37 protein-coding genes and 9 rRNA genes (2 of these 46 running past the window's edge) are annotated in these 57,671 nt (G+C 62.3%); 13 read left to right on the forward strand and 33 right to left on the reverse strand.

Translation table 11 applies throughout. The features are described from left to right. A protein-coding gene (locus tag QFZ36_RS11435; RefSeq protein WP_306639184.1) for a hypothetical protein crosses the window boundary here: on the forward strand, positions 1-197 show its end. It extends 796 nt beyond the left edge of the window; only the last 197 of its 993 coding nucleotides appear in the window; its start codon lies off the left edge, out of view; it ends in the stop codon at positions 195-197. A 158-nt stretch (positions 198-355) separates the two neighbouring features. Here QFZ36_RS11435 and QFZ36_RS11440 read toward each other — a convergent pair whose 3' ends face one another. From QFZ36_RS11440 to QFZ36_RS11470, 7 genes are all read right to left on the reverse strand, one after another. Then, the gene (locus tag QFZ36_RS11440; RefSeq protein ID WP_306636549.1) at positions 356-739 is read right to left on the reverse strand and encodes an endonuclease domain-containing protein; all 384 of its coding nucleotides are present in this window, start codon (positions 737-739) and stop codon (positions 356-358) included. 687 nt (positions 740-1,426) lie between these two features. Then, positions 1,427-3,475 (reverse strand): NHL domain-containing thioredoxin family protein, encoded by a 2,049-nt coding sequence (locus QFZ36_RS11445; RefSeq protein WP_306636551.1) that lies wholly within the window; start codon positions 3,473-3,475, stop codon positions 1,427-1,429. After that, complete coding sequence (locus QFZ36_RS11450; protein WP_306636553.1) at positions 3,475-5,631, reverse strand: cytochrome c oxidase assembly protein; 2,157 nt, start codon at positions 5,629-5,631, stop codon at positions 3,475-3,477. The genes QFZ36_RS11445 and QFZ36_RS11450 overlap by 1 nt, the downstream gene beginning before the upstream one ends. 118 nt (positions 5,632-5,749) lie before the next feature. Continuing rightward, on the reverse strand, positions 5,750-6,037 hold the full coding sequence (locus QFZ36_RS11455; RefSeq protein WP_306636555.1) for an HU family DNA-binding protein: 288 nt from the start codon (positions 6,035-6,037) through the stop codon (positions 5,750-5,752). A 432-nt stretch (positions 6,038-6,469) separates the two neighbouring features. Next, positions 6,470-6,586, reverse strand: a 5S ribosomal RNA gene (gene rrf, locus QFZ36_RS11460). 235 nt (positions 6,587-6,821) lie between these two features. Further along, positions 6,822-9,947, reverse strand: a 23S ribosomal RNA gene (locus tag QFZ36_RS11465). 538 nt (positions 9,948-10,485) lie between these two features. Next, positions 10,486-12,011: ribosomal RNA gene (locus QFZ36_RS11470) — 16S ribosomal RNA — on the reverse strand. Together the 16S, 23S and 5S rRNA genes form the textbook arrangement of a ribosomal RNA operon. 750 nt (positions 12,012-12,761) lie before the next feature. On the opposite strand from QFZ36_RS11470, the gene QFZ36_RS11475 reads away from it, so the two are divergent. Beyond that, on the forward strand, positions 12,762-13,430 hold the full coding sequence (locus tag QFZ36_RS11475; RefSeq protein ID WP_373427038.1) for a nucleotidyltransferase domain-containing protein: 669 nt from the start codon (positions 12,762-12,764) through the stop codon (positions 13,428-13,430). A 299-nt stretch (positions 13,431-13,729) separates the two neighbouring features. Here the strand turns inward: QFZ36_RS11475 and QFZ36_RS11480 are convergent, their stop codons facing one another. From QFZ36_RS11480 to QFZ36_RS11510, 7 genes are all read right to left on the reverse strand, one after another. Further along, a complete protein-coding gene (locus QFZ36_RS11480; protein WP_306636557.1) occupies positions 13,730-14,164 on the reverse strand; it encodes a DUF5956 family protein in 435 nt (144 codons plus the stop codon). 275 nt (positions 14,165-14,439) lie between these two features. After that, a 5S ribosomal RNA gene (gene rrf / locus QFZ36_RS11485) occupies positions 14,440-14,556 on the reverse strand. Between the two features lie 235 nt (positions 14,557-14,791). Then, positions 14,792-17,917 (reverse strand): 23S ribosomal RNA (locus tag QFZ36_RS11490). A 538-nt stretch (positions 17,918-18,455) separates the two neighbouring features. Further along, positions 18,456-19,981 (reverse strand): 16S ribosomal RNA (locus QFZ36_RS11495). A 553-nt stretch (positions 19,982-20,534) separates the two neighbouring features. After that, positions 20,535-21,980 carry a beta-galactosidase domain 4-containing protein gene (locus QFZ36_RS11500; protein WP_306636559.1) on the reverse strand — a complete coding sequence of 482 codons (1,446 nt, stop codon included), beginning with the start codon at positions 21,978-21,980 and terminating at the stop codon, positions 20,535-20,537. Then, complete coding sequence (locus tag QFZ36_RS11505; RefSeq protein ID WP_306636561.1) at positions 21,977-23,557, reverse strand: glycoside hydrolase family 2 TIM barrel-domain containing protein; 1,581 nt, start codon at positions 23,555-23,557, stop codon at positions 21,977-21,979. The genes QFZ36_RS11500 and QFZ36_RS11505 overlap by 4 nt, the downstream gene beginning before the upstream one ends. A gap of 119 nt (positions 23,558-23,676) precedes the next feature. Further along, positions 23,677-24,684 carry a LacI family DNA-binding transcriptional regulator gene (locus QFZ36_RS11510; RefSeq protein ID WP_306636563.1) on the reverse strand — a complete coding sequence of 336 codons (1,008 nt, stop codon included), beginning with the start codon at positions 24,682-24,684 and terminating at the stop codon, positions 23,677-23,679. A 196-nt stretch (positions 24,685-24,880) separates the two neighbouring features. On the opposite strand from QFZ36_RS11510, the gene QFZ36_RS11515 reads away from it, so the two are divergent. Then, a protein-coding gene (locus tag QFZ36_RS11515; RefSeq protein WP_306633371.1) for an IS3 family transposase occupies positions 24,881-26,076 on the forward strand; the annotation gives its coding sequence in 2 pieces (ribosomal slippage) (positions 24,881-25,148 and positions 25,148-26,076; 1,197 coding nt in all). A 181-nt stretch (positions 26,077-26,257) separates the two neighbouring features. Here the strand turns inward: QFZ36_RS11515 and rrf (QFZ36_RS11520) are convergent. The 6 genes from rrf (QFZ36_RS11520) to rpmB form a co-directional block, all read right to left on the reverse strand. Beyond that, positions 26,258-26,374 (reverse strand): 5S ribosomal RNA (gene rrf / locus QFZ36_RS11520). A 234-nt stretch (positions 26,375-26,608) separates the two neighbouring features. After that, positions 26,609-29,734: ribosomal RNA gene (locus tag QFZ36_RS11525) — 23S ribosomal RNA — on the reverse strand. 556 nt (positions 29,735-30,290) lie between these two features. Further along, a 16S ribosomal RNA gene (locus QFZ36_RS11530) occupies positions 30,291-31,816 on the reverse strand. 706 nt (positions 31,817-32,522) lie between these two features. Beyond that, positions 32,523-32,828, reverse strand: coding sequence for a 30S ribosomal protein S14 (gene rpsN / locus QFZ36_RS11535; RefSeq protein ID WP_102976597.1), 306 nt, complete (start codon positions 32,826-32,828; stop codon positions 32,523-32,525). Between the two features lie 2 nt (positions 32,829-32,830). After that, positions 32,831-32,998: a 50S ribosomal protein L33 gene (gene rpmG / locus QFZ36_RS11540; RefSeq protein WP_013602737.1), complete on the reverse strand. Its 168-nt coding sequence runs from the start codon at positions 32,996-32,998 to the stop codon at positions 32,831-32,833. Beyond that, positions 32,998-33,234, reverse strand: coding sequence for a 50S ribosomal protein L28 (gene rpmB, locus QFZ36_RS11545; RefSeq protein ID WP_104043693.1), 237 nt, complete (start codon positions 33,232-33,234; stop codon positions 32,998-33,000). The genes rpmG and rpmB overlap by 1 nt, the downstream gene beginning before the upstream one ends. A 328-nt stretch (positions 33,235-33,562) precedes the next feature. Between rpmB and QFZ36_RS11550 the strand changes: the two genes are divergently transcribed. From QFZ36_RS11550 to QFZ36_RS11560, 3 genes are read left to right on the forward strand one after another with little or no spacing between them, the layout of a single operon-like run. Beyond that, positions 33,563-35,035 carry a ferredoxin reductase family protein gene (locus QFZ36_RS11550; RefSeq protein WP_306636565.1) on the forward strand — a complete coding sequence of 491 codons (1,473 nt, stop codon included), beginning with the start codon at positions 33,563-33,565 and terminating at the stop codon, positions 35,033-35,035. Further along, the gene (locus QFZ36_RS11555) at positions 35,032-35,544 is read left to right on the forward strand and encodes an FMN-binding protein (protein WP_306636567.1); all 513 of its coding nucleotides are present in this window, start codon (positions 35,032-35,034) and stop codon (positions 35,542-35,544) included. The genes QFZ36_RS11550 and QFZ36_RS11555 overlap by 4 nt, the downstream gene beginning before the upstream one ends. Beyond that, the gene (locus QFZ36_RS11560) at positions 35,528-36,349 is read left to right on the forward strand and encodes an FAD:protein FMN transferase (RefSeq protein ID WP_373427039.1); all 822 of its coding nucleotides are present in this window, start codon (positions 35,528-35,530) and stop codon (positions 36,347-36,349) included. Before QFZ36_RS11555 ends, QFZ36_RS11560 begins: the two co-directional genes overlap by 17 nt. A gap of 18 nt (positions 36,350-36,367) precedes the next feature. Here the strand turns inward: QFZ36_RS11560 and QFZ36_RS11565 are convergent, their stop codons facing one another. Then, positions 36,368-37,129, reverse strand: a complete 762-nt coding sequence (locus QFZ36_RS11565; protein WP_306636569.1) for an SGNH/GDSL hydrolase family protein — start codon at positions 37,127-37,129, stop codon at positions 36,368-36,370. A 72-nt stretch (positions 37,130-37,201) separates the two neighbouring features. Continuing rightward, positions 37,202-37,690: a MarR family winged helix-turn-helix transcriptional regulator gene (locus tag QFZ36_RS11570; protein WP_306636571.1), complete on the reverse strand. Its 489-nt coding sequence runs from the start codon at positions 37,688-37,690 to the stop codon at positions 37,202-37,204. A gap of 63 nt (positions 37,691-37,753) precedes the next feature. Between QFZ36_RS11570 and QFZ36_RS11575 the strand changes: the two genes are divergently transcribed. Then, the gene (locus tag QFZ36_RS11575; RefSeq protein WP_306636573.1) at positions 37,754-38,059 is read left to right on the forward strand and encodes a YciI family protein; all 306 of its coding nucleotides are present in this window, start codon (positions 37,754-37,756) and stop codon (positions 38,057-38,059) included. Here the strand turns inward: QFZ36_RS11575 and QFZ36_RS11580 are convergent. The 10 genes from QFZ36_RS11580 to QFZ36_RS11625 all read right to left on the reverse strand — a co-directional run bounded on the left by QFZ36_RS11580 (position 38,056) and on the right by QFZ36_RS11625 (position 51,352). After that, entirely contained in the window at positions 38,056-38,901 is an 846-nt protein-coding gene (locus QFZ36_RS11580) for an SGNH/GDSL hydrolase family protein (RefSeq protein ID WP_306636576.1), read from the reverse strand. The genes QFZ36_RS11575 and QFZ36_RS11580 overlap by 4 nt on opposite strands. Positions 38,902-39,280: 379 nt before the next feature. Then, the gene (locus QFZ36_RS11585) at positions 39,281-40,321 is read right to left on the reverse strand and encodes a siderophore-interacting protein (RefSeq protein WP_306636578.1); all 1,041 of its coding nucleotides are present in this window, start codon (positions 40,319-40,321) and stop codon (positions 39,281-39,283) included. Next, positions 40,318-41,133 (reverse strand): ABC transporter ATP-binding protein, encoded by an 816-nt coding sequence (locus QFZ36_RS11590; RefSeq protein WP_306636580.1) that lies wholly within the window; start codon positions 41,131-41,133, stop codon positions 40,318-40,320. The genes QFZ36_RS11585 and QFZ36_RS11590 overlap by 4 nt, the downstream gene beginning before the upstream one ends. A 1-nt stretch (position 41,134) precedes the next feature. After that, positions 41,135-42,178: a FecCD family ABC transporter permease gene (locus tag QFZ36_RS11595; RefSeq protein ID WP_373427079.1), complete on the reverse strand. Its 1,044-nt coding sequence runs from the start codon at positions 42,176-42,178 to the stop codon at positions 41,135-41,137. A gap of 86 nt (positions 42,179-42,264) precedes the next feature. Beyond that, positions 42,265-43,356 (reverse strand): FecCD family ABC transporter permease, encoded by a 1,092-nt coding sequence (locus QFZ36_RS11600; protein WP_306636583.1) that lies wholly within the window; start codon positions 43,354-43,356, stop codon positions 42,265-42,267. Between the two features lie 10 nt (positions 43,357-43,366). Next, positions 43,367-44,458, reverse strand: coding sequence for an iron-siderophore ABC transporter substrate-binding protein (locus QFZ36_RS11605; RefSeq protein WP_306636585.1), 1,092 nt, complete (start codon positions 44,456-44,458; stop codon positions 43,367-43,369). A 203-nt stretch (positions 44,459-44,661) separates the two neighbouring features. Beyond that, on the reverse strand, positions 44,662-45,345 hold the full coding sequence (locus tag QFZ36_RS11610; RefSeq protein WP_306636587.1) for a hypothetical protein: 684 nt from the start codon (positions 45,343-45,345) through the stop codon (positions 44,662-44,664). A 195-nt stretch (positions 45,346-45,540) separates the two neighbouring features. Next, the gene (locus QFZ36_RS11615; RefSeq protein ID WP_306636588.1) at positions 45,541-49,020 is read right to left on the reverse strand and encodes an ATP-binding protein; all 3,480 of its coding nucleotides are present in this window, start codon (positions 49,018-49,020) and stop codon (positions 45,541-45,543) included. Beyond that, complete coding sequence (locus QFZ36_RS11620; protein ID WP_306636589.1) at positions 49,017-49,901, reverse strand: DUF4194 domain-containing protein; 885 nt, start codon at positions 49,899-49,901, stop codon at positions 49,017-49,019. The genes QFZ36_RS11615 and QFZ36_RS11620 overlap by 4 nt, the downstream gene beginning before the upstream one ends. A gap of 2 nt (positions 49,902-49,903) precedes the next feature. After that, positions 49,904-51,352, reverse strand: a complete 1,449-nt coding sequence (locus QFZ36_RS11625) for a DUF3375 domain-containing protein (protein ID WP_306636590.1) — start codon at positions 51,350-51,352, stop codon at positions 49,904-49,906. A 231-nt stretch (positions 51,353-51,583) separates the two neighbouring features. Here QFZ36_RS11625 and QFZ36_RS11630 point away from each other — a divergent pair, with 231 nt between their 5' ends. From QFZ36_RS11630 to QFZ36_RS11640, 3 genes are all read left to right on the forward strand, one after another. Then, on the forward strand, positions 51,584-51,886 hold the full coding sequence (locus QFZ36_RS11630; RefSeq protein ID WP_306636591.1) for a hypothetical protein: 303 nt from the start codon (positions 51,584-51,586) through the stop codon (positions 51,884-51,886). A gap of 61 nt (positions 51,887-51,947) precedes the next feature. Further along, positions 51,948-53,969, forward strand: a complete 2,022-nt coding sequence (locus QFZ36_RS11635; RefSeq protein ID WP_306636592.1) for an acyl-CoA dehydrogenase family protein — start codon at positions 51,948-51,950, stop codon at positions 53,967-53,969. Between the two features lie 63 nt (positions 53,970-54,032). After that, complete coding sequence (locus QFZ36_RS11640; RefSeq protein ID WP_306636593.1) at positions 54,033-54,875, forward strand: YrzE family protein; 843 nt, start codon at positions 54,033-54,035, stop codon at positions 54,873-54,875. Here QFZ36_RS11640 and QFZ36_RS11645 read toward each other — a convergent pair whose 3' ends face one another. Next, on the reverse strand, positions 54,876-55,274 hold the full coding sequence (locus tag QFZ36_RS11645; protein WP_306636594.1) for a YchJ family protein: 399 nt from the start codon (positions 55,272-55,274) through the stop codon (positions 54,876-54,878). It lies immediately after the preceding gene. 228 nt (positions 55,275-55,502) lie between these two features. Here QFZ36_RS11645 and QFZ36_RS11650 point away from each other — a divergent pair, with 228 nt between their 5' ends. The 3 genes in view from QFZ36_RS11650 to QFZ36_RS11660 are tightly spaced (at most 27 nt apart) and all read left to right on the forward strand, a layout consistent with a single transcriptional unit that may run on beyond the window. After that, positions 55,503-56,192, forward strand: coding sequence for a hypothetical protein (locus QFZ36_RS11650; RefSeq protein WP_306636596.1), 690 nt, complete (start codon positions 55,503-55,505; stop codon positions 56,190-56,192). Between the two features lie 27 nt (positions 56,193-56,219). Then, the gene (locus QFZ36_RS11655) at positions 56,220-57,224 is read left to right on the forward strand and encodes an aldo/keto reductase family protein (RefSeq protein ID WP_306636598.1); all 1,005 of its coding nucleotides are present in this window, start codon (positions 56,220-56,222) and stop codon (positions 57,222-57,224) included. Positions 57,225-57,245: 21 nt separating this feature from the next. Next, positions 57,246-57,671 carry the 5' portion of an SDR family oxidoreductase gene (locus QFZ36_RS11660; RefSeq protein ID WP_306639187.1) on the forward strand. The gene runs 423 nt beyond the window's last position, so 426 of the gene's 849 nt are visible here — the first part of the coding sequence; the start codon lies at positions 57,246-57,248; its stop codon lies off the right edge, out of view.

The raw sequence follows: 57,671 nt of genomic DNA on the forward strand, positions 1-57,671 counted from the left end.
CCAACGTCTCCATTGAACCGTTCGACGGGCGCTGGGTGGTGGCGCCGCTGGACGGCAAGGCCAAGGTGGAGGCCCTCCAGCAGAACCTGTTCACCGGAGCTTGGTATCCCTTGGACGAAGAGGTGGACTTCAGCTTCACCACCCGGCTGGACGTCTCCGGGGATGCCATCAAGGTCACGCCGCTCCTGAGCTTCTAGGCCTTCCTTCCCGAGGCTGGTTCCGATTCACCCGTTCTCTGGGCATGGGGCGTCACGCAGGGCCCGCTTTTAGCCTTCTACCTGGAAACCGCCCCCGGAAATCAGGGGTTTCCTTTCACTGGGTGCTTCAAAAGCGTGCTCCCGGTGACGCGCAGCTGCTAACGCCGCCGGCCGAGCACCGCCAAAACTTCATCAACCATGGCTTTGGGCCGATGCACCACATCCGAGTAGTAGTACCGGAGTGCCGTGTATCCCTGGACCACGGATTCATTGTTCCGCCGGTGGTCCTTCTTAACCTGCTTCCAGTCGGCGTGGTGCCTGCCATCCAGCTCAACCACCAGCCAGCCGTTCAGCAGTAGGTCAACGTACCCCACCCGCTCCAGGTAAACCTGAGGTTGAACAGTGATTCCCGCCTGACGGAAGTACGTCCGTGCCAGCGTTTCGAGGAGGGAGTCCGCGCCTCGGTCAATCCAATGCAGGACCGCCCGCGCCTTACCGTTGCGCCGGCCCGGAAGCCGCTGGCGAAGGAACTCAACAGTCATGTCCCCCCGGGCAACAGCGCACTCCACCATGACCAAGGACTCGGCGAATGGGAGGCACCGCAGGGCGTGTATGAGAACATCGGCAAGGGCTGCAACAGGACGGTATGCGCAAGGCGGAAGCAGCAGTCCGGCGTGGTGGATAGCTTCGCCCCTGACAGCCGCTTCCCTCCGGTGATAAACGTGCCGGGGTCCCACAGACGAAAGGCACCAGAGGCTGTAGTGTGCTGCAGCGCTGGAGCATGTCAGCAGTTCCCGGTTCCGCAGCACCGCAACCAGCCCGGCAGGCGCCGTCGGAAGCGCATAAAGTCCGCGCTCTGGCTGCAAAAGTCCACCGCGGACAGCCCGGCGAAGGGCTGCATCATCCACACCAAGCCGGGCGAGCGCGGGCCGGCGAGCAGCCCCGCCGCAACACTCCAAAGCCTGTGAGATTTCCATGTGGCCATGGTGGCTGCATCCGCAAGTGTTCGGCAGCGGCGAACTGCTGTATGTGGATATTGAGGACTCCGGCCCAAGCCGCCAGACGTGTCACTGTAGGCATCCTTTTGGGCCTTCTCAGGGCCTGAGGCCCCGCTAAATCAGGGCTTACAAGCGGCACTACGCCAAAAGGCTGCCGCCCGTGACGCTTTAGTCGCGGGCGGCAGCCTGTTCAGTTCAACTGCGACAGCAGATCAACCGCAAGCCGGCAGGCTAGTCCATGCCGCGCAGGTCCAGCACCAGTTCGGTATCGCCGTCTGCCTGCAGCAGCACAGGGATACCCCAGTCCTGCTGGTAGAGGTGGCAGGCCGCGTGGTCCGGGATCTCGCCGTCCTCGGTTTCCGGGCCGTCGCATGCTGCAGCGCGGGCGGTGATGTGGAGGACGCCCTCCGGCACATCGGAGGACAGCTCAAGGGTGCGCAGGAGGCCCACCGAGGTTCCGCCGCCGGACACCAGCAGCTCGGGCGGCGTGGAGGAGATCTTCAGCTGGGTGGGATCGCCCCAGCGGTCATCCAGTTTCTGGCCGGTGGGGGCGGTGAAACGGACCGTCAGCTCCAGCGGCCCCGGGGCTACCGGGCTCTTGGGCCGGTGGGTCTGTGACGCGCCTTCATCCACCTGCTGGGCTTCCTTGGGGATGGGCACGTACACGAGCTGGTGCTGGTTGGCTTCCACCACCACCAGCAGCGGCTCGGAGCCCGCCGACTGCGTATGGTCCACGATCACGTCGGAGGGCTCGAGCAGCCCCCGCGCCAGGGTGGATACAGTGCCGTTGGAGGGGTCGTAGCGGCGGACGGCACCGTTGTAGGTGTCCGCGATCGCCACCGAGCCATCAGGCAGGACGGTCACGCCCAGGGGGTGCTGCAGCCGGGCTTCGGCCGCGGGGCCGTCCCGGAAGCCGAAGTCGAACAGGCCCTTGCCCACGGCGGACTCCACGGTGACGGTCCCGTCGTCGCCAATCACCAGCTTGCGCAGTGCTGAGGTTTCGGAGTCAGCCACCCAGATGTTGCCGTCGGCGTCCTCTGCCAGCCCGGAGGGCTGCGCGAACCAGGCCTCATGCGCGGGCCCGTTCAGCAGGCCCTCCAGTCCGTTGCCGGCAACGATGGACACGGCACCGGTCAGCGGGTCAAAGCTGAAGATCTGGTGCGTACCGGCCATCGCGACCACCACGGCATTGAGCTTCCTGGACCATACGAGATCCCACGGCGAGCTCAGCGAGACCTCGAGCGGGTGTTCACTCAACCGGCCGGTGAATCCGGCAGCGTCCTCATCCACCCGCGCCGGTCCGGTTTCAAGCAGGCGCTGCACGCCGTTACCAGCCACCGTGGAGGCCTTGCCGTCCGTGAGCGAAAGACCGCGGAGCCGGTGGTTGACCGAGTCTGCAATCACGACGTCGTAGCCCGCCTTCGCAGCCACGTCTTCCGGCAGGAGGACCAGGCCCTGGGGCTCGTTGAACCGGGCGGCGGCGTCGTCACCGGCGGCGGGTCCGTCCACGTGGCCTTTGGTGCCGGAGCCGTAGGTTCCCAGGACGGTCTGGAAGTCCGTGCCCAGTTCCACCAGGCGGTGGTGGCCGGTATCGGTGACCAGCCAGGAACCATGTGCCGCTGCACCGTTGGTGGCTGAACCGGACGCCGAACCGGACCCCGCGGCACCTGCCGCACTGCCGCCGTCGGACGTTCCCTGTGGTGCTGAACCGCGACCGGCGGGAAGGAACAAGGCCTTGCCGGGGAAGCGCAGCGTGCCGGAGGTGGGCTCGGGCGCGACATAGGGGCCGGAGCCGCGGTGGAGCGTACCCTTGGCTTCGTGCTCCGCGATGAGCTCGGGGATCAGGACCGCGAGTCCATCCGCGTGGCCCTCGCCGGAGAGGTGCGCCACGATGTAGCCCTCGGGGTCGATGACCACCAGGGTTGGCCAGGCGCGGGCCGTGTAGGCCTTCCAGGTCTCCAGCTCCGGGTCATCCAGGACAGGATGGTGGATCTCGTAGCGCTCCACGGCTGCTGCCAGCGCCACCGGGTCTGCCTCATGCTCGAACTTGGGCGAGTGAACGCCCACGGTGACCAGGACGTCGGAGTACTGTTCCTCGAGCGGCCGCAGCTCGTCCAGGACGTGCAGGCAGTTGATGCAGCAGAAAGTCCAGAAGTCCAGCAGCACAATCTTGCCGCGGAGGGCTTCGAGGTCCAGTGATTTGCCGCCGGTGTTCAACCAGTTACGGCCCACCAGTTCGGAGGCTCGGACCCGGAGGTGGGTGCGTACGGTTTCGCTCATCAGCGTCCTTCCAGCTTGTTTCGTTCTGCCAGCCTGGCGTCGCGTTCAGCCAATTTGGCAAACATATCGTTATAAGCGGTGAGATCGGCGTCGTTATTCCTGTCCGCCGCCCGGTCCACGCGTTTGGTTTCCCGCTGATCGGACCGGGACCACATGATGGCCACGCCGATGGCCACCAGGAGTGTGGGCACCTCGCCGATGCCCCAGGCAACGGCCCCGCCGGTCTGCTGGTCCAGCAGGGCGGACTGTCCCCAGGCACGGCCCAGGTTGCCGAAATAGTCGGCGGCCAGGAGGTTGGTGCCGCCCATGATGGCCACCCCGAAGAAGGCGTGGAAGCCCATGGTGGCCAGGAGCAGCAGCAACCGCATCGGATACGGCGCACGGCGCGGCAGCGGGTCCGTGCCGATCATGCTCAGGATGAAGATGTAGCCTGTCAGCAGGAAGTGCAGGATCATCAGTTCGTGCCCCACGTGCTCCCGCATGGCGAACCCGAACAGGTCCGAGTAATAGAACAGCACGATCGAGCCGGCGAAATTGGCGGCGGCAAAAAGCGGATGCGTGACCACCTGGGAGAACCTGGAGTGCACAAATACCAGCAGCCACTCGCGGGGGCCGCGCGAACCGTCTCCGCGGGGAGGCAGTGCACGCAGGGCAAGCGTCACCGGTGCGCCGAGGACCAGGAAGATGGGCGCCACCATGGTCAGCGCCATGTGGTCCACCATGTGCGCGGAGAACAGTACGCGGCCATAGACCGACGGCGGCCCGGACGTGATGTAGGTGAGCACCAGCAGGCCAATCACCCAGTTCACTGACCGGAACCACTGCCATTTGTCCCCGCGGCGGTAGACCCTGGCGATACCGAGGAAGTAGGATACCAGCCCGAACAGTGCCACAGCGATCCACAGCCAGTCCAGACGCCACTCGGTCAGCCAGCGCCCCGGAGTCAGCTCCGGGGGAAGCTCGTAGCCGCTGAGGATGAAGGCTGGTGAAGCATCGGGGGCGAACGTGGTGGGCTGGGGCGGCGCCGACCGGCCCAGTGCCACGGCCACACCTGACGTTGCGCCCATCACCAGGAATTCAGCCAGGACCAGCTGCCACAGGACCCGCCGCGAGGACATAGTGGAACCCTTCGCACCCAGTTGCGGGATGACCCACTGCCGGTGCATCAGGCCGATTCCGCCCAACACCACGGTGGCGGCCGCCTTGGCCAGAATCAGCTGGCCATAGGAGGAACCAACAAGGTCGCCCCAGTTGGTGATCCGGATGCTCGCGTTGATGATGCCCGACGCGAAAACCAGCACGAAGGCGAAGCCCGCCAGTGCCGAGAACCTGCGGAGTGTTGCCTCGGTGATGTCAGTTGAAGCGCCTGCTTTGGTGCCGGTGAGGATCCCGGACAGGAGCGCCAGGATGATGATGCCTCCCACCCAGGTGCTGACGCCGACCAGGTGCAGGCCGAGGGAGTTGATGGCGCCCTCGTGGTCGGAGGAGCTTGATGAGTGTCCGATAAGGGCCGTCGGCACCAGGCCGATGAGGGCCAGGATCAATGTCAACGCCAGCCCGCCCAGGGACCTGACCCCGAACAGTGCAGTTGTCACCACGGCGGCAATGATGGTGACAGCGAGCCAGGCCCGGCCCGTCTCGATGTCCGTCATGAAGTAGACCAGAGCCTGTGTGAACTGCGCGTCGCCGGAGATTGCCTGGCCTGCCACGTCTGCGTATGTGAGCACCAGGACGGAGATGGCGGACAGGGTCCACGCGGCACCCGCCGCAGCTGCAATGGCCACTACGCGGGTGAAGGCCGGATGTTCTGCGTCCTCGGCGCCGGCACCCATCTGGCGCCTGCTGTGGCGGGCCAGGCTCTTCGGGAGGATGCCTACGGCGAAAATGAGGCCGCCGATGACGGTGGCCGCTGAGATGTTGTGGATGGCCTTGGCGACGGGGAGGCCCCAGCGGACCAGTGCGCCGGGGTCCGAGACCTCACGGGCGGCAGCTGCGCCGGAGAAGAGGAGTGCCGCCGCAAGGGCCAGGAAGAGTGCACCCAGGCCTGCCAGCTGCCATGCGCTTGAGACACCCACGGCGCCGTTGCCCTGCCCCGGCGTTCCCTTGCCGGGAGCTGGCGGGGTTGTTGTGGATTGGGGTTTTGCGGCGGAAGGCACCTATCCATTGTCCGTCACCGCTGCCCGGGCCGCGAATCGGCTTAAAAGCTAAAGGGGCGGCAACCATGTGGTTGCCGCCCCTTGTCCATCCCGGTTCTGAATCCGGGAGGAAGAAGCTTTACTTCTTGTTGGAGACAGCAGCCTTCAGCTTGGAGCCGGCGGTCAGCTTGACGCTGTGGCCAGCCGCGATCTGGATGGTCTCACCCGTCTGCGGGTTACGGCCGGTGCGAGCTGCACGGTCGGTGCGCTCGACGGCGAGCCAGCCCGGGATGGTGATCTTCTCGCCCGAGGCGACAGAAGTCTCGAAAACCTCGAACAGTGCGTCGAGGACGGAGTTGACGGCTGCCTGGCTGGTGCCGGCCTTGCCCGCTACCTCTGCAACAAGTTCACTACGGTTCTTAGCCATTTATGTCCTCCTGGACGGTCATGATTCTGGAGCCTGCACGCGGCATGCGCACAAGCCACTGTTCGAAAACTTACCAGCTTGGGCCGCCCTGGTCCGCAAATTCCCCGTGTTTCCGCGACTTTTTGAGGTTAATCACCAGATTCTTAGGGATTTCCGGCCCGCTTTGGCGGCAAAGGCCGGCCTTGCCGCAGTTCCCGGACACCCTTCCCCGGCGACGCTCTCTCACTTCCTGCGGCCCCTCGGGCAACGCCCCATCACATCCTGCGGCCCCTCAGGCAACGCTCCCGCAGTGAAGGCGGTGCGACGGCGGTGCTGCCGCAGGCGGTGCGGGAGGGGCCGCCGGCGCGCCCCTGGTGCCCTGCGTGTGGGGGTGTTTGTTGTTAAATGCGGGAGGCCCCAACCAGTGCTGGTTGGGGCCTCGACCTAATAGTTGTCCGGCGGTGACCTACTCTCCCACACCCTCCCGGGTGCAGTACCATCGGCGCTGTGGGTCTTAGCTTCCGGGTTCGGAATGGGACCGGGCGTTTCCCCCACGCTATGACCGCCGTAACCCTTCTACCCGTCACACACCCTTTGCGGGGTGGTGTGGGAAATCTGTGGTTACAACATGTTCTGCAGTGATGCAGCAGTGGTGTTGTTATTCAATTGTGTGTTCCCGTGGCAACGAAACCATTGGTTTGGTTTGTTGTTTGGGAACCACATAGTGGACGCAAGCAGTCTTGTTTCTTTTTACCATCACCTGGTGTGAACGTCTTTCGAAGAGTCCGTTCACGGTGCATGGTGTGTGGTGTAAGTTATCGGCCTATTAGTACCGGTCAGCTTCACGAGTCGTTAGTCCTCGCTTCCACATCCGGCCTATCAACCCAGTGGTCTGGCTGGGGGCCTCTCACACACAAGGTGTATGGAAATCTCATCTTGAAGCGAGCTTCCCGCTTAGATGCTTTCAGCGGTTATCCCATCCGAACGTAGCTAATCAGCGGTGCACTTGGCAGTACAACTGACACACCAGAGGTTCGTCCGTCCCGGTCCTCTCGTACTAAGGACAGCCCTTCTCAAATTTCCTGCGCGCGCAGCGGATAGGGACCGAACTGTCTCACGACGTTCTAAACCCAGCTCGCGTACCGCTTTAATGGGCGAACAGCCCAACCCTTGGGACCTACTCCAGCCCCAGGATGCGACGAGCCGACATCGAGGTGCCAAACCATGCCGTCGATATGGACTCTTGGGCAAGATCAGCCTGTTATCCCCGAGGTACCTTTTATCCGTTGAGCGACGGCCATTCCACAATGTACCGCCGGATCACTAGTCCCGACTTTCGTCCCTGCTCGAGATGTCTCTCTCACAGTCAAGCTCCCTTGTGCACTTACACTCGACACCTGATTGCCAACCAGGCTGAGGGAACCTTTGGGCGCCTCCGTTACTTTTTAGGAGGCAACCGCCCCAGTTAAACTACCCATCAGGCACTGTCCCTGACCCGGATTACGGGCCGAAGTTAGATGTCCAAAGTGACCAGAGTGGTATTTCAACGATGACTCCACCCGAACTGGCGTCCGGGCTTCAACGTCTCCCACCTATCCTACACAAGCCACTCCGAACACCAATACCAAACTATAGTAAAGGTCTCGGGGTCTTTCCGTCCTGCTGCGCGTAACGAGCATCTTTACTCGTACTGCAATTTCGCCGAGTTTATGGTTGAGACAGCGGGGAAGTCGTTACTCCATTCGTGCAGGTCGGAACTTACCCGACAAGGAATTTCGCTACCTTAGGATGGTTATAGTTACCACCGCCGTTTACTGGGGCTTAAATTCTCAGCTTCGCCGTGAGGCTAACCGGTCCTCTTAACCTTCCAGCACCGGGCAGGAGTCAGTCCGTATACATCGTCTTGCGACTTCGCACGGACCTGTGTTTTTAGTAAACAGTCGCTTCCCCCTGGTCTCTGCGGCCCCGATCCCCTCCGGACAGCTTGTGTCCATCAAGGTTGGGGCCCCCCTTCTCCCGAAGTTACGGGGGCATTTTGCCGAGTTCCTTAACCATAATTCTCTCGATCGCCTTAGTATTCTCTACCTGATCACCTGTGTCGGTTTGGGGTACGGGCGGCTAAAACCTCGCGTCGATGCTTTTCTCGGCAGCATAGGATCACCAAATCCCCCCAAACGGGGGTCCCATCAGATCTCAGGCATCATGAACAGCGGATTTGCCTACCGTTCGCCCTACATCCTTAGACCGGGACAACCATCGCCCGGCTCGGCTACCTTCCTGCGTCACACCTGTTAATACGCTTGCCTCCCAGGATCAGGTCCTGCGCTCCACCAAAACCCTCACACCACAAGGGTGATCGGGCAGGTCTCGGGCAGTTAGTATCCCCTGTTCAGCATGGGCGGTTTTTCGCCGGTACGGGAATATCAACCCGTTGTCCATCGACTACGCCTGTCGGCCTCGCCTTAGGTCCCGACTTACCCAGGGCAGATTAGCTTGACCCTGGAACCCTTGATCATTCGGCGGACGGGTTTCTCACCCGTCTTTCGCTACTCATGCCTGCATTCTCACTCGTGTAGGCTCCACCGCTGGTTTACACCGCGACTTCACCGCCCACACGACGCTCCCCTACCCATCCAGACGCCTGAACCACAAGGGCTTAGCAAAAATCTGAATGCCACAACTTCGGCGGTGTACTTGAGCCCCGCTACATTGTCGGCGCGGAATCACTTGACCAGTGAGCTATTACGCACTCTTTTAAGGATGGCTGCTTCTAAGCCAACCTCCTGGTTGTCTGGGCAACTCCACATCCTTTCCCACTTAGCACACGCTTAGGGGCCTTAGTTGGTGGTCTGGGCTGTTTCCCTCTCGACTATGAAGCTTATCCCCCACAGTCTCACTGCTGCGCTCTCACTTACCGGCATTCGGAGTTTGGCTGACGTCAGTAACCTTGTAGGGCCCATTAGCCATCCAGTAGCTCTACCTCCAGCAAGAAACACGCAACGCTGCACCTAAATGCATTTCGGGGAGAACCAGCTATCACGAAGTTTGATTGGCCTTTCACCCCTACCCACAGCTCATCCCCTCCATTTTCAACTGAAGTGGGTTCGGTCCTCCACGACGTCTTACCGTCGCTTCAACCTGGCCATGGGTAGATCACTTCGCTTCGGGTCTAGATCACGCCACTGCAACGCCCTATTCAGACTCGCTTTCGCTACGGCTTCCCCACACGGGTTAACCTCGCGACGTAACACTAACTCGCAGGCTCATTCTTCAAAAGGCACGCCGTCACAACTACTAAGGTTGCTCCGACGGATTGTAAGCACACGGTTTCAGGTACTGTTTCACTCCCCTCCCGGGGTACTTTTCACCTTTCCCTCACGGTACTGGTCCGCTATCGGTCATTAGGGAGTATTTAGGCTTATCAGGTGGTCCTGACAGATTCACACGGGATTTCTCGGGCCCCGTGCTACTTGGGATACTCTCCAGGCGGTACACAACATTACGGTTACGGGGCTCACACCCTCTCTGGCCGGCCTTTCAAGACCGTTCACCTATGCCTGCACATCACACCCCACTGTCCCGGCAGAGACAGAACGGAAAGTCCCACAACCCCGACCATGCAACGCCCGCCGGCTATCACACATGGAACGGTTTAGCCTGATCCGCGTTCGCTCGCCACTACTAACGGAATCACTATTGTTTTCTCTTCCTGCGGGTACTGAGATGTTTCACTTCCCCGCGTTCCCTCCACGCACCCTATGTGTTCAGATGCGGGTCACCAGATCACTCGCGCGTCTGGCGGGGTTTCCCCATTCGGACACCCTGGGATCACAGTCCGGTTATCGACTCCCCCAGGCTTATCGCAGATTCCTACGTCCTTCTTCGGCTCCTAATGCCAAGGCATCCACCGTGTGCTCTTAAAAACTTGACCACAAAAGATCAAAAAACTAATTCACGAGAGAACCACGAAAACCAACCACACCCAACAACCACCAACCCCCAAAAAGAGGCCAGTCATCACCAAGCGCAGCCAGATCCAGGTTCATATTCTTGGAAATTGCTTCTTATAAAAGATGCTCGCGTCCACTATGTAGTTCTCAAACAACAACCCCAAACCACACACCCCACACAACAACCCCCGAAAGGGCCTCCGCGCATGATCGGTGCAGCCAGGAAACCAGAAACAAACAAACCCAGGGGAACCACAGCCAAAGCCACGAACAACCCCCGGCCCTGTTGCCTCAGGACCCAACAGTGTGCCAAACACTAAACCACCCGCACCCCAACCCCGCCGTTCCAGGACACCAAAGCATCCGTACTAGACAAGAAAGAAACACAAGCAGCCGCTATTCGTTGATATTCCACCCATGAGCACCCGCCGCAGAACTTGCGTCTGCGCAACGGGCTTTTACTCCTGACAAACCCCCACACCACATACATGGCATGAACAATCCGTAGGTGCTCCTTAGAAAGGAGGTGATCCAGCCGCACCTTCCGGTACGGCTACCTTGTTACGACTTAGTCCCAATCGCCAGTCCCACCTTCGACAGCTCCCTCCCACAAGGGGTTAGGCCACCGGCTTCGGGTGTTACCAACTTTCGTGACTTGACGGGCGGTGTGTACAAGGCCCGGGAACGTATTCACCGCAGCGTTGCTGATCTGCGATTACTAGCGACTCCGACTTCATGGGGTCGAGTTGCAGACCCCAATCCGAACTGAGACCGGCTTTTTGGGATTAGCTCCACCTCACAGTATCGCAACCCTTTGTACCGGCCATTGTAGCATGCGTGAAGCCCAAGACATAAGGGGCATGATGATTTGACGTCGTCCCCACCTTCCTCCGAGTTGACCCCGGCAGTCTCCTATGAGTCCCCACCATCACGTGCTGGCAACATAGAACGAGGGTTGCGCTCGTTGCGGGACTTAACCCAACATCTCACGACACGAGCTGACGACAACCATGCACCACCTGTAAACCGACCGCAAGCGGGGCACCTGTTTCCAGGCGTTTCCGGTTCATGTCAAGCCTTGGTAAGGTTCTTCGCGTTGCATCGAATTAATCCGCATGCTCCGCCGCTTGTGCGGGCCCCCGTCAATTCCTTTGAGTTTTAGCCTTGCGGCCGTACTCCCCAGGCGGGGCACTTAATGCGTTAGCTACGGCGCGGAAAACGTGGAATGTCCCCCACACCTAGTGCCCAACGTTTACGGCATGGACTACCAGGGTATCTAATCCTGTTCGCTCCCCATGCTTTCGCTCCTCAGCGTCAGTTAATGCCCAGAGACCTGCCTTCGCCATCGGTGTTCCTCCTGATATCTGCGCATTTCACCGCTACACCAGGAATTCCAGTCTCCCCTACATCACTCTAGTCTGCCCGTACCCACCGCAGATCCGGAGTTGAGCCCCGGACTTTCACGGCAGACGCGACAAACCGCCTACGAGCTCTTTACGCCCAATAATTCCGGATAACGCTTGCGCCCTACGTATTACCGCGGCTGCTGGCACGTAGTTAGCCGGCGCTTCTTCTGCAGGTACCGTCACTTTCGCTTCTTCCCTACTGAAAGAGGTTTACAACCCGAAGGCCGTCATCCCTCACGCGGCGTCGCTGCATCAGGCTTGCGCCCATTGTGCAATATTCCCCACTGCTGCCTCCCGTAGGAGTCTGGGCCGTGTCTCAGTCCCAGTGTGGCCGGTCACCCTCTCAGGCCGGCTACCCGTCGTCGCCTTGGTGAGCCATTACCTCACCAACAAGCTGATAGGCCGCGAGTCCATCCAAAACCACAAAAAAGCTTTCCACCAACCACCATGCGATGATCAGTCATATCCGGTATTAGACCCAGTTTCCCAGGCTTATCCCAGAGTTAAGGGCAGGTTACTCACGTGTTACTCACCCGTTCGCCACTAATCCCCCCAGCAAGCTGGAGATCATCGTTCGACTTGCATGTGTTAAGCACGCCGCCAGCGTTCATCCTGAGCCAGGATCAAACTCTCCGTTGAAGAAAAACAGACACAACCCCCAGCCCCGGGAAAACGGGACCAAAAGCTGCACAAAATTTGAAACCAGCTGTAAAAACCAGACCACCCACAGGGGCGGGCAGCCCGGCAAATCCAACCAATTTAATAAAAAATCGGTATCAACAAACTTGGCACACTATTGAGTTCTCAAACAACAGACACACCCGACACCACCCAAACCAAACATTCAGGATCGCTCCGGAGCAACTTTTCAAACTTACCCGACCCGCACCAGCTTTGCAAATCAACGTTTCCGCGATTACCAGCATCGAACGATCAGCCCCACCCGAACCGGCACGCCCAAAAGCGAACCATTTTCCAGGCCATTTGAAGAAGGGGGTTGGCCGCAAACTTTCCGCATCAGCGGCGGCGACTCAGAAAACAATACACGCCCACACACCAACCCGCAAATCCACCCCCACCCCACCCCCACACCCCCCAAAACCCCCAAAAAACAAGGAATTTCAGGGGCGCGCAGCGCACCGAAAGGCGCCAGTCCCCCGACAAGGCGCCTTATGTACTAGCTCACATTCGCTTGTCGACCCAAGTCAGCGCCAAAATCATCACCTCGGAGCTCGAGGGTCCAGCAAGTAGACGTTAAGACGCCTCGCGTGCCGGCTGCCATCCAGCGATTGGCCTGATGGGGCACACTGGGACGCATGACTACGCCCTTCAGCGAACGCCCTGCGGTCCCAGGGTCATCGAGCGTGTATTCATCTGGCGCGGGCCTACGTGGAAGAGCACCATCCCCGTGCCTCCGCGTCTGTTCTGGGAGGAAGCGCGGCCGCCGGCACTGCGTCATCGACGTCCGATCTCGACATCGCCCTTCTGTATCCGAGCGGACATGCGAACTATGCCGCGACGACCCGATACCGCGGGTGGCTAGTTGAGGAGTTCGTGCACACAGAGGAGAGTCTGGACTTTTGGTATCAAAAGGAAGCACTGGAAAGACGGCCAGTTATCGCCGATCTGTGCGCCCGTGGAATTCTTCTCACAGACAACGGCGTAGGCGCGGAGTGGCAGATGCGCGCGCGTGAACAAATGACTCGGGGTCCGCTGCCCCTGGGCCATGACGAACGTGACCTTCGCCGTTACAACTTGAGTGCCCTTATCGACGACCTGGTGGGCAGCGGAGACGACGCCGAGACATTCGCCTTGGCATCGGACGTCTTCCACGGAACGGCTGACCTGTTCCTTATGGAGAGCGGCAGTTGGCTTGGCGCCGGCAAATGGGTCGTCCGTCGCCTCCACCTCAATGGCAGCGACCTGGCGCTCCGCTTATGCATTTGGGCAGGAGACCCAGGCCGGAATGACGCTTCTCTCGTTGAACTCGCGCGAGAGGTACTGGAATTGTCGGGCGGTTACCTTCAAGAGGGATTTCTTCGGGGCAAACGCGCCTAACCCCGCTACGACGTTATGCGCGGTCAGCAAGACCTCCAATGCCGTGATGCAGCGCCTCGCGGGCTCTCGAAGTAAGTTGAACGAGCAGCTCGCCGGAGGAATCCTTGGGGCAGCCAAGGCTTCGGCCAGAAGCGCGGTTCCGTCCAGCACGGCATCTCTCCTCGGTCCCCGATATGCCTCGCGCCAGGTGTTGATGGGCATTGCTTAAGGTTGAATGTGCCGGCTCAGTGACAAAGTTCACCTACGATGATGCTCCTATAGGCGCCAAACCCCCGGGCTCGAGGGATCAGCCCCATTCGTTAGGAGTAGAAACTTTGAACAACTCCTTGAATCAGGGGGCGCCAGTTGACTGGGTGAGGTGATGCTTGTGCTGGGCTGGTGGCGTTGATGGCCTCGTGGAGATCACGGTGAAACGCGTCGGCAGACTCGTAAGCCTCGGGTACACGGATAAACCAGCGATAGCCTCGAGGCCTCGCTGGAATCCCTGCATCAGCCAGATAATCGTCTACGGAATCATCTACAACTTTGCGGTCGGCTGCTGTAAAGACTTCTTCCAACTGTTCGGTCACTCCGTCCCGAATACAAGTCATGGAAACGGCGCGACCAACGTCCGAGTTGGGGAAACGGCGCAAATTCTGGGGACCAGCTGCCCAACCAATCAACGCGTCCCACCCGGTCTCATCCAACTCAGTCCATCGGTCGGAGGGCTCGGCTACCGCGATGCTTTCCCACATGATCTCCTCCTCCACGTCGAACGTGCGGGTTACGCAGCCCGTTCCAACAGGATCCCATCATGGCGGCCAGCCGGGCGGAGCGGAAGCTGATGGAGCGTCTCTGTATTGATCGCGGAGGTGATGGAGCGTCCACCGTTGCCGGTGCGACGGCGGTGCTGCCGCAGGCGGTGCGGGAGGGGCCGCCGGCGCGCCCCTGGTGCCCTGCGTGTGGGGGTGTTTGTTGTTAAATGCGGGAGGCCCCAACCAGTGCTGGTTGGGGCCTCGACCTAATAGTTGTCCGGCGGTGACCTACTCTCCCACACCCTCCCGGGTGCAGTACCATCGGCGCTGTGGGTCTTAGCTTCCGGGTTCGGAATGGGACCGGGCGTTTCCCCCACGCTATGACCGCCGTAACCCTTCTACCCGTCACACACCCTTTGCGGGGTGGTGTGGGAAATCTGTGGTTACAACATGTTCTGCAGTGATGCAGCAGTGGTGTTGTTATTCAATTGTGTGTTCCCGTGGCAACGAAACCATTGGTTTGGTTTGTTGTTTGGGAACCACATAGTGGACGCAAGCAGTCTTGTTTCTTTTTACCATCACCTGGTGTGAACGTCTTTCGAAGAGTCCGTTCACGGTGCATGGTGTGTGGTGTAAGTTATCGGCCTATTAGTACCGGTCAGCTTCACGAGTCGTTAGTCCTCGCTTCCACATCCGGCCTATCAACCCAGTGGTCTGGCTGGGGGCCTCTCACACACAAGGTGTATGGAAATCTCATCTTGAAGCGAGCTTCCCGCTTAGATGCTTTCAGCGGTTATCCCATCCGAACGTAGCTAATCAGCGGTGCACTTGGCAGTACAACTGACACACCAGAGGTTCGTCCGTCCCGGTCCTCTCGTACTAAGGACAGCCCTTCTCAAATTTCCTGCGCGCGCAGCGGATAGGGACCGAACTGTCTCACGACGTTCTAAACCCAGCTCGCGTACCGCTTTAATGGGCGAACAGCCCAACCCTTGGGACCTACTCCAGCCCCAGGATGCGACGAGCCGACATCGAGGTGCCAAACCATGCCGTCGATATGGACTCTTGGGCAAGATCAGCCTGTTATCCCCGAGGTACCTTTTATCCGTTGAGCGACGGCCATTCCACAATGTACCGCCGGATCACTAGTCCCGACTTTCGTCCCTGCTCGAGATGTCTCTCTCACAGTCAAGCTCCCTTGTGCACTTACACTCGACACCTGATTGCCAACCAGGCTGAGGGAACCTTTGGGCGCCTCCGTTACTTTTTAGGAGGCAACCGCCCCAGTTAAACTACCCATCAGGCACTGTCCCTGACCCGGATTACGGGCCGAAGTTAGATGTCCAAAGTGACCAGAGTGGTATTTCAACGATGACTCCACCCGAACTGGCGTCCGGGCTTCAACGTCTCCCACCTATCCTACACAAGCCACTCCGAACACCAATACCAAACTATAGTAAAGGTCTCGGGGTCTTTCCGTCCTGCTGCGCGTAACGAGCATCTTTACTCGTACTGCAATTTCGCCGAGTTTATGGTTGAGACAGCGGGGAAGTCGTTACTCCATTCGTGCAGGTCGGAACTTACCCGACAAGGAATTTCGCTACCTTAGGATGGTTATAGTTACCACCGCCGTTTACTGGGGCTTAAATTCTCAGCTTCGCCGTGAGGCTAACCGGTCCTCTTAACCTTCCAGCACCGGGCAGGAGTCAGTCCGTATACATCGTCTTGCGACTTCGCACGGACCTGTGTTTTTAGTAAACAGTCGCTTCCCCCTGGTCTCTGCGGCCCCGATCCCCTCCGGACAGCTTGTGTCCATCAAGGTTGGGGCCCCCCTTCTCCCGAAGTTACGGGGGCATTTTGCCGAGTTCCTTAACCATAATTCTCTCGATCGCCTTAGTATTCTCTACCTGATCACCTGTGTCGGTTTGGGGTACGGGCGGCTAAAACCTCGCGTCGATGCTTTTCTCGGCAGCATAGGATCACCAAATCCCCCCAAACGGGGGTCCCATCAGATCTCAGGCATCATGAACAGCGGATTTGCCTACCGTTCGCCCTACATCCTTAGACCGGGACAACCATCGCCCGGCTCGGCTACCTTCCTGCGTCACACCTGTTAATACGCTTGCCTCCCAGGATCAGGTCCTGCGCTCCACCAAAACCCTCACACCACAAGGGTGATCGGGCAGGTCTCGGGCAGTTAGTATCCCCTGTTCAGCATGGGCGGTTTTTCGCCGGTACGGGAATATCAACCCGTTGTCCATCGACTACGCCTGTCGGCCTCGCCTTAGGTCCCGACTTACCCAGGGCAGATTAGCTTGACCCTGGAACCCTTGATCATTCGGCGGACGGGTTTCTCACCCGTCTTTCGCTACTCATGCCTGCATTCTCACTCGTGTAGGCTCCACCGCTGGTTTACACCGCGACTTCACCGCCCACACGACGCTCCCCTACCCATCCAGACGCCTGAACCACAAGGGCTTAGCAAAAATCTGAATGCCACAACTTCGGCGGTGTACTTGAGCCCCGCTACATTGTCGGCGCGGAATCACTTGACCAGTGAGCTATTACGCACTCTTTTAAGGATGGCTGCTTCTAAGCCAACCTCCTGGTTGTCTGGGCAACTCCACATCCTTTCCCACTTAGCACACGCTTAGGGGCCTTAGTTGGTGGTCTGGGCTGTTTCCCTCTCGACTATGAAGCTTATCCCCCACAGTCTCACTGCTGCGCTCTCACTTACCGGCATTCGGAGTTTGGCTGACGTCAGTAACCTTGTAGGGCCCATTAGCCATCCAGTAGCTCTACCTCCAGCAAGAAACACGCAACGCTGCACCTAAATGCATTTCGGGGAGAACCAGCTATCACGAAGTTTGATTGGCCTTTCACCCCTACCCACAGCTCATCCCCTCCATTTTCAACTGAAGTGGGTTCGGTCCTCCACGACGTCTTACCGTCGCTTCAACCTGGCCATGGGTAGATCACTTCGCTTCGGGTCTAGATCACGCCACTGCAACGCCCTATTCAGACTCGCTTTCGCTACGGCTTCCCCACACGGGTTAACCTCGCGACGTAACACTAACTCGCAGGCTCATTCTTCAAAAGGCACGCCGTCACAACTACTAAGGTTGCTCCGACGGATTGTAAGCACACGGTTTCAGGTACTGTTTCACTCCCCTCCCGGGGTACTTTTCACCTTTCCCTCACGGTACTGGTCCGCTATCGGTCATTAGGGAGTATTTAGGCTTATCAGGTGGTCCTGACAGATTCACACGGGATTTCTCGGGCCCCGTGCTACTTGGGATACTCTCCAGGCGGTACACAACATTACGGTTACGGGGCTCACACCCTCTCTGGCCGGCCTTTCAAGACCGTTCACCTATGCCTGCACATCACACCCCACTGTCCCGGCAGAGACAGAACGGAAAGTCCCACAACCCCGACCATGCAACGCCCGCCGGCTATCACACATGGAACGGTTTAGCCTGATCCGCGTTCGCTCGCCACTACTAACGGAATCACTATTGTTTTCTCTTCCTGCGGGTACTGAGATGTTTCACTTCCCCGCGTTCCCTCCACGCACCCTATGTGTTCAGATGCGGGTCACCAGATCACTCGCGCGTCTGGCGGGGTTTCCCCATTCGGACACCCTGGGATCACAGTCCGGTTATCGACTCCCCCAGGCTTATCGCAGATTCCTACGTCCTTCTTCGGCTCCTAATGCCAAGGCATCCACCGTGTGCTCTTAAAAACTTGACCACAAAAGATCAAAAAACTAATTCACGAGAGAACCACGAAAACCAACCACACCCAACAACCACCAACCCCCAAAAAGAGGCCAGTCATCACCAAGCGCAGCCAGATCCAGGTTCATATTCTTGGAAATTGCTTCTTATAAAAGATGCTCGCGTCCACTATGTAGTTCTCAAACAACAACCCCAAACCACACACCCCACACAACAACCCCCGAAAGGGCCTCCGCGCATGATCGGTGCAGCCAGGAAACCAGAAACAAACAAACCCAGGGGAACCACAGCCAAAGCCACGAACAACCCCCGGCCCTGTTGCCTCAGGACCCAACAGTGTGCCAAACACTAAACCACCCGCACCCCAACCCCGCCGTTCCAGGACACCAAAGCATCCGTACTAGACAAGAAAGAAACACAAGCAGCCGCTATTCGTTGATATTCCACCCATGAGCACCCGCCGCAGAACTTGCGTCTGCGCAACGGGCTTTTACTCCTGACAAACCCCCACACCACATACATGGCATGAACAATCCGTAGGTGCTCCTTAGAAAGGAGGTGATCCAGCCGCACCTTCCGGTACGGCTACCTTGTTACGACTTAGTCCCAATCGCCAGTCCCACCTTCGACAGCTCCCTCCCACAAGGGGTTAGGCCACCGGCTTCGGGTGTTACCAACTTTCGTGACTTGACGGGCGGTGTGTACAAGGCCCGGGAACGTATTCACCGCAGCGTTGCTGATCTGCGATTACTAGCGACTCCGACTTCATGGGGTCGAGTTGCAGACCCCAATCCGAACTGAGACCGGCTTTTTGGGATTAGCTCCACCTCACAGTATCGCAACCCTTTGTACCGGCCATTGTAGCATGCGTGAAGCCCAAGACATAAGGGGCATGATGATTTGACGTCGTCCCCACCTTCCTCCGAGTTGACCCCGGCAGTCTCCTATGAGTCCCCACCATCACGTGCTGGCAACATAGAACGAGGGTTGCGCTCGTTGCGGGACTTAACCCAACATCTCACGACACGAGCTGACGACAACCATGCACCACCTGTAAACCGACCGCAAGCGGGGCACCTGTTTCCAGGCGTTTCCGGTTCATGTCAAGCCTTGGTAAGGTTCTTCGCGTTGCATCGAATTAATCCGCATGCTCCGCCGCTTGTGCGGGCCCCCGTCAATTCCTTTGAGTTTTAGCCTTGCGGCCGTACTCCCCAGGCGGGGCACTTAATGCGTTAGCTACGGCGCGGAAAACGTGGAATGTCCCCCACACCTAGTGCCCAACGTTTACGGCATGGACTACCAGGGTATCTAATCCTGTTCGCTCCCCATGCTTTCGCTCCTCAGCGTCAGTTAATGCCCAGAGACCTGCCTTCGCCATCGGTGTTCCTCCTGATATCTGCGCATTTCACCGCTACACCAGGAATTCCAGTCTCCCCTACATCACTCTAGTCTGCCCGTACCCACCGCAGATCCGGAGTTGAGCCCCGGACTTTCACGGCAGACGCGACAAACCGCCTACGAGCTCTTTACGCCCAATAATTCCGGATAACGCTTGCGCCCTACGTATTACCGCGGCTGCTGGCACGTAGTTAGCCGGCGCTTCTTCTGCAGGTACCGTCACTTTCGCTTCTTCCCTACTGAAAGAGGTTTACAACCCGAAGGCCGTCATCCCTCACGCGGCGTCGCTGCATCAGGCTTGCGCCCATTGTGCAATATTCCCCACTGCTGCCTCCCGTAGGAGTCTGGGCCGTGTCTCAGTCCCAGTGTGGCCGGTCACCCTCTCAGGCCGGCTACCCGTCGTCGCCTTGGTGAGCCATTACCTCACCAACAAGCTGATAGGCCGCGAGTCCATCCAAAACCACAAAAAAGCTTTCCACCAACCACCATGCGATGATCAGTCATATCCGGTATTAGACCCAGTTTCCCAGGCTTATCCCAGAGTTAAGGGCAGGTTACTCACGTGTTACTCACCCGTTCGCCACTAATCCCCCCAGCAAGCTGGAGATCATCGTTCGACTTGCATGTGTTAAGCACGCCGCCAGCGTTCATCCTGAGCCAGGATCAAACTCTCCGTTGAAGAAAAACAGACACAACCCCCAGCCCCGGGAAAACGGGACCAAAAGCTGCACAAAATTTGAAACCAGCTGTAAAAACCAGACCACCCACAGGGGCGGGCAGCCCGGCAAATCCAACCAATTTAATAAAAAATCGGTATCAACAAACTTGGCACACTATTGAGTTCTCAAACAACAGACACACCCGACACCACCCAAACCAAACATTCAGGATCGCTCCGGAGCAACTTTTCAAAGTTACCCGACCCGCACCAGCTTTGCAAATCAACGTTTCCGCGATTACCAGCATCGAACGATCAGCCCCACCCGAACCGGCACGCCCAAAAGCGAACCATTTTCCAGGCCATTTGAAGAAGGGGGTTGGCCGCAAACTTTCCGCATCAGCGGCGGCGACTCAGAAAACAATACACGCCCACACACCAACCCGCAAATCCACCCCCACCCCACCCCCACACCCCCCAGAAACCAAGGAATTTCAGGGGGTGTCTCAAGGGATCGAGGCTCCGGCGGGGAGGACCGGCTCGTATGCGCTGCCTCACATTCGCGCTGCGTCTGCTAACGCACCGAAAGCACCAGCGTGAAGTCGGCTTCGCGGGGCTTGAGGCGGTACGGCTCCAGCACACCCGGGCCGCAGGCAGCAGTTCCCACTCCCCGGAGGGCATGGTCGAGATAGATGTAAGTCCGCCCATCCGGCTTCAGGTCCGGCCGGTGGTTCTCCTTATCCAAAACGTCCTGGCTGTAGGGCCGGACCGTCAGCGCAAAAGGATCGCCGGAAATCTCGAGCGTGCTGCCACCCATCTCAACTGCCGCCCACCGGACGCCGGACCTGACCCCCGACTCTTGGGGCCGGACGTAGTCCACGTCCATTTCCGCCAATGGCATTGCGAACCATCCCATCCGGGTTCCCTGCCCCGTATCCGGGTAGCTTTGATGCGGGCCCTGGCCGAACCAGCTCACGGCCGCAGCCTCGTCAGCCACCACAAGTTCCAGTCCGATCCGGGCCCATTCAACCTCAAACCCCCGGTTTACCCAGGCGCCGTCAGGCCGGACCTGTGTCCGAAGCGCAACGGCTTCGCCATCGCTGGTCCAGGTGTAATCCACAAACACGCCGTACTGCTTGTCGGCTGCACTGACACGCGTACGGACCGTCAGCGCTTCCCCGCCTTCAGGGCTGGCCTCCGCGCTGATACCCAGCAGTCGTGCGTGGAGCAGGTTCAGCCTGGCGTCCTTCCACTGGGTGGCGAGCGGGCGGTCATCATCACCGCCCCACTCCCTGCCCAGGTCGTTGTCCGTGGGCGGCCACCACAACGTCAAGGCCAGTTTCTCCACCGCTACGCCGCCAATAGAGGTGGGCATGCCGGTGATCCGGCTGAACTGCACCGGCCCCAGCTGAAGTTCGGTGTCCAGGACATGCACCGGCTCAACCGGCGACGGGTTGCCAGGGGAAGCCCCTTCACGGACTGACTGCCCCCACGCAACTTCGTGCTCCGCCGGGGCCCAGGCCGTTTCAGCGGCGAGGAACGCAGTCACGGTCAGGACGGAAGCGCGGCAGTAAGTCAGCCCCGAAGCCAAAGCCGCAAGGCCGGCAGGAAGCGGCACAAATGCCTCATCCTGAGGTGACACCGGCGCAACGTCCACTGTCCCGCCCTCGGGCGCGCCGCCGTCGGCCTCTACCGTGTAGCGGAAGCTGAACGTGGACGTGTCCGCGAAGTCCTGTACGTTGCGGATGGTGAAGCCGGACCAGTCATCGGCCACTGTGATGCGGAGAGGTTCGATGACTTTCTTGAAGTCCAGCAGCCCTGGCCTGGGGTTGCGGTCGGCGTCCACCAAGCCGTCGGTGACGAAGTTGCCGTCGTGAACTTCCTCACCGAAGTCGCCGCCGTAGCCATAGTGCCGGCCCCCTTCCGAGGATGTGATGGTGATGCCGTGTTCGAGCCATTCCCAGACGAACCCGCCCATCAGGCGCGGATACTTCTCGAAAAGCTCCTGGTACTCCGTCATGCCGCCGGGGCCATTACCCATGGCGTGCACGTATTCGCAGAGCACAAAGGCATGGACCGGCGTCGGGCGTCCAGCGCGGTGTCGTCCAGAGGCGGCTCAATTCCTTGCCCGATCAGGGCCGTCTCCGCTTGGCTGGCGTACATCCGGGAATATACGTCAACGTGCTCGGAGGACCAGTCACCTTCGTAATGGATGGGGCGCGACGGGTCCCGGTCCTTGGCCCAGCGCGACATGGCCGCGAGGTTCCTGCCTGTGCCGGCCTCATTGCCCAGTGACCACATGATCACTGCCGGGTGGTTCTTGTCACGCTCCACGGTCCGGCGCATGCGGTCAACCAGAGCCTCCTCCCACTGGGGATCATCGCTTGGGTTCTGGGCCCAGCCAGCGCTCACGAAGCCGTGCGTTTCGAGGTCACACTCCAGCACAATGTAGAAGCCGAACTGGTCCGCGAGGGCCAGGAAGTCGGGGTGCGGCGGGTAGTGGGACGTCCGGATGGCGTTGATGTTGTGCTGCTTCATCAGCCGCAACTCGGCCTCCACGACGTCCCGGGGAACCACGCGTCCAAGGCGCGGGTGGTGCTCATGGCGGTTGACGCCGCGCAGCAGGATCCGCCGTCCGTTGACCTTGAACTGCGCGTCCTCGATGGCAATCGAACGGAAGCCCACCTGCAGCGTTACCGTCTCGCCGGGTGCAGTGATGGTTGCCTCATACAGCCGGGGCACCTCCGCGGACCAGGGTTCGACGGCGGGGATGCGCACCTCAGTACCGGCGGCCAGTTCCACATCCAATTCCGGTAGGCGAACGACGGCGTCAATCGCCTGCCCGCCCCGGCTCACCTCCACGGAAAGGATGCCCTCGCCCGTGCGGTGATCGTATCCAGCGTGGACAAAAGCATCGTCCATTCCGTCCGCCGGGCGGGCCTGCAGCGTGACGTCGCGGAAGATGCCGGGGAGCCACCACATGTCCTGGTCCTCCACATAGCTGGCGGCGGAGAACTGCGCCACCCCCACGGCCAGGATGTTTTTCCCCTGTTTGAGGATTCCGGTCACGTCGAATTCATGGGCCAGCCTGCTGCCCCGTGTGGTGCCGAGTTCCACGCCGTTCAACCACACCGTTCCGGCAGATTCGATGCCGTCGAACCGCAGCAGAGCGTGTGGCAGGAATTCGGGCCCGGCCTCGAAGACCATCACGTGGTCGCCGATGGGGTTGGCCTCGGGGACGTGCGGCGGCTCCACGGCGAACGGAAACTGGACGTTGGTGTAGGCGGGTGCACCGTGGCCGTGCATGGGCCAGCTGGACGGGACAGGCAGGATGCCGAAGCCCTCCAGGTCCTCCCCCAGCTGCCAGCAGCCGTCAGGAGCCACCCTGATTCCGGCGCTGAGCCGGAATTGCCAGTCCCCGTTCAGTGACAACCGCGGGGCGTCGCTGTGCAGGTAGGCCCGTTCCGGCAGCGTTCCTTTCCCAGGTTCCAGGGAGACCAGATCCGCGATGGCCTCTGCGCCTAGTTCCAGGCTCCGGGACTCTGCAGGGGTTTCAGGGAACTTGCCGGAGAGGACCGATGGGGAGTGAACTGGCATGGGCTTCCTTGCTTCATGGGTTTATCCGGAGGGTGTCAGCAGATCTGCACGCACAGCACGACGTGAACGTTCACGGTGACGAACCCAGCCTACCGTTATTTGCCCGTCTTGAGTAGGGTTCAGGCGGATTGCCGAAGCACCAGCTGGTGCTTGAGGACCAGCTTGGCCTCCTCACTCCCGGCTTCGATGGCGCCGCTGAGAAGATTGTCCACGAGGTCGACGGCGGACCGGCCTACCGCCCTGAGGTCCAGTGCCAGCGTGGTCAGCTCCGGCGTCACGAGCTCCCCCAGGGGTATACCGTCCATCCCAATCACCGCGCAGTCCCCGGGAACAGTCCTTCCGGTGTCGGACAGGGCTTTCAAGGCCCCCGCCGCCATCAGGTCATTGAACACCAGCAGCCCGTCGATCCCGCTGTGTTCCTCGAGCATTGACCGGACTGCGCCGCGGGCCGCGGGCGCGGTGTCTGCGCTGCGGCGGACGATGAGCTCAATGCCCGCATCGGCGGCCGCTGCGGCCACGGCAACTCCACGGGTAGTGGCCGGGCCCTCCTGGTCCGAGTCGAGGTAGGCGATCCGCCGGCGATGGTCCGCCTCGAAGCGATGGAGTGCAAGCCCGGCCCCGTGCAAGTAGTCGAAAGAGATGCCCCCGGCAGCTTGCCCCGCCGGATAATCCAGCACCACCACCGGGCGCCAGCCCATCATGGCCTGGGCATCATTCGAGAGCGCTCCGAGATAGCCGATAAGGGCATCAACCTGCGGTGCGAGCCGGGTTACGGCATCCAGGCCGCTCCCGCTGCCGTGGCCAAAATCATCAACCACCACGTTCCAGCCGCGCTGGGTTGCTACTTCCACCACGCTGGACGCAAAAGCCGGGAAATACGGGTTGGTGAGGTCCGGTATGGCCAGCCCCAGGGAAGTCCGGGCTCCCTGCACCAGGCCCTTCGCAAATCGGCTGGGCGTGTAACCGAGCTCCGCCGCCAGCTGCTGGACGCGCTCCCGGGTGGCCGGGCTGATTCCTGGCATCTCGTTCATTGCGCGGGTCACAGTTTGGCGCGAGACACCCGCGGCGGCCGCAACATCCAGGATCGTTGCTCGCTGGATGCGGGGTGCGCGGGAACGTGAGGCCATGACGGTAAGTCTAGGCGGGTGTGGTCGGGAGGGTCCGGAGCATTCAGCGGATCCGGGCAGAACCTGGTGGAGGGTTTCGCGGATCGGTGCGGAAAGTGATGGGGCGTCCCCCGGACCGGTGCGGGAGGTGGGGTTAACCTCTGTTGGTGGACACCTGAAGTAGCGGGATCCTGGGATTCTGCGGGAAGGTGTTCTTGTGAGCACGACACGACGTAAATTCACTCCGGAGTATCGGCGGGAGGCTGCGCGCCTTGTCATCGATACGGGCCGGCCGGTCGCGCCGGTGGCCCGGGAGCTGGGTCTGGGTGAGCAGTTGCTTGGCCGGTGGGTGGCTCAGGAACGGGCCCGGCTGGAGGCTCCCGAGGAGTTCGCTGCGGCTGAGACGGAGAAGTCTGAGCTGGAGCGTTTGCGCAGGGAGAACGCGCAGTTGCGGATGGATAACGAGTTCCTGGGAAAAGCCGCAGCCTTCTTCGCTTCCAAGCAGCAGAATCGGAATGCTTCGAGCTGATGGAGGCCGAGAAGGCTAACTACCCGGTCCAGCGGATGGCCCGGCTTTTGCGAGTGTCCCGGTCCGGGTTCTACGCCTGGCGCCGACGAAGCTCCGAGGAGTCGGAGCGGGCCGTGCTGCGGGCGGAACTTGATGCGAAGGTCCGGCGGGTGCACCGGGATTCGACCGGGATCTACGGGGCGCCCAGGGTGCAGGCCGCGTTGGCCAGGAACGGGACCGGTGTTGACCGGAAGACTGTGGCCGCGTCGATGCGTCGGCAAGGCCTGGAAGGAATCTCGCCACGGCGGTTCCGCCCGGTAGCGCCGATCGGTGAGGCGCGGGTGCATTCGATCCCTGATCTGGTGGCCAGAAAGTGGGACACTGGCGAGCTGGATGCGGTCTGGATCTCGGACATTACGTACCTGCGCACCGGTGAAGGGTGGGTGTATTTGTGTGCTGTCAGGGATGCCTGCTCCCGGCGTGTGATTGGGTGGGCGATGGACTCCACCCAAATCACCAGCCTGGTGGAGCGGGCGCTGCGCATGGCCTACGTCCTGCGCGGCGGCGGCCCGGCCGGGGTGGTGTTCCATGCAGACCGCGGCACCCAGTACACCTCCGCCCAGCTCAACGACGTCTGCTCCGGGTTGGGTATTAGGCAGTCGGTCGGGCGGACAGGCGTGTGCTGGGACAACGCGATGCAGGAGTCCTTCTGGTCGACCCTGAAAACCGAGTTCTACGACCGGCGCCGGTGGACAACAAGGCAGGACGCGATCCGGGAAACCGGACGCTGGATCGAGGAGTTCTACAACCGCTCTCGACTCCACTCAGCCCTGGGCTACACCACGCCGGTGGAACACGAACAGTTCCTCACCAGCAATAAACTTCAGCCGGCACAAGCCGCCTGATCACCTGTCCACGATTTGCGGGTAACCCCAGAGGTGATGGAGCGTTCCCTGGATGGGTGCGGAAGGTGATGGAGGGTTCCCTGGATGGGTGCGGGAGGTGGTGGTGCGTGTTGGTGGTTTTGGGGGTTAAAGCAGAGTAGGGCCCTGACGTCGTTTGTCAGGGCCCTACTCTTTAATTTATGTCCGGCGGTGACCTACTCTCCCACACCCTCCCGGGTGCAGTACCATCGGCGCTGTGGGTCTTAGCTTCCGGGTTCGGAATGGGACCGGGCGTTTCCCCCACGCTATGACCGCCGTAACCCTTCTACCCGTCACACACCCTTTGCGGGGTGGTGTGGGAAATCTGTGGTTACAACATGTTCTGCAGTGATGCAGCAGTGGTGTTGTTATTCAATTGTGTGTTCCTGTGGCAACGAAACCATTGGTTTGGTTTGTTGTTTGGGAACCACATAGTGGACGCAAGCAGTCTTGTTTCTTTTTACCATCACCTGGTGTGAACGTCTTTGAAGAGTCCGTTCACGGTGGATGGTGTGTGGTGTAAGTTATCGGCCTATTAGTACCGGTCAGCTTCACGAGTCGTTAGTCCTCGCTTCCACATCCGGCCTATCAACCCAGTGGTCTGGCTGGGGGCCTCTCACACACAAGGTGTATGGAAATCTCATCTTGAAGCGAGCTTCCCGCTTAGATGCTTTCAGCGGTTATCCCATCCGAACGTAGCTAATCAGCGGTGCACTTGGCAGTACAACTGACACACCAGAGGTTCGTCCGTCCCGGTCCTCTCGTACTAAGGACAGCCCTTCTCAAATTTCCTGCGCGCGCAGCGGATAGGGACCGAACTGTCTCACGACGTTCTAAACCCAGCTCGCGTACCGCTTTAATGGGCGAACAGCCCAACCCTTGGGACCTACTCCAGCCCCAGGATGCGACGAGCCGACATCGAGGTGCCAAACCATGCCGTCGATATGGACTCTTGGGCAAGATCAGCCTGTTATCCCCGAGGTACCTTTTATCCGTTGAGCGACGGCCATTCCACAATGTACCGCCGGATCACTAGTCCCGACTTTCGTCCCTGCTCGAGATGTCTCTCTCACAGTCAAGCTCCCTTGTGCACTTACACTCGACACCTGATTGCCAACCAGGCTGAGGGAACCTTTGGGCGCCTCCGTTACTTTTTAGGAGGCAACCGCCCCAGTTAAACTACCCATCAGGCACTGTCCCTGACCCGGATTACGGGCCGAAGTTAGATGTCCAAAGTGACCAGAGTGGTATTTCAACGATGACTCCACCCGAACTGGCGTCCGGGCTTCAACGTCTCCCACCTATCCTACACAAGCCACTCCGAACACCAATACCAAACTATAGTAAAGGTCTCGGGGTCTTTCCGTCCTGCTGCGCGTAACGAGCATCTTTACTCGTACTGCAATTTCGCCGAGTTTATGGTTGAGACAGCGGGGAAGTCGTTACTCCATTCGTGCAGGTCGGAACTTACCCGACAAGGAATTTCGCTACCTTAGGATGGTTATAGTTACCACCGCCGTTTACTGGGGCTTAAATTCTCAGCTTCGCCGTGAGGCTAACCGGTCCTCTTAACCTTCCAGCACCGGGCAGGAGTCAGTCCGTATACATCGTCTTGCGACTTCGCACGGACCTGTGTTTTTAGTAAACAGTCGCTTCCCCCTGGTCTCTGCGGCCCCGATCCCCTCCGGACAGCTTGTGTCCATCAAGGTTGGGGCCCCCCTTCTCCCGAAGTTACGGGGGCATTTTGCCGAGTTCCTTAACCATAATTCTCTCGATCGCCTTAGTATTCTCTACCTGATCACCTGTGTCGGTTTGGGGTACGGGCGGCTAAAACCTCGCGTCGATGCTTTTCTCGGCAGCATAGGATCACCAAATCCCCCCAAACGGGGGTCCCATCAGATCTCAGGCATCATGAACAGCGGATTTGCCTACCGTTCGCCCTACATCCTTAGACCGGGACAACCATCGCCCGGCTCGGCTACCTTCCTGCGTCACACCTGTTAATACGCTTGCCTCCCAGGATCAGGTCCTGCGCTCCACCAAAACCCTCACACCACAAGGGTGATCGGGCAGGTCTCGGGCAGTTAGTATCCCCTGTTCAGCATGGGCGGTTTTTCGCCGGTACGGGAATATCAACCCGTTGTCCATCGACTACGCCTGTCGGCCTCGCCTTAGGTCCCGACTTACCCAGGGCAGATTAGCTTGACCCTGGAACCCTTGATCATTCGGCGGACGGGTTTCTCACCCGTCTTTCGCTACTCATGCCTGCATTCTCACTCGTGTAGGCTCCACCGCTGGTTTACACCGCGACTTCACCGCCCACACGACGCTCCCCTACCCATCCAGACGCCTGAACCACAAGGGCTTAGCAAAAATCTGAATGCCACAACTTCGGCGGTGTACTTGAGCCCCGCTACATTGTCGGCGCGGAATCACTTGACCAGTGAGCTATTACGCACTCTTTTAAGGATGGCTGCTTCTAAGCCAACCTCCTGGTTGTCTGGGCAACTCCACATCCTTTCCCACTTAGCACACGCTTAGGGGCCTTAGTTGGTGGTCTGGGCTGTTTCCCTCTCGACTATGAAGCTTATCCCCCACAGTCTCACTGCTGCGCTCTCACTTACCGGCATTCGGAGTTTGGCTGACGTCAGTAACCTTGTAGGGCCCATTAGCCATCCAGTAGCTCTACCTCCAGCAAGAAACACGCAACGCTGCACCTAAATGCATTTCGGGGAGAACCAGCTATCACGAAGTTTGATTGGCCTTTCACCCCTACCCACAGCTCATCCCCTCCATTTTCAACTGAAGTGGGTTCGGTCCTCCACGACGTCTTACCGTCGCTTCAACCTGGCCATGGGTAGATCACTTCGCTTCGGGTCTAGATCACGCCACTGCAACGCCCTATTCAGACTCGCTTTCGCTACGGCTTCCCCACACGGGTTAACCTCGCGACGTAACACTAACTCGCAGGCTCATTCTTCAAAAGGCACGCCGTCACAACTACTAAGGTTGCTCCGACGGATTGTAAGCACACGGTTTCAGGTACTGTTTCACTCCCCTCCCGGGGTACTTTTCACCTTTCCCTCACGGTACTGGTCCGCTATCGGTCATTAGGGAGTATTTAGGCTTATCAGGTGGTCCTGACAGATTCACACGGGATTTCTCGGGCCCCGTGCTACTTGGGATACTCTCCAGGCGGTACACAACATTACGGTTACGGGGCTCACACCCTCTCTGGCCGGCCTTTCAAGACCGTTCACCTATGCCTGCACATCACACCCCACTGTCCCGGCAGAGACAGAACGGAAAGTCCCACAACCCCGACCATGCAACGCCCGCCGGCTATCACACATGGAACGGTTTAGCCTGATCCGCGTTCGCTCGCCACTACTAACGGAATCACTATTGTTTTCTCTTCCTGCGGGTACTGAGATGTTTCACTTCCCCGCGTTCCCTCCACGCACCCTATGTGTTCAGATGCGGGTCACCAGATCACTCGCGCGTCTGGCGGGGTTTCCCCATTCGGACACCCTGGGATCACAGTCCGGTTATCGACTCCCCCAGGCTTATCGCAGATTCCTACGTCCTTCTTCGGCTCCTAATGCCAAGGCATCCACCGTGTGCTCTTAAAAACTTGACCACAAAAGATCAAAAAACTAATTCACGAGAGAACCACGAAAACCAACCACACCCAACAACCACCAACCCCCAAAAAGGGGCCAGTCATCACCAAGCGCAGCCAGATCCAGGTTCATATTCTTGGAAATTGCTTCTTATAAAAGATGCTCGCGTCCACTATGTAGTTCTCAAACAACAACCCCAAACCACACACCCCACACAACAACCCCCGAAAGGGCCTCCGCGCATGATCGGTGCAGCCAGGAAACCAGAAACAAACAAACCCAGGGGAACCACAGCCAAAGCCACGAACAACCCCCGGCCCTGTTGCCTCAGGACCCAACAGTGTGCCAAACACTACCCAGCGCAAACCGTGCCGGCCGCTTTCCAGGACACCCTCTTCCACCAGGGAAAAGAAACATCCGTACTAACAACCGGCCCGTGCCACCAGGCACCTATTCGTTGATATTCCACCCATGAGCACCCGCCGCAGAACTTGCGTCTGCGCAACGGGCTTTTACTCCTGACAAACCCCCACACCACATACATGGCATGAACAATCCGTAGGTGCTCCTTAGAAAGGAGGTGATCCAGCCGCACCTTCCGGTACGGCTACCTTGTTACGACTTAGTCCCAATCGCCAGTCCCACCTTCGACAGCTCCCTCCCACAAGGGGTTAGGCCACCGGCTTCGGGTGTTACCAACTTTCGTGACTTGACGGGCGGTGTGTACAAGGCCCGGGAACGTATTCACCGCAGCGTTGCTGATCTGCGATTACTAGCGACTCCGACTTCATGGGGTCGAGTTGCAGACCCCAATCCGAACTGAGACCGGCTTTTTGGGATTAGCTCCACCTCACAGTATCGCAACCCTTTGTACCGGCCATTGTAGCATGCGTGAAGCCCAAGACATAAGGGGCATGATGATTTGACGTCGTCCCCACCTTCCTCCGAGTTGACCCCGGCAGTCTCCTATGAGTCCCCACCATCACGTGCTGGCAACATAGAACGAGGGTTGCGCTCGTTGCGGGACTTAACCCAACATCTCACGACACGAGCTGACGACAACCATGCACCACCTGTAAACCGACCGCAAGCGGGGCACCTGTTTCCAGGCGTTTCCGGTTCATGTCAAGCCTTGGTAAGGTTCTTCGCGTTGCATCGAATTAATCCGCATGCTCCGCCGCTTGTGCGGGCCCCCGTCAATTCCTTTGAGTTTTAGCCTTGCGGCCGTACTCCCCAGGCGGGGCACTTAATGCGTTAGCTACGGCGCGGAAAACGTGGAATGTCCCCCACACCTAGTGCCCAACGTTTACGGCATGGACTACCAGGGTATCTAATCCTGTTCGCTCCCCATGCTTTCGCTCCTCAGCGTCAGTTAATGCCCAGAGACCTGCCTTCGCCATCGGTGTTCCTCCTGATATCTGCGCATTTCACCGCTACACCAGGAATTCCAGTCTCCCCTACATCACTCTAGTCTGCCCGTACCCACCGCAGATCCGGAGTTGAGCCCCGGACTTTCACGGCAGACGCGACAAACCGCCTACGAGCTCTTTACGCCCAATAATTCCGGATAACGCTTGCGCCCTACGTATTACCGCGGCTGCTGGCACGTAGTTAGCCGGCGCTTCTTCTGCAGGTACCGTCACTTTCGCTTCTTCCCTACTGAAAGAGGTTTACAACCCGAAGGCCGTCATCCCTCACGCGGCGTCGCTGCATCAGGCTTGCGCCCATTGTGCAATATTCCCCACTGCTGCCTCCCGTAGGAGTCTGGGCCGTGTCTCAGTCCCAGTGTGGCCGGTCACCCTCTCAGGCCGGCTACCCGTCGTCGCCTTGGTGAGCCATTACCTCACCAACAAGCTGATAGGCCGCGAGTCCATCCAAAACCACAAAAAAGCTTTCCACCAACCACCATGCGATGATCAGTCATATCCGGTATTAGACCCAGTTTCCCAGGCTTATCCCAGAGTTAAGGGCAGGTTACTCACGTGTTACTCACCCGTTCGCCACTAATCCCCCCAGCAAGCTGGAGATCATCGTTCGACTTGCATGTGTTAAGCACGCCGCCAGCGTTCATCCTGAGCCAGGATCAAACTCTCCGTTGAAGAAAAACAGACACAACCCCCAGCCCCGGGAAAACGGGACCAAAAGCTGCACAAAATTTGAAACCAGCTGTAAAAACCAGACCACCCACAGGGGCGGGCAGCCCGGCAAATCCAACCAATTTAATAAAAAATCGGTATCAACAAACTTGGCACACTATTGAGTTCTCAAACAACAGACACACCCGACACCACCCAAACCAAACATTCAGGATCGCTCCGGAGCAACTTTTCAAACTTACCCGACCCGCCGTCCCGATGCAAATCCGCGTTCCAGGATCTTCATCGGTGGGAAGTCGTCCCCACTTCTTCTGCGGCGCTCGAAAGCCCTGCCAGATTTGGTCTTTATTTGGGGGTTTTGGCCGCCCGCGGTGACCAGCTCTTCACTGTCTCCCCCGCGGCGACTTAGAAAACAATACACCTCCACAGGCACCACCGCAAATCCCCTCCGGAGGCGGTCCTGAACCCCGGGAGTCCGGGGCAGAACCGGACATGGGCACCCTCGGTGGGCTAACCGCCGTCGTACTTCTTTCCTGTGTGCTGCGGCAGGGCCCTGATTTCGACAGGCTCAATCACGGGGCGAGTCGACAGCTCAATCTCCGGGTTCTTCGACAGGCTCAATCACCGGGCATGCGGCTTAAACAGCAGAAGGGCCGGCAACCGTGAGGTTGCCGGCCCTTCTCAAGCAGCCGGTATCAGCAGTACTGAATTACCAGGAAGACTTGGTAACGCCAGGGAGCTCGCCCCTGTGTGCCATGTCGCGGAAGCGGACACGGGAGATACCGAACTTCTGGAGGGTACCGCGGGGGCGGCCGTCGATGATGTCGCGGTTACGCAGACGGATCGGGGACGCGTTGCGGGGCAGCTTCTGCAGGCCCAGGCGGGCTGCTTCACGTGCTTCGTCGGTTGCGTTTTCGTCAACCAGGGTCTTCTTCAGCTCAAGGCGCTTTGCAGCGTAACGCTCAACGATGACCTTGCGCTGCTCGTTGCGAGCAATCTTGGACTTCTTAGCCATGTTTAGCGCTCCTCTCGGAATTCGACGTGCTGGCGGATCTTGGGGTCGTACTTCTTCAGGACCATACGGTCCGGATCGTTACGACGGTTCTTGCGGGTTACGTAGGTGTAACCCGTGCCCGCGGTCGACTTGAGCTTGATGATCGGACGTACGTCCTTGTCCTTAGCCACTAGAGCTTCACCCCACGAGCGAGAATGCTGGCGACGACAACGTCGATGCCGCGTACGTCGATGGTCTTGATGCCCTTTGCAGATACCTGCAGCGTGACATTACGGCGCAGGGACGGAACCCAGTAGCGCTTCTTCTGAATGTTCGGATCGAACCGACGCTTGTTGCGGCGGTGCGAGTGCGAAATGCTGTGCCCAAAGCCCGGCTCGGCCCCGGTCACTTGGCAGTGTGCTGCCATGACTTCTCCTCAAGAATTGAAAGTAATGATCCGCATATCTGCTGCTGGACCATGCTGCTAAGGGCGACCCAAAAGTGAAGAAGGGCAACGGTTAGTCACGCAACTTGAGCCCCTAACTACCGGCCACCCTGGAGAAATTACCGGGCAACCGGAGCAATTGCGCACGCTCCGCGCACTTAGCGCCTACCAAGTCTACGAGTTCACGCAATTAAAGACCAATCCGGTGGAAGAGGGTGTATAAGCGCCCGCCTGCAACTGGCCTGCAGACATAGCAAATACAGGCGCCTTTTCACAGCTTAATGAAAGCTTCCGGGAGCATCTTTGAAGCATGAAGACGCAGCTCCCGCCGGCAACTCCGGCCACCAGCAGCTCCGGCCGCCCGGAGCTTTCATCACCATCAGCGAAGTGGCCGGCCCGCGGCTGGTTCGCCCGCCAGTACCGGCAGCGCATGCTGCGGACGGACCTCCTGACGGTCATTGCCTGGGCCTCCGTTGCCGCCGCAATTTCCCTCTGGCTTGCCGACGGCGGGGCCACCAACATCACGTCACCCGCCTCACTGTTCACGGCGGCGGGGATCGTGGCCGGGCTGGCGGGCATGGACCTGGTCCTGCTCATGCTCCTCCTGGCGGCAAGAATCCCTTTCATTGACCGCACCATCGGCCACGACCGCGCGCTGGAGTTCCACGGCAAGCTAGGCAAGCCCTCCCTTTACCTGCTTTTGGCACACGGTGGCCTGCTCGTCATTGGGTACGGCATGGCCGAAGGACTGGATCCGGTCAGCGAGTCCATCAACCTGTGGGTCCAGGTGCCCGACATGTGGTTGGCGTTCGTCTCCATGGCGCTCTTCATCGCTGTCGTGGTGACGTCCCTGGTGGCTGTCCGCCGCCGTTTCCCCTACGAGTTCTGGTATGTGGTCCACCTCCTCACGTATGCCGCGGTGGCAACGTCGCTGCCCCACCAGTTCAGTGTGGGCGGGCTCTTCGCGGCAGGCACCTGGCAGCGCTGGTACTGGCTTGCCATCTGCATCTACACAGGCAGCGCCTTGCTGTACTTCCGCGTCTTGGAACCGGTGCTGGCCACGGCACGGCACCAGCTGACCGTGGCCGGGGTGGAGGCTGTGGCGCCGGGCGTGGTGAACATCGTCATGAGAGGGCGCCGACTGGACCAGCTGGCGGGAACGGGCGGACGCTTCTTCATCTGGCGCTTCCTGGCCCCGGGAATGTGGTGGCATCCCCATCCGTTCAGCCTGTCCGCCGAACCTGTCGTCCACGGTCCGGACGGCCAGGGCACGCTGCGGGTCACCGTTCGGAACCTTGGAAACGGTTCGGCCCAGCTCCTCCGGCTGCGAAAGGGGACCAAGGTGGCGCTGGAAGGTCCTTACGGGCTGCTCAGCACGGCCGCCCGGACCAAGAACAAGGTAGTGATGATCGGCGCCGGCATCGGCATCACCCCCCTGCGCGCCCTTCTGGAAACCACGCCCTTCGCTCCCGGCGAGGCGACGGTCCTGCTCCGCGGCCACACAAACCAGGAGCTTTACCTCAGCAGCGAAATCCTTGACCTCTGCCAGGCCCGTGGGGTCCGGCTCTTCCATCTCACCGGGCCCCGGGCCCACGGCCCCTCCACTTGGCTTCCCGAGGACGCCGTCGGGAACGACTACAGCCTGGCCTCCTACGTGCCGGACATCGCGGATTCGGACGTCTACGTCTGTGGTCCGGCGGCCTGGGCGGCCAACGTCATAGAGGATGCCGGAAGTGCCGGCGTCCCCGGGGAACAGATCCATCACGAAAGGTTTGACTGGTGAAAATACGCGGAACAGTGGCAGCGGCCCTGGCCTCGGCCGGGATCCTCCTGGCGGGCTGGCAGGCAGGCACCCAGGTGGGTGGCATCAGCACCGTCGCATCAAGTACGACGGCGACAGGCACCACGGGTTCGGCGGGTACGGGTTCGACCGGCTCAGGTTCCTCCGGGTGGGCTGGATCGTCCGGGTCCTCCGGCACTTCGAGCTCTTCCGGCTCGACGAGCTCTTCCGGTTCCTCCGGCACCTATAAGGGAACCGCTGTGCAGACCCGATTCGGTCCCGTGCAGGTCCAGATCACAGTGGCCAACGGAAAGATCACGGATGTCACAGCCCTCCAGCTGACCAACACCGACGGCAAGTCGATCCAGATCAGCAACCGCGCGGCACCCCTGCTCAAGAGCAAGGTCCTGGCGGCACAGTCGGCAGATGTCCAAACCGTCAGCGGCGCCACCATTACCAGCGACGCCTACCTGACCTCACTCCAGGCAGCCATCGATGCAGCCAACCTCTAATCCCCTGCCGGTCGCAACCGGCGGCTTCCTCCTGAAGGCCCGCACCTTTGAGTGCATGGGGACCGTCATCGGACTGACGCTGCCCGTCGGCTCTCCCACGGAAGGGCAGCCGCGGTTCGATGAGCTCACCGCCGCCACCGCCGTCGTCGAACGCCTGTTCCGGAACCTGGACGAAAAATTCAGCCTTTACCGCCAGGATTCGGAAGCGGGCAGGCTGGCCCGCGGCGAACTGACGTTGCCGGCCGCCTCAGCCCAGCTGCGTGAGCGGTATGCCGAGGCGCATGAATGGCGGCTGCGGACGGAGGGCGCCTTCACCCCTGAACGGCCCGACGGCGTGCTGGACCTTTCGGGGATCATCAAGGGTCACGCGATCCGCGAGGCCGGAACCTCGCTCCTTGCCCTGGGGCGGCACGACTGGTGCCTCAATGCCGGTGGCGACGTGCTGGTCAGCGGCTCCCCACACCCCGGCACTACCAAGCGGTGGAAGGCCGGTATCGTGGACCCCGCGGATCGCCGCACCCTGATTACTGGTTACGCACTGGGCGGCAAGAGCCGACACAGCGCAATCGCCACCTCCGGCTCCGTCGAACGCGGCGAGCACATCTGGAGGGTGGGAAGCGGCAGCGAATTTGTCCAAGTCAGCGTGGCTGCCGCGGACATAGTCACCGCGGATGTCCTGGCCACGGCGATCGTGGCCGGCGGAACACCCATGCTGAACCGCGCTACGGACAACTGGGATGTTGACGTCCTGGCCATTTGTGTGGACGGCTCCATGCTGGCCACTCCGGCTTTCCATCCCGCCTGACCTGGCTGCGGACGGAGGCTACAGCCGTGTGAACTGGGCGTACTTCGGCTGCAGGTTGTCCCCGGAGGACTTTCCGGTAACCCTACGGACAACCCACGGCCCGGCATACTCCCGGAACCAGCGGGCGTTCGCGCGGATGGCATCCAGTCCGCTCAGCTCGGGAACGGGGGTCATGGGCGGGATGTCAATGGAATGGTCGTGTTCCAGGACGTCCAGCACACGCTTGGCCATATTCGCGTGCCCGGCGGCGGACATGTGCATCCGGTCCTGCGCCCACATGCCCCAGTCGTAGTATTCGCTGAACCGCCAGTAGTCCACCAGCAAGGCGCCGTGGTCTCCGGCAATGCCGCGGATCAGTTCGTTGTAGATGGCTGTGCGCCCGCGCATGGTGCTGAACACCTTCGAGCCGCGCGCGTCGAAGCCGGTAAACATCACCACGGTGGCACCGGTGGCGCGCAGTTTGGCGATGGCGTCGTCGTACTCCACCAGGAGGTCGTCAATGTCGATCCGGGGCCGGAGGATGTCGTTGGCTCCCGCGTAAATGCTCACCAGGGTGGGCTTAAGTTCGACGGCGGCGTCCACCTGCTCGGCCAGGATCCGGCGGAGTTTCCTTCCGCGGATGGCGAGGTTGGCGTAACCGAAGCCGGGATCGGAGGCGCCCAACTGTTCGGCCACGCGGTCTGCCCAGCCGCGGACGCCGTTGGGGCGGGTGGGATCGTCGTCGCCCACGCCTTCGGTGAAGGAGTCACCAAGGGCTACAAAGCGGGTTGTGAAATCCATCTGGCCAGTTTGCCATCCGTTGCCAGGGGCAACCAAGTTCAGGTGCTACCTCCAGCTGTCCGGCAATGCAGGCTATGCGCCCGGGGTCTCCCGCAGAATCCAGTGGTCCGAGTCCAGCCTGCCCACTACCTTCTCGCCAATCCGCGCCAGGTCCAGGACGTCCTGCTCGGTAAGGGCGTCAAGGAACAAGTCACGTACCGTCTCGACGTGGCCGGGCGCGAGGCCCACGATGGTCGCCATGCCTTCTTCAGTGAGGTGGGCTGTTGTCACGCGGGCATCGTGGGGGTGCGGCCGGCGTTCCACCCAACCCCGCTTCTGCAGCTTGGTCACCACGTGCGACAGCCGCGACAGGGAAGCGCTGCTACGGGCGGCCAGCTCGCTCATCGGCAGGAAACGTTCCTCCGCCTCGGAAAGCATGGCCAGGACCGTATAGTCGAAAAGGGACAATTTCCCCGCTGCGTGGAGCTTCGTATCGAGGGCCGCCGGGAGCAGCGTGTTGATACTCACCAGGGCCAGCCAGGCACGGCGTTCGTCGGCACTAAGCCAGCGGGGTTCGGTCATAACCCCATTCTACGGTGGGTTGACACTTCAAGTAGCGTCGCGGCAGGCCAGTAGGCTGGGTGCATGTATGTTGTCTCCCTGACCTACCGGGTTCCCCAGGACATTGTTGACTTCCACAATGACGCGCACATCACCTGGCTGCAGAAGGCTTTCGATGACGGCGTGTTCATTGCGGCCGGTCGCAAGGTCCCGCGGACCGGCGGCTTGCTGCTGTCCCAGGCCGACCGCGCCACCCTCGACGCAAGCCTGGCAAAGGACCCGTTTTACACAAATGGGGTAGCTGAGTTCGAAGTCGTGGAGTTCCACGCGGGCAGGGTGGCTCCCGGTTTCGAGAACCTGCTGGACAGCCCGCCGACGCCCAGCACTTAAGGCGTGGGCCCGCCGTCGGCCGGCTCCCGCACCAGCTTCTTCAGCCCGCCCTTGCGCGGCACCTTGACTGGTTCGGGCCACCGCGGGGTGAGCGCATCGCCCAAGGTAACTCCCCGCAGTTTGCGCCCGAACAGTGGCAGGACCCAGTCGTGGACCCAGCGCCGCTGGTGGCGTTCCCACTCCCGCAGGCTGAGCCTGGGCGGCGGATCCCAGTCCTTGGGCCGGATCTTGTGCGGGATACCCAGTCGGTCCAGCACTTGGCCCGCAAGGTACTTGTGGCCGGCCTTGGACATGTGCAGGCGGTCCGAGTCCCACATGCGGCGGTCGTGGAAGGCCTCCAGGCACCAGTAATCCACAAGGACGGCACCATACTTTTCAGCGATGGCCCGGACCCGCTCGTTGTAGAAGGTGTTGCGCTTTTTCAACGGCTCCAGCAGCGCGGAAACCTTGACATCAAAGCCGGTGAAGAGCACCAGCGTGGCACCCGTTCCGGCAAGCCGGGCAACGAGCTTTTCATAGTCGGCCATGAGTGCGGCCATGTCCGTCTTCAGGTCAAGGATGTCGTTGCCGCCGGCATAGAGCGTCACCAGGGTGGGCCGCATCCGCAGCGCCGGCTCAAGTTGCTCTCCCATTACATGCCGGAGCCGCTTGCTCCTGACCGCCAGATTGGCATACCGCCAACCAGGCTGTGCTTTCGCGAGCTTCTCGGCCACCCGGTCCGCCCAGCCACGCACCCCATTGGGCAACCGTTCGTCCCGGTCCCCCACTCCCTCAGTAAAAGAGTCCCCAAGAGCAACAAAAACCCACCGGCCGGATTCAGGAAGCAAAGGTTCAGGACGCACGCACCAAAAGTAGCGGGCCAAGGAAAAGCCAGAACGACGCCGGGATGAACAGGACATGATGGCGCGTTCCCGGTTTAGCCGCAGGACGTGATGGCGCGTTCCCGGTTTAGCCGCAGGATCTGATGCCGCGTTCCCGGTTTAGCCGCAGGATCTGATGCCGCGTTTCAGGAACGGCAGCAACGGCGAGGGAAGCAACGAGCAGGTGGAGCGGTTTTGCGTAGGAGCGCATCGCCGACTGGAGCGAAGTGAAGGCCGTCCGCGGCCGTAATGAGCGAAAGGAGGTGTCTAAGCGACGGCAAGACCGCCCCGCCGGCGCACCCAGTAACGACGCACGCAGAGGATGCGCCTCCCCCCGCCACGGAGTCCAGTGAAAGGAGCCTTAGCCCTCGGCCTTGCCCTGGCGCCAGTACCCCATGAAAGCAACCTGCTTCCGGTCAATCCCGACGTCCCGGACAAGGTACCGCCGCATGTCCTTGATGACTGCGGCTTCGCCGGCGATCCAGGCGTAGAAGGGCATGGCGCCGGCGGGCATGCCGGGGTTTTTGGTTGCCTGGATTTCGGCGGTTTCCATGCGGGCGGGGGTTTCCCAGAGAATGTCCACGTCCACGTCGACGTCCTCGGGCTCCGGGCCAGCACCGCCGTCGGCTGCTTTGATGCCCACCCAGCCTGGCACGGGCACTGCCTTGCGCACGGCTTCCCGCAGCAGTTCACCGTGCGGGCGGGAACGTCCAAGGGAGGCACCGCGTGCGAGCCAGGTGATTTCGACGTCTGCGGGTGAGGTCAATTCGAGGAAGTCGCCTGCTTCGGGGACTTCCAGGAAGGCGTGGCCGGTCATGTAGTCGGGCAGGCTTTCAAGGATGGCGGAGATGGCCGGGATGGCGGTTTCGTCTCCGGCGAGCAGGACGCGCTGCGCAAGCCCGGGCCGCCATTCGATGCCGGAGTAGATTTCGGCGGTGACGCAGTGCGCTGCCCGGTTGTTGGGTCCGATGATGGTGACCGCATCGCCCGGCTTGGCATTGAGGGCCCAGTTGGCGGCGGGTCCGCCTTCACCGTGGTCATCGAAGTGCATCACGAAGTCGACGTCGATCTCGGGGTACACGGCGTCCAGGCGGGCCTGCCGGACGGTGTAGGTGCGCATGGAACCCCGCACCGCCGGGTCCATGGCCAGCCATTCGCGGTACCAGCCGGCTTCGGCCATCTTGAAGGCCGGAAGGGGCAGCGGGGTGCCGTCGGCGGCGAGCGACGGGATCATGAGCTTTATCCGGAGGTCAAGGGTATCGCCGTGCACGCCGAAGTCTCGCAGAGAGTAACCGCCGAACGTGATCCGGCGGAAGTTGGGGCTCAGTTCCTGCACGGAAGAAACAGTGACCTCAAACGCCAGGGTCATGGGCTCGGTAGCGGCAACATCGCGGGTTTTCATGAAACGAGCTCCAGTTCGTTGGCAGGGACGTGGTGTCGGCCGATGGGAATGATCAAGGGGGTTCCGGACACGGGGTCGGGGATGACGCGGGATTCGAGGCCGAAGACGCTGCGGACCAGCCCCTCGGTCACCACGTCCCCGGGCGCACCCACTGCCACCACGGCGCCGCCTTTCATGGCGATCACGTTGTCCGCGTACCGGGCGGCGAGGTTCAGGTCGTGCAGGACGATGGCCACGGTGGTGCCCCGTTGGCGGTTCAGGTCCGTCACCAGGTCCAGGACCTCCACCTGGTGCGCGAGGTCCAGGTAGGTGGTGGGCTCGTCCAGGAGCAGCACCTCCGTTTCCTGGGCCAGTGCCATGGCGATCCACGCCCGTTGCCGCTGCCCGCCGGAGAGTTCGTCAACGTTCCGCTCGGCGAGGGCCAGCGTCTCGGTGGCTTCCAGCGCACGCTGGACAGCGGCGTCGTCCTTTTCACTCCAGCTGCGGAAGAGGCCCTGGTGCGGGTACCGCCCCCGCCCCACCAGGTCGCGGACCTTGATGCCGTCCGGGGCGGTGGGGTGCTGCGGGAGCAGGCCCAGGGTGCGGGCCAGTTCGCGGGCCGGCCGGGAGTGGATGTCCTTGCCGTCCAGGGTCACAGCACCGGCCGCCGGCTTGAGGAGCCGGGACAGGCCGCGCAGGAGGGTGGACTTTCCGCAGGCATTGGCGCCCACGATCATGGTCACCTTGCCCTCGGGAATCTCGGCACTGAGGCCGTCCACGACGCAGCGCTGGTCGTATTTCAGCGTCAGGTCTTTGGTGTTGAGAACTGCCACGTCAGGCATCCTTTCGGTTGGCCGTGACCAGGAGCCACAGCAGGAACGGGGCGCCGAGCGCGCCGGTGATCACACCCACCGGCAAAACGGTGCCGTCCAGCAGCAGGGGGGCAAGGTTGGCCGCAACGTAGTCGGCCGCGAGCACAATGAGGGCACCCACCAGGGCCGGCGCCGGGAGGCTGGCCTTTCCGGGGAAACGCCGCGCGATGGGGCCGGACAGGAAGGCGACGAACGAGACCGGCCCGGCTGCCGCCGTCGCGACAGCTGCGAGCGAGACAGCGATGATCACCAGCGCGAGCCGGGTGGCACCTACTTTGATGCCCAGCCCGGCGGCGGCATCGGGGCCGAGCTCCAGGATGCGCAAGGGGCCGGCGATGGCGGCCACGGCGGGGATCAGGACCGCGAGGGAAACGGCCAGAACACCGGCCCGGTGCCAGTTGGCGGAGTTGAGGGATCCGTTGAGCCAGACGAGGGCGTCAGCCGCGGTGCGGATATCGGCGCGGGTCATCAGGAAGTTGATCACGGCCTGGAGCGCCGCTGCGATTCCTACGCCGGCCAGGATGAGCCGGTTCCCGGCGGCATCACCGCGGCCGGCTCCGCGCAGGGTGCCGCCGGTGGAGATCGCGTAGATGATGGCTGCCACGCCAAGCGCGCCGCCCAGGGCTGCCCCGGAAACGGCGGCACCGGAGGCGCCGAACACCACGATGGCCACCACGGCGGCCGCACTGGCACCGTAGCTGATTCCGATAACGTCCGGGCTGGCCAGCGGGTTGCGGAGCATGGTCTGGAACAGGGCGCCGGCTAGGCCAAACGCGAGGCCGACCATGGTGCCGATGACCGCCCGCGGCAGTTTGTTCTCCATCACGATGAAGCTGGCGCCGGGGATCCTCTCACCGCCGGTCAGGTGGGCGATGAGGATTTTGAAGAAGTCCGGGATGGTGACGGTGTAGCTGCCCAGCAGGATGGAGACGGCGAAGAGGACTACGACGGCGGCGGCCAGGACGGCGGTCCGGCTCAAGAGCTGCCGGCCGCGGCGTTGCCCTATCACTTTTGGTCCCTCTGGCCCCGTTTTGGCAGCGTTAAGTGATGGGTCAACGGGGGATGCAACGGGTTTGTTGTTCGGCGCAAGTGTCACAACCCGGCCCCTTTGCCGCGGCGGATCAACCAGACGAACACGGGCGCGCCGACGAGGGCGGTCATGATGCCAGCCGGCACTTCACCGGGGAGCAGGACTACGCGGCCGATGATGTCGGCACCCAGGAGCAGCGCCGGCGCCAGGACCAGCGAGAACGGCAGGATCCAGCGGTAATCGGGGCCGGTGAGGAAGCGGACGGCATGCGGAACCACCAGGCCCACAAAGGCGATGGGCCCGGCCAGGGCGGTGGCCGCACCGCACAGCAGGACGATTCCGAGGGCGGTAATGCCACGAACCAGCCCCACGCGCTGGCCGAGGCCGCGGGCGATGTCATCACCCAGGGCCAGGCTGTTGAGGACCCGTCCGGTCAGCAGCACAATGGCTGCCCCGGCGGCCAGGAACGGGAGCCCGGCCAGCAGCACCGGCCAGTCACGTCCGGCGATGCCGCCCACCTGCCAGAACCGGAACCGGTCCAGGGTGTCCTGGCTCGAGACCAGGATGACGTTCATCAGCGAGTACAGGCCCGCATTCAATGCCGCCCCCGCCAGGGCGAGCTTCACCGGAGTGGCGCCGTCCCTGCCCAGTGACGCGATGAGGTAAACCACGACGGCGGCTGCTGCGGCGCCGAGGAAAGCGAACCAGACGTACCCGGACAGTGAGCCGACGCCAAAGAGGTAGATGCCGGTCACTACTGCCAGGGCGGCGCCGGCATTGACACCCATGATCCCCGGATCGGCGAGCGGATTGCGGGCCACGCCCTGCATGGCGGCGCCGGCCAGCCCGAGTGCCCCGCCGGCCAGCAGGCCGAGGGACGTCCGCGGGATGCGGGCGTGGACCACGGCGTGGTCACCGTTGGCAGGATCAAAGGCGGTGAGGGCCTGCCATACCGTCTCCAGGGGAAGCCCCCGGGCCCCGATGGCCAGGGAAGCCCCGGCCAGGAGGGCGAGTACAACGACGGCGGCCAGCAGCCAGGCTGCCCGGCGCCCGCTGGAAGCATCCCTCCGGAAAAGGGCACGCGCTCCCTTTTTCGGCACGGAAGTGCCGGAAATCCGCGGCTGGTGGGCCGCCGTCGTCGTACTCGGTGTCACGGAGCCGGTGCTACTTCGCTGCGTCCGCTGCGGTGGCCAGCTCCGGCAGGAACGTGGCCAGCGCCCAGGGCAGGCTCAACGGGGAGGAGGCGGAGACTGCCAGGACCAGGCTCTTGTCCGCGTCCGCGACGAAGGCACCGTCCTTGACGGCCGGGATCTGGCCGAGCAGGGGATCGTTCTTGATGGCGTCTGCCTCGCTGGCGTCCTCGACCGAGCTTAGGAAGATGTCGGAGCCGAGTTCGTTGGCCTTCTCTGCGGACCATGGCACGAAGAACTCCTTCGAGCCTGCGGACGCCTGCTCGGCAACCGGGGCGAGCTTCATCCCCAGGGAGGTCAGGAATTTCGGCCGGTTGTCATTGGCCGTGTAGATACCCGTCTGGGTGAGGTCCGAGGGAAGGGCGTAGCCGTAGATGAACGTCTTGCCGGCGAGCTGTGGGTACTCCGCGGCTTCTTCCTTGACGGTGGCCTCAGTATCGGAGACCAGCTTGGCTGCTTCGGCATCCTTGCCGAGGGCCTTGCCGATGATGGTGGTGGCGTCCTGCCAGGAGGTGCCATAGGCCAGCTCGGGGTGGGCCACGACGGGGGCAATCTCGCTGAGCTTCTTGTAGTCCTCTTCCGAGAGGCCGGAGTAGGCGGCGAGGATAACGTCCGGGGCGAGCTTGGCGATCTCGGTGAAGTTGATGCCGTCAGCCTCGGAGTACTGCACCGGGGCCTTGCCTGAGCCGAATTCCGCGCCGAGTTCCTTCAGCGCTGCGTCCTTCCAGGGGGTGGAGCCCTGATCGTTGCCGCCCCATTCGTTCTTGGGAACGCCTACGGGCACAACACCGAGGGCAATGGCAACGTCGTCATTGACCCAGGAGACGGTGGCTACGCGGGTTGGCTGCTTCTCAATGATCGTCTTGCCGTAGACGTGGTCAATGGTGACCGGGAACTGCGCGCTACTGGAGCTCGGTGCGCTGGAATCCGTGCTGGATGTTGCCGGGCCCGTCGAGCAGGCGGAGAGGGTGAGAGCCGCTGCGGCCAGGACGGCCGTGGCCTTGCCGGCTGATTTCAACAGGGTGCGGCGGGTGGTGCTGGGCCCGGGGAAGAGGGGGGAAGTCACGGAACTCCTTAAGTGGCGGAAGCGAACTCAAGTAAGGCTAGCCTACCCTTGGAGTGATTACGCAACGTTTCCGTACCTTATTCCCTTCGTATGACGAAAGACACACTTTTGGCGGCCGAACGGACCTGGACAGGCAAGATGCGGTTCGGCAGGACAACAGCAAGAGGAGCCGCCCCCCGCGGGGAGGTTCCTCTTGCTGCCTGTCAGCGGTAGGAGAAGCTCATCAGCACCGACTTCAGCGCCTGGCCTTCAGCACCCCAGTACCACGCTTTCGCCGCCTCATCGCCCGCGAACGGCGGACCGGTGAACAGCACGTCTGCGGTCAAAATGCGGTCGCCGAGCTTGATCGGGCCGTATTGCACCTGCCCGTCGGGCGAGACCGGCGATCCCGCCGTTAGCTCCATGCGGTAAGTAGCAGCCCCAAGAGCGTGATCAACAAAGAACGACGAACTGGGCGTAGGAACCGCAGCCCCGACCAATCCTGGCACCGGGTCCGTCTCGAGTACGAACCTGGAGACATTACCGGCGGTGGCGTCACCGACCTGGCTGTAGTAGATGGCGACCTGCTCGTTGCCGCTGGCATCAAAGACTGCCGCAGTCTCCACCGCAGGGGACGCTGAAACCTGTTCATGCTCCACACGCCACCCGTCCGGGTGGGCAAAGGACAGGCGGCCATCTGCGAAGGTGAAGGTCACCGGCCCGGCAGGAGCGGGAGAAGAGGTGGCGACGGGAATGATTGATGCTGGCGGGCTTGCCTCAGCCCTCTGGGCGGCAGTGCCATTGGAGGAACCGCTGTCACCGGCAGTGCCGTCGGCACAGCCCGTGAGGGTGAGGGCTGCGGCGGCGGTGAGCGCCATGAAGGTGGCGGCGCGATGTGCTGGGCGCATTTGCGGTGCCTTTCAAGGGAAGGCCGTCATTCTCCACGGGCGTCAGATGCAGGACCCAGCGTTCCACAAGTACCCGACCAGGAGGATGAAGGCGAGTGTTTGATGCCGACCAGCATGGCACCAGAACAGCAGCCTTCAACAGCTCTCACGCAATATATCCATCGATTTGTTATAAAGCCCGTCCGCTGATGACAGCTAGCGCAAAACGATGTCCACCGGGTTCGCTTCGGACCGCCACGCGCCCTCTTGCCCCGGCCGCGGCTTGATGACCGGAGCCGTCAGCACGCCCGAGCGGTTGGTGCGCCTGTCCCGCAGGATTTCGGTGACGGAGCCCAGGTGCCGGGACAGGTCGATGACGTTCTCCGGTGCAGCGAGAAGCAGCTGGAATCCGAACTCGTGCAGGGCCTTGATCCCGGCGCCTGCAAACTCCTCGGAAGCCAGCACAAAGGCCTCGTCCATCATCACGGTGCCGTAGGTGGTGAAGCCCTGCTCCGCGATGCCCAGCTGGTAGCTCAGTGCGGCCGCCATGATGAAGGCCGTGAAGCGCTGCCGCTCGCCGCCGGACATGGATCCGGTGTCCGCATGCATAAAGACCTCGGACTTTTTGGCACCACGGGGGCCTGTTGCCTCACGGTGCTCCTTGCACTGGATGAACAGGTGCCCGCGCACATCGAGCACTTCGGCCCGCCAGCGCCTGTCTTCCGGCGCCTGGGAGCCCAGCCGCTTGACCAGGGTTTCCAGGGACTTGTAGCGGGCGGTGAGCTCGGCGTCGTCGTCCCTTTCCACGGTGGCGCCGTCGGTCCGGGCGCTGTCGGTCCGCGCACCGTCCGTCTTTACCGGGCGGCTGTGCCGGGCCTTCAGGGCGTTCTGGATGGCGTCCTTGAACTGCTTGGCCGTGGGCGGCAGGGTTTGCTTGATGTCCAGTTCCAGGAAGCTGCCCTCATGGAAGTTGACCTGTGACAGGATGCCGTTCAGCGGCAGGATGCGGCTGGTGATGGAACGGCGTTCCTCATCCAGCAGGTGCAGCAGCGTGCTGAAGGATTCGTGTGTGCGCTGGTTGAAGAACTGCCGGAATTCGGCTTCCTGGGCGGGCAGCCCGTCGCTGACGATGGCGTGGTAGCGGGTCTCGAACTCACCCGCGGCGCCGATGCTGGTGCCGTGGTCCGCAGAAATAGCGCTGCCCCACTCGCGCACGAACCCCTCAAAAATCCGGGTGAGCCGCTCTGCCGTGGCCTGCCCGCGCGATTCCGCGGTGTGCAGCTCGCCGAGGAGCGCGGTCCGCACCCGGTTGGCGAGGTTGTCCAGCTCGTGCATTTCGCTGACGTCGCCGAAATCGGCAAAGTACGGTTCCAGCGCGACGACTGTAGCGTCCGACGGCGGCACCTGGGCCAGCCGCTCCCGCGCAGCTTCCAGCAGCGAATCAGCGGCCGTCAACTGCCGGTCCAGCGCTTTGTATTCGCTCTGCAGGACGGCAGCCGCCTCGGTGCTGGACTGGTGTTTCTGCCGCACCCCCTCGATGGTGGCGCGGAGCGGCTCCAGGTCAGCCTGCGCGGCCAGGGCGTCCTTCAGCCGCTGCTCGATCCTGGCAAGCTCCTCGGCCGCCACTACCGCCGAAACCTGCTCCCAGGGGCGATGGTCCTCCGCGATCCGCCGCAGCACGTCAAGCTGCCGGCTCATGCCCTGGTGCGATTCCTCGCGGCTCTGGGCCAGCTCAGCCGCTTTGGCCACCTCCTGGCGCAGGTCCTCCACCTGGCCGGCCACGAGTTCCAGCTTGGCGGCGTTGTCGAACCCGAGGACGTAATCCTGCCGGCTGGTGAACCTGTCGTCCTTTTCCACGGTGTGGCGGTTGCGCTTCACCACGCCGCCCACGCTGAGGCCACGGTCCAGCCCGGCGAGCTCGTCGGGGTCCTCCACGCAGGGGTAGGCGAAGTCGAGCGCGATGCGCTCGCGGATCCATGCCCCGGCTTCGGCGGCGACGCCGGTGGCGAGGATGTCCAGCTTGGTCAGCAGGTCGCCGTCGTGCACGTCCTCAAGCGCCAGCGCACCGCCGGTGAGCGGCCTGGAAACGTCGACGGCCCGCAATGCGCCGCGCACGTTGTGGTCATTGAGGTAGCGGGTCACCGCGGCGAAATGCTCGCCGGGGACCAGCAGGGTGGTGGCGAGGTTCCGGAGCGCCCGCTCGGCGGCGGGACGCCACTTTTCCTCGCCCTCGGCGAGGTCCATCAGTTCCCCGGCGAACGGCATCCGGTCCTCCGGAATGCCGGTGGCGGCGGCGATGGCAGAGCGGTTTTCAATGCTCGACGGCGGCAGCAGGGACTTGCGTGTCTTCAGCGACACGAGCTCCTGCTCAGCCGCGGCCAGCTCCCGCTTCTTCGTGGCGTGGGCGTCGAAGGCTTCAAAGCGGAGCTCCTGCAGGGCCTGGGAGTCATCCTTCAGCTCAGCGGACCGGGCGGCAGCCTGCTCGTGCGCCTGCTCCCAGCCTTCCTCGGTCCATTCAAGCTGCAGGCCGGCGTCGGTCAGCGCCTGGCGCGCAGCTTCCTCCACCTGCTGGCGGAGCTTCAGGCCCACGCGGGCGTTGTCCAGCGACTGCTCGATCGCGGAGATGGCGTTGCCGCCCTGGTTGTTGTAGTCCGTCTCCAGCTGGCGCAATTCCTTGGCCAGGCCGTCCCGGACCGTACGCTCCGCGCCGAGCTCCTTGGCCTTCGCCTGGGCAAGCTCCTTGAAGCGCGCCAGGGTTTTCTGGTGGACCGTGACCGCGAGTTTTTGCTTGTACGCGTCGAACTCCCCGCCGGCGAGGTCCCGCAGCCGGTTGGCGTCCAGCAGCGACTGCGCGTACTCCCGGTTCAGGCCGGGCACCGGGGCCAGCTGGTCACGCTGCTGCCGGACGTCCTCCAGCCGCTGCCTGATGGACATCAGGTTGCTGAACTCCTCCACCACGTCGTCCGCCGCCGCGAGCGTTGCCGGGGCGTCCAGAACCTGATCGCGGAAGAAGGTGTTGACGCTGCCGCCCAGGCCCTTGCCTGCCTGGATGACCCGCAGGAGCGGCAGGGCCTGGTCCGAGTTGATGCCCAGCAGCCGGCGGAAACGCTCCGCGAAGGCCTTATGCACATCAAAGACCTGGGCGTCCGGGAAAATGGTCTCCAGGGCAGCCTTCGTGAACCGTTTGTCCGCGATGCCTTCCAGCGCCTCCAGATCCAGGGGCACGTGGTCGATCAGGTAGAACCGGCCCACGCTCGACTCCGTGCCATTCTTCGGCAGGTCGAACAGCGCCGAAACCGTCACCCTGGTGCCGGCCGCGTTATCAAACGTCAGCGCGACGGCGGACCAGGTGGCACCCGGCCGCTGGAAAGCACTCGCCGAGCCCTCGCCCACGGCCTTGTCGCCCACCTTGCCGCGCATGTACGTAAACGTGGTCCGCTTGTCCTCCACGGCACCGCCCGAACGCTGGGCTGCGGCCTCATTGGACCTTGGCCTCGCGTCGAAGACCCGCAGCATCGCGTCGAACAGCGTCGACTTGCCCACGCCCGAGTTGCCCGTCAGCAGCGTCCCGTTCCGGTCCACGTGCATGGTGTGCGCCCCATGGAACGTGCCCCAGTTGACCACCTGCACCAGGGCAAGGCGCATCTGGCCGGGGTTCGTCAGGTCCCCGATCGGCAGCATGCTCGCGATGCTCATTTGGTTGCCTCCGCTTCGGTGGTCGAGCCTGTCGAGACTCTGGTTTCGGCAGGCTCAACCACCGGATCGTCGTCCTCGGTTTCGACAGGCTCAACCACCGGATCTGCTTCGAGGTCTATCAGGGGCTCTGTGCCGGTGGGGTCTGTTGTAGCTGCTGCGAGGGCTTCTATCTGCGCCGGGATGTCCCCGATGTTTTCGAACGGGAGGGCCAGGGGCAGGGCGTTGGAGATGGTGTAGACGTCGTCCAGACCGGTGGGGAGGAGGAGCTGCCGGGCCAGGAGCTTGGTAATGGCCCGGTTGACAACGTCCGAGTCCCGGAGCGCGTCCTGCTGCCCCGCGGGCTGGTAGTGGGCCACCAGGTCGGAGATTTCTTCGCGGGTGATGGTGGGATCTGTCTGCGCGGTGACGTGCCGGTCAAGGAGCAGGCGCATCCTTAGCAGCACGATGGTCTCAACCCGGCTGAGCGCACGCTGCTGCCGAAGGATGCTGGAACGGGTGCTGCCTCCGATGGCGTCCGGATCGACCGGGCGCAGTACGGCGATCTTCCGTTCGTGGTCCAGCTGCATGGTGAGGAACAGTTCGGACAGCCGGCTGCGCAGGATGACCTGATGATCCAGCAGGACGGTCCAGAGTTTCTCGTCCCGGCCGCCGTCCACGTAAGGGCCCTTGAGAAGTTTCACCAGCGCCTGCCGCACCTTCATGGACAACACACCGGTATCGCCAGGGAAAAGGGCGGCGCCGTCAACGAACGTGTCGCGGGGAGTTATTGAGAAGGAGTCGGGCCTGGTTCCGCTCACCACCTGGGTCACGTCGGGCTCAACCACCGCCTCGGTGACGGGCCCAACCTCCGGGGCGGCCGTCGTCGTCATGTCTTCAGTCATCGTCAATCCTTCGGGAGGGTGACCAGCGGCAGGTAGGCCCTGCGCGTGGTGCCGTCGATCTGTTCGAAGTCCAGGGCGTCCACCGCTTGGGTGTTGAAGGCAGCGCCTTCGTGCAGGGCGTGCGAGAGGAGTGCCCGGATGCTGTTGATGTGCTGTTCCTCCGGCGGCAGCTGCTGCCACGCCTCGGAGAGGGTGGACGCGCCGGCCATGGCGGACCGCACCACCGCGGGCTTGGCTTTGCCGGTCCTCGGCGAGCGCACGCGGTCGGAATCGCTGAAGGCAATGGGGTCGGCCAGTTTGGGCGGCGCCGCGAACTCGTCCGGATCAAAAAGCTTCACCATGGACAGCGACTCGAATCCCGCGTTGAAGAGCACAGGGCCAGGCACCAGGCCGGGGCGTTCCCGTTCGTACGGAAGGGACCGGATGGCCTGCTCCGCTTCCCGCAGGACCTGCCGGAGCCGGACCGACTGGCGGAAGTCGTCGCTTTGGACGTACGTGTTGAGGCTTTCGCTGAGCTTGCCGTAAATCCGCTGGATCTGGCTGTGCTGCTGCCGGAGTTCGGCCACCAGGTTCTTCAGGGTTTCCCGGTCCTCAGGCGAAAGGTCGTCCGCGAACTGCCGGCTGAGGACTTCGCCGATAGCAGACCGGAACCGCAACTGCTGTTGCGGGTCCTCAAGGAACGCGGTGAAGGAACGGAAGGTCCGGCCTTCCGGGCTCTGGCGGAGCCGCTTGTCAGCTTCCAGGACCTGGGCCATGGTGGCGCCCTTGGTCAGTGACTCCTCGATGATCTGGTTGCGCAGCCCGCCCACCAGCTCCTCGATCCGGTCACGCATCTTCTTGTAATCGGCCGGCAGGCTCGCCGCGAGGTCCAGGATGTTCCCGGCAGCCTCCACGGCTTCGTCGTCATCAAGCAGGCCGTCGAACTCGCCTGTGCTGATGTCCTGGATCAGCTGCTGGCGCTCCTCGATCTCGTCTTCCAGCGCCTCGAGGCGGGCGCTCTGGTCCGGGTTGGTCTCGTTGGCGAGCTTCTCCACGTCGCCAAGCAGCGTGCCCAGGCGGGAACCGTTGAGGGTGGAGCGGTCACTGGAAAGGCTGTCCAGGAACGCGAGCACACGTGCCGCCGGCTCGGTGACCTCGTACACGATCTGCCCGGACTGGTTCCGCCGCGTCAGGAACTGCCGCCGCGTCCACTCGTCGCCGAAGGTTTTCCCGTTGGCCCCGCCGCCCAGCCCGGGCTCCTGCCGCCGGAGCTCCTCAAGGAAGGAGTCGACGTCGGCATGGAATTCCTCGAGCGGAAGCTGCGGCCGGGTGCGGGCGAAGGATGCCTGCAGCACCGCGATCACCCAGGGTGCGGAGCGCGTAAGGGCCCAGGCAGGTCCTTTGGTGAGGAGCTCGAGGTCCCGGAGCCGGGCGCTGATGGCGTCAGCGGATGACCTGGCGGAGCGGGGCACACACTCTCCTTGGACTGTTTATATGGGCTGGGGCAGGGGCACTGATGGAAAAGTGCCAAGTACAAGGTTAACGCAGGCCCCCGCAACCACCCCGTGACCTACTCAGCCGTAGTATTTCGATCCAATATCAACAGTCACATCTGCCCCATCCGCCCCTAGCCTGGGCCGCAACCTGCCCCTACGCTCGTGCTTACTGACTTCAGGCCAAGCAACGTCGCAGCAGGGGGATTCATGCAGTTCGATCTAAGCTCGGTGGAAACCGCAACCTTGGTATTCATCGGCACGCTCGTATTCGGCCTTATTTTGGCGGCCTTCGTCCTGGTGGCGGGACTGGTGGCACTGGTGCTGCTGGGCGCCGGAAAGCTCAGCTGGACGGTGGTTTCCCTGGCGCTCTTGACAGTGGTCCACGGCATCAACGCGGGCTGGGAGCGGCTGGTGCACCACACGGCCGCAATCGACGCCGGCGGGGACTTTCAGGCGCAACCCACCCCTAGCACCGGAACCTACCCGCGGGTAATATTGAGAGACAGCTAAAGGGTTCTCCAACCCGGCGGATCCTATGGCTACGAAAGCCATCCGGCCAAGGAGATAACCCATGAGCTCCGCCACTGACAGCCCCTCAAAAACCACCACCAGCCCGGCAGCGGACGCCCCCACAGAGGACACCCCGGTACCGGCCGGCAAAATCGGCGCCGGCGTCTCCGCGGATGAGGCACGCGCCGTCGCGGAGGCTGCCCGGGAGTCCGGCTGGGACCGTCCCAGCTTCGCCAAGGGCCTCTACCTCGGCAGTTTCGACCTCAGCCTGGTCCACCCCTGGCCCACCCCCGACCCCGCAGACGTGGAACGGGGCGAGGCCTTTATGGACCGCCTGACGGAATACGCCGGCACCATGGACGGCCGGATCATCGAGCGCGACGCCCGGATCCCTGACGAATACCTCAAAGGCTTGGCGGATCTGGGCGTTTTCGGCATGAAGATTCCGGCCGAATATGGCGGGCTGGGCCTGTCGCTGGTGTACTACGGCCGGGCACTGGCCCTGCTGGGCAGCGTCCACCCAAGCCTCGGCGCCCTCCTATCCGCGCACCAGTCCATCGGGGTGCCCGAACCCGTCAAAGTCTTCGGCACTGCAGGGCAGAAGCAGGAGTTCCTGCCGCGCTGCGCGGCCGGCGCCGTCACCGCATTCCTCCTCACCGAACCTGACGTGGGAAGCGATCCCGCCCGGATGGGCAGTACTGCAATGCCAACGGACGACGGCGGGGCGTACCTCCTGGACGGCGTCAAGCTGTGGACCACCAACGGCGTCATTGCCGAGTTGGTGGTGGTGATGGCTGTAGTGCCGGCCCACACCGACGGGGACGGCACCAGGCACAAGGGCGGCATCAGCGCCTTCGTGGTAGACATGGATTCGCCGGGCATCACCGTGGAAAACAGGAACGCCTTTATGGGCCTGCGCGGCATCGAGAACGGGGTGACCCGCTTCCACCAGGTGCGCGTCCCCGCAGCGAACCGGCTGGGCCGGGAGGGCCAGGGCCTCAAGATCGCCCTCACCACCCTGAACACGGGCAGGCTATCCATCCCGGCCCTCTGCGTGGCGTCCGGCCGCTGGAGCCTGAAGATCGCACGGGAGTGGTCGAACGCCAGGACCCAGTGGGGCCGGCCCGTGGGCGAGCACGAGGCCGTGGGCAAGAAGATCGCCTTCATTGCCGCGTCCGCCTTTGCCCTGGACGCGGTCTTCGAGCTCTCCGCCGAACTGGCCGACGCCGGCCAGAAGGACGTGCGGATTGAAGCCGCCCTCGCCAAACTCTGGGCCACGGAGATCAGCTGCCGGATCGCCGACGAACTGGTGCAGATCCGCGGCGGACGGGGCTTCGAGACGGCCGAGTCGCTGGCCGCGCGCGGTGAACGCGCGGTGCCTGCCGAGCAACAGCTGAGGGATCTCCGCATCAACAGGATCTTTGAGGGTTCATCGGAAATCATGCGGCTGCTCATTGCCCGGGAAGCCGTGGACGCCCACCTGGCCGCCGCGGGAGACCTGGCATCCCTGAACGCGAGCCTGTCCGATAAGGCGAAGGCCGCCGTCGGCGCTTCCGGCTTCTACGCCCGCTGGCTGCCCAAACTGGTGGCCGGGGCGGGCATGGACCCGCGCTCCTACGGTGAGTTCGGGCGGCTGGCCAAGCACCTGCGCTTCGTTGAGCGCTCGTCTCGCCGGCTGGCCCGGCAGACGTTCTATGGCATGGGCCGCTGGCAGGCCAAGCTGGAACGCAAGCAGGCATTCCTTGGCCGCGTGGTGGACATCGGCGCGGAACTGTTCGCCATGACCGCCTGCTGCTCGCGGGCAGAGATGCTGCTCCATACCGCCCCTGAAAAGGCCGCGAGCGCCTACGAGCTTGCCGAGGCCTACTGCGAGCAGGCACGGGTGCGCGTGGAGGAGTACTTTGACCAGCTGTGGCGGAACACGGACGACGCCGACCACCGGCTCACCCGCAAGGTCCTCGCCGGAGATTACACCTGGCTGGAGGCCGGGGTGTTGGACCAGTCTGAAGGCACCGGGCCCTGGATCGCCGACGCCTCCCCTGGCCCGTCCCAGCGGGAAAACCTGCACCGCAACTACCGCTGATTCACGGGTCACAAAATAGTAAGCATCCTTGCTATCTCTGTGAAGCGATGGTTGAGTGGAGCCATGAGCAGCGCAACAAACCCCGAGAACCTGCCTCCGCGCCGAGCCCGCGAGGATACTGACGGCAACGGAAGCTACCGCGCCGCCCCGGCCGGCGACGATTCGACGCGAACCTTTGACCAGGTGCCGGCCACCGACGCGGGAACTACGTCCACCTACGAACAGGTACCGGCGGCCCGGAACGAGCGGGCTACGGCCGCGTACGCCGAGCGGGACTACGTCCCCGCGGCTGCGGCGCCGGCCGTTGATCCGAATCTGACGGACAGGCAGACCGCCGTGGCCCGCGAAAAGGAGCAGTTCGGCGGTATCAAGGTGGGCTCGGCGTTCTTTGGTTGGCTGACTGCCACCGGCATGGCCGTGCTCCTGACGGCCCTCGTGGCCGCGGCTGGGACAGCTGTAGGCCTGGCCACCAATACGGACGTCAATGAGGCGGTAAACCAGGCGGCCTCGAACAGCGGCACCGTTGGCCTGGTGGGCATCATTGTGCTGCTGGTCATCCTGTTCCTCTCCTACTACTGCGGCGGTTACGTGGCAGGACGCATGGCGCGGTTCAACGGAGTCAAGCAGGGACTGATGGTATGGATCTGGGCGCTGATCGTTGCGGTCCTCGTTTCCATCCTGGGGCTCGTGGCCGGGCAGCAGTTCAACGTGCTGGCCAACCTCAACAGCTTCCCGCGGATCCCCATCAACGAAGGCCAGCTCAACACCATGAGTATCGTCGCCGCCGTGGTGGTCGCCCTGGTGGCGCTGGTGGGGGCCGTACTCGGCGGACTTGCCGGCATGCGGTTCCACCGCAAGGTGGACAAAGCGGGCTTCACCCCGCGGGAAGATTACGACGACGAGTAGTCAGGCCAGGATCTTTCCGTCCAGGTAGAACCAGCGGCCGTTTTCCCGCACAAAGCAGCTCACCTCGTGCAGGACGCCGCGGTCACCGCCGTGCCGGTAGTAGGCCTTGAACTCCACCGTGCCCTGGACATCCAGCGGACCCCCGCGGTCGGTGGACACGATGTCCAGGCGCCGCCACTCGATCTCCGGATCCAGGTCCAGGTCCTTCGGGGCTTCCGAAGGGTGCCAGGTCCGCCGCAGGTAACTCTCATCAAGGAGCACGAATGCGCTGTAGCGGGACCGCATCACCTGCTCCGCGGTGGCTGCTTCTGCCGTTCCCGAATGGAACCTGCCACAGCACTTCCGGTACTGCTCACCGGACAGGCACATGCAGTTCCTGCTTCCCAGGTCCTCGGCCATCGGCGCTCCTGCCTTCTTCTCCCGGCCGCACCGCGCGGGCCCGGCATGCCAGTTCGACTATAGGCCCGAGGCCCTTGTCATATCGGATAACAGCTTTGAAACAACCCTGGGCGGCGCCGGGGGTCCGGCGGCGCCGCGCGGTAAAAATCCGTATGGTGGAGAAGGAGTTGTTGCCCTGGCCCCGTGGTGCCGGTGCGGGCTTCGCTGACGGCAGAGAGGAGAGATGACGTGGAACATCCGGATACGCTCATCCTCAACCTGACCTTTTTGGGCACCGTGGGCATGGCATTCCTGATGTTCCTGGTCCTCTTCCTGCTGGGCGTCATCACCCTCGTCCTCGCGGGGATCGGGCGGCTTACCGCCGTCACCCTGATGGCCTTGTTCGGGAGGCGCTTCCGCAGGGGAAACCATCCCCCCTTCCGCTCTGGCAGGCAGGCCACGGCAACGTCCGACGACGGGTCCCCGGCATCCGCGGCACCCGGCCGCCCGCCCCGCGACTGGCGGGCCGCGCTGAAGCCGGCTCGCCTGCGCAAGACGCTGCGCACCGCCGTCGTGCACCATCCCGCCCTGGCGGCCGCGCGCCGCGAGCCCCCTGTCCTTGCTGAGGATTGGGCATCAGCCGTTGCAGAGGCGGACGCGCGGGCCATGGCGCGGGCACGTGCCGCCGCCCCCGAAATCAAGCTTTCCGTGCGGGACCTGCCGGACCCGCATGTTCCTGCCGAGAAGGTGGTCGAAATCGCGCCACTCGTAGAGTCGAAACTCGATGACCCCCGTCACGCACACGTCGCACGGTCGTTTAAGAAGCAGGAACTTCCCCAGCCGCTGTCGCCGCTGGATACGGGATCACTTGTTTCCCTGTCCGGCCCGGTACAGGTGCTCAAGGGCAGGGCCACCAACGGCAAACAGCCCTTACCCTGAGCAACCATCTGGGTTAGCGTGAAACCCATGGAATTCAGATACCTCGGAAACAGCGGCTTCAAAGTCTCAGAAATCACTTTCGGCAACTGGCTCACCCACGGCTCCCAGGTGGAGAACGACGTCGCCTCCCAGTGCGTGCGGGCCGCCCTCGATGCCGGCATCAGCACGTTCGACACGGCGGACGTTTACGCCAACACCGCGGCCGAAACTGTCCTCGGCGAAGCCCTGAAGGGCGAGCGCCGCGAGTCCCTGGAGATCTTCACCAAGGTCTTCGGCCCCACCGGCCCCAAGGGCAAAAACGATCTGGGCCTGTCCCGCAAGCACATCATGGAGTCCATCAACGGCTCGCTGCGGAGGCTCCAGACGGATTATGTGGACCTCTACCAGGCCCACCGCTACGACTTCGAAACGCCGCTGGAAGAGACCATGCAGGCGTTCGCTGACATCGTCCGGCAGGGCAAGGCGCTGTACATCGGCGTCAGCGAGTGGACCGCGGAGCAGCTGCGCGAGGGCCACGCGTTGTCCAAGGAACTCGGCTTCCAGCTCATTTCCAACCAGCCGCAGTACTCCATGCTGTGGCGCGTCATCGAAGCAGAGGTTGTGCCGGCGTCCGAGGAGCTGGGCGTCTCGCAGATCGTCTGGTCCCCCATGGCCCAAGGCGTCCTCAGCGGCAAGTACCTGCCCGGCCAGCCGGCTCCCGAAGGCAGCCGAGCCACGGACGAGAAGGGCGGCGCCAAGATGATCCAGCGCTGGATGCGCGACGACGTCCTGGCCGGCGTGCAGGAACTGAAGCCCGTCGCGGAGGAAGCCGGGCTCTCCATGCCCCAGCTCGCCGTCGCCTGGGTGCTGCAGAACCCCAACGTGGCCTCTGCAATCATCGGCGCGTCCCGGCCCGAGCAGATCGCCGACAGCGTTGAGGCCGCAGGGGTGACACTGGAACCGGACGTCCTGAAGAAGATCGACGACGCCATCGGGTCCCTGGCCGAGCGGGACCCTGCGCAGACCAAGTCCCCGGCCGGGCGTGAAGCCTAGGATTCCTGGGTGACTGACGCCATGGACCTGGCGGACCTCGCTGTCACCGGTTCAACCGGCGGCCTGGGCGGAATGGTGGCACGGCAGCTCGCCGCGGCCGGTTCCGCCCAGCGCCTGCTGGTCCGAGACGCCGGCCGCGCGCCGGAGCTGGAGAACGCCAGGCCCGTAGTGTGCAGTTACGCGGACTCCGCTGCTGCGCGGCAGGCCTTGGAGGGGGTGAGGGTGCTGTTCATGGTGTCCGCCGCCGAAACGGAGGACCGGGTGCAGCAGCATTACGCCTTTGTGGACGCCGCGGCCGACGCGGGGGTGCAGCATGTCGTTTACACGTCCTTCTACGGTGCGGCCCCGGACGCCACCTTCACGCTGGCCCGGGACCATTACGCCACGGAGCAGCGCATCCAGGATTCCGGCATGGACTACACCTTGCTGCGAAACAACTTCTACCTG

It is taken from the genome of Pseudarthrobacter siccitolerans (genome assembly GCF_030823375.1).
Taxonomy (GTDB): Bacteria; Actinomycetota; Actinomycetes; order Actinomycetales; family Micrococcaceae; genus Arthrobacter; species Arthrobacter siccitolerans_A.

Excerpts from the sequence above, each read along its gene's own strand:
- QFZ36_RS11615 (WP_306636588.1), bottom strand. The coding sequence starts at position 49,020 with ATGAGCATCGCGAGCATGCTGCCGATCGGGGACCTGACGAACCCCGGC.
- QFZ36_RS11565 (WP_306636569.1), bottom strand. The coding sequence starts at position 37,129 with ATGGATTTCACAACCCGCTTTGTAGCCCTTGGTGACTCCTTCACCGAA.
- QFZ36_RS11440 (WP_306636549.1), bottom strand. The coding sequence starts at position 739 with ATGACTGTTGAGTTCCTTCGCCAGCGGCTTCCGGGCCGGCGCAACGGT.
- QFZ36_RS11610 (WP_306636587.1), bottom strand. The coding sequence starts at position 45,345 with ATGCGCCCAGCACATCGCGCCGCCACCTTCATGGCGCTCACCGCCGCC.
- QFZ36_RS11570 (WP_306636571.1), bottom strand. The coding sequence starts at position 37,690 with ATGACCGAACCCCGCTGGCTTAGTGCCGACGAACGCCGTGCCTGGCTG.
- QFZ36_RS11455 (WP_306636555.1), bottom strand. The coding sequence starts at position 6,037 with ATGGCTAAGAACCGTAGTGAACTTGTTGCAGAGGTAGCGGGCAAGGCC.
- QFZ36_RS11640 (WP_306636593.1), top strand. The coding sequence starts at position 54,033 with ATGAGCAGCGCAACAAACCCCGAGAACCTGCCTCCGCGCCGAGCCCGC.
- QFZ36_RS11560 (WP_373427039.1), top strand. The coding sequence starts at position 35,528 with ATGCAGCCAACCTCTAATCCCCTGCCGGTCGCAACCGGCGGCTTCCTC.
- QFZ36_RS11635 (WP_306636592.1), top strand. The coding sequence starts at position 51,948 with ATGAGCTCCGCCACTGACAGCCCCTCAAAAACCACCACCAGCCCGGCA.
- QFZ36_RS11645 (WP_306636594.1), bottom strand. The coding sequence starts at position 55,274 with ATGGCCGAGGACCTGGGAAGCAGGAACTGCATGTGCCTGTCCGGTGAG.
- QFZ36_RS11500 (WP_306636559.1), bottom strand. The coding sequence starts at position 21,980 with ATGACGGAGTACCAGGAGCTTTTCGAGAAGTATCCGCGCCTGATGGGC.
- QFZ36_RS11445 (WP_306636551.1), bottom strand. The coding sequence starts at position 3,475 with ATGAGCGAAACCGTACGCACCCACCTCCGGGTCCGAGCCTCCGAACTG.
- QFZ36_RS11585 (WP_306636578.1), bottom strand. The coding sequence starts at position 40,321 with ATGAAAACCCGCGATGTTGCCGCTACCGAGCCCATGACCCTGGCGTTT.
- QFZ36_RS11550 (WP_306636565.1), top strand. The coding sequence starts at position 33,563 with ATGAAGACGCAGCTCCCGCCGGCAACTCCGGCCACCAGCAGCTCCGGC.
- QFZ36_RS11480 (WP_306636557.1), bottom strand. The coding sequence starts at position 14,164 with ATGTGGGAAAGCATCGCGGTAGCCGAGCCCTCCGACCGATGGACTGAG.
- QFZ36_RS11620 (WP_306636589.1), bottom strand. The coding sequence starts at position 49,901 with ATGACTGAAGACATGACGACGACGGCCGCCCCGGAGGTTGGGCCCGTC.
- QFZ36_RS11510 (WP_306636563.1), bottom strand. The coding sequence starts at position 24,684 with ATGGCCTCACGTTCCCGCGCACCCCGCATCCAGCGAGCAACGATCCTG.
- rpsN (WP_102976597.1), bottom strand. The coding sequence starts at position 32,828 with ATGGCTAAGAAGTCCAAGATTGCTCGCAACGAGCAGCGCAAGGTCATC.
- QFZ36_RS11505 (WP_306636561.1), bottom strand. The coding sequence starts at position 23,557 with ATGCCAGTTCACTCCCCATCGGTCCTCTCCGGCAAGTTCCCTGAAACC.
- QFZ36_RS11655 (WP_306636598.1), top strand. The coding sequence starts at position 56,220 with ATGGAATTCAGATACCTCGGAAACAGCGGCTTCAAAGTCTCAGAAATC.
- rpmB (WP_104043693.1), bottom strand. The coding sequence starts at position 33,234 with ATGGCAGCACACTGCCAAGTGACCGGGGCCGAGCCGGGCTTTGGGCAC.
- QFZ36_RS11575 (WP_306636573.1), top strand. The coding sequence starts at position 37,754 with ATGTATGTTGTCTCCCTGACCTACCGGGTTCCCCAGGACATTGTTGAC.
- QFZ36_RS11630 (WP_306636591.1), top strand. The coding sequence starts at position 51,584 with ATGCAGTTCGATCTAAGCTCGGTGGAAACCGCAACCTTGGTATTCATC.